The organism is Microbulbifer echini, assembly GCF_041447225.1.
In the GTDB taxonomy this organism is placed as follows: Bacteria; Pseudomonadota; Gammaproteobacteria; order Pseudomonadales; family Cellvibrionaceae; genus Microbulbifer; species Microbulbifer echini.
This window is the reverse complement of the sequence record NZ_JBGMEL010000007.1, coordinates 1-57111: the sequence shown is the minus strand read 5'-3', so window position 1 is coordinate 57111 and position 57111 is coordinate 1. Positions and strand designations below refer to the sequence as shown.

General features: G+C 51.1%; 50 protein-coding genes and 1 pseudogene (1 of these 51 only partly in view). 30 read left to right on the top strand and 21 right to left on the bottom strand.

What is annotated here, in order from left to right:
• A protein-coding gene (gene sucD / locus ACCI51_RS08545; protein ID WP_143730881.1) for a succinate--CoA ligase subunit alpha crosses the window boundary here: on the top strand, positions 1-660 show its 3' portion. 213 nt of this gene lie to the left of the window's left edge; 660 of the gene's 873 nt are visible here — the last part of the coding sequence; the start codon falls outside the window, past its left edge; its stop codon occupies positions 658-660.
• 107 nt (positions 661-767) lie between these two features.
• Here sucD and ACCI51_RS08540 read toward each other — a convergent pair whose 3' ends face one another.
• The gene (locus ACCI51_RS08540; RefSeq protein WP_371843291.1) at positions 768-2156 is read right to left on the bottom strand and encodes an MATE family efflux transporter; all 1389 of its coding nucleotides are present in this window, start codon (positions 2154-2156) and stop codon (positions 768-770) included.
• A 12-nt stretch (positions 2157-2168) separates the two neighbouring features.
• On the bottom strand, positions 2169-2741 hold the full coding sequence (locus ACCI51_RS08535; protein WP_371843290.1) for a DUF2239 family protein: 573 nt from the start codon (positions 2739-2741) through the stop codon (positions 2169-2171).
• Positions 2742-2974: 233 nt separating this feature from the next.
• On the opposite strand from ACCI51_RS08535, the gene mtnP reads away from it, so the two are divergent.
• From mtnP to ACCI51_RS08505, 6 genes are all read left to right on the top strand, one after another.
• Positions 2975-3874, top strand: coding sequence for an S-methyl-5'-thioadenosine phosphorylase (gene mtnP, locus ACCI51_RS08530; protein WP_299587232.1), 900 nt, complete (start codon positions 2975-2977; stop codon positions 3872-3874).
• Between the two features lie 5 nt (positions 3875-3879).
• Entirely contained in the window at positions 3880-4827 is a 948-nt protein-coding gene (arsS, locus tag ACCI51_RS08525) for an arsenosugar biosynthesis radical SAM (seleno)protein ArsS (protein ID WP_371843289.1), read from the top strand.
• A 75-nt stretch (positions 4828-4902) separates the two neighbouring features.
• Positions 4903-5586, top strand: coding sequence for a TVP38/TMEM64 family protein (locus ACCI51_RS08520; RefSeq protein WP_371843288.1), 684 nt, complete (start codon positions 4903-4905; stop codon positions 5584-5586).
• A 9-nt stretch (positions 5587-5595) separates the two neighbouring features.
• Positions 5596-7071 carry a dihydrolipoyl dehydrogenase family protein gene (locus ACCI51_RS08515; protein WP_371843287.1) on the top strand — a complete coding sequence of 492 codons (1476 nt, stop codon included), beginning with the start codon at positions 5596-5598 and terminating at the stop codon, positions 7069-7071.
• Positions 7013-7756, top strand: a complete 744-nt coding sequence (locus tag ACCI51_RS08510) for a TIGR04283 family arsenosugar biosynthesis glycosyltransferase (protein WP_299587222.1) — start codon at positions 7013-7015, stop codon at positions 7754-7756. The genes ACCI51_RS08515 and ACCI51_RS08510 overlap by 59 nt, the downstream gene beginning before the upstream one ends.
• Positions 7749-8378, top strand: coding sequence for a TIGR04282 family arsenosugar biosynthesis glycosyltransferase (locus tag ACCI51_RS08505; RefSeq protein WP_299587219.1), 630 nt, complete (start codon positions 7749-7751; stop codon positions 8376-8378). The genes ACCI51_RS08510 and ACCI51_RS08505 overlap by 8 nt, the downstream gene beginning before the upstream one ends.
• An 84-nt stretch (positions 8379-8462) precedes the next feature.
• On the opposite strand, the gene ACCI51_RS08500 is transcribed toward ACCI51_RS08505, so the two are convergent.
• Both ACCI51_RS08500 and mltF read right to left on the bottom strand, forming a co-directional pair.
• Positions 8463-8897 carry a hypothetical protein gene (locus tag ACCI51_RS08500; protein WP_371843286.1) on the bottom strand — a complete coding sequence of 145 codons (435 nt, stop codon included), beginning with the start codon at positions 8895-8897 and terminating at the stop codon, positions 8463-8465.
• A gap of 118 nt (positions 8898-9015) precedes the next feature.
• Positions 9016-10491, bottom strand: a complete 1476-nt coding sequence (mltF, locus tag ACCI51_RS08495; protein ID WP_299587214.1) for a membrane-bound lytic murein transglycosylase MltF — start codon at positions 10489-10491, stop codon at positions 9016-9018.
• A gap of 411 nt (positions 10492-10902) precedes the next feature.
• Between mltF and purL the strand changes: the two genes are divergently transcribed.
• From purL to ACCI51_RS08480, 3 genes are all read left to right on the top strand, one after another.
• Positions 10903-14769 (top strand): phosphoribosylformylglycinamidine synthase, encoded by a 3867-nt coding sequence (gene purL / locus ACCI51_RS08490; RefSeq protein WP_371843285.1) that lies wholly within the window; start codon positions 10903-10905, stop codon positions 14767-14769.
• Positions 14770-15190: 421 nt separating this feature from the next.
• Positions 15191-15514: a TfoX/Sxy family protein gene (locus ACCI51_RS08485; RefSeq protein WP_299587208.1), complete on the top strand. Its 324-nt coding sequence runs from the start codon at positions 15191-15193 to the stop codon at positions 15512-15514.
• Between the two features lie 203 nt (positions 15515-15717).
• Positions 15718-16602: an aldo/keto reductase gene (locus ACCI51_RS08480; protein WP_299587205.1), complete on the top strand. Its 885-nt coding sequence runs from the start codon at positions 15718-15720 to the stop codon at positions 16600-16602.
• A 70-nt stretch (positions 16603-16672) separates the two neighbouring features.
• On the opposite strand, the gene ACCI51_RS08475 is transcribed toward ACCI51_RS08480, so the two are convergent.
• The 3 genes from ACCI51_RS08475 to ACCI51_RS08465 all read right to left on the bottom strand — a co-directional run bounded on the left by ACCI51_RS08475 (position 16673) and on the right by ACCI51_RS08465 (position 18662).
• Entirely contained in the window at positions 16673-17182 is a 510-nt protein-coding gene (locus tag ACCI51_RS08475; RefSeq protein WP_371843284.1) for a TrmH family RNA methyltransferase, read from the bottom strand.
• A 22-nt stretch (positions 17183-17204) separates the two neighbouring features.
• Complete coding sequence (locus ACCI51_RS08470) at positions 17205-17804, bottom strand: SLATT domain-containing protein (protein WP_371843283.1); 600 nt, start codon at positions 17802-17804, stop codon at positions 17205-17207.
• Between the two features lie 183 nt (positions 17805-17987).
• Positions 17988-18662 (bottom strand): outer membrane beta-barrel protein, encoded by a 675-nt coding sequence (locus tag ACCI51_RS08465; RefSeq protein WP_371843282.1) that lies wholly within the window; start codon positions 18660-18662, stop codon positions 17988-17990.
• Between the two features lie 361 nt (positions 18663-19023).
• Here ACCI51_RS08465 and ACCI51_RS08460 point away from each other — a divergent pair, with 361 nt between their 5' ends.
• The 4 genes from ACCI51_RS08460 to ACCI51_RS08445 all read left to right on the top strand — a co-directional run bounded on the left by ACCI51_RS08460 (position 19024) and on the right by ACCI51_RS08445 (position 24449).
• Complete coding sequence (locus ACCI51_RS08460) at positions 19024-20400, top strand: SLC13 family permease (RefSeq protein WP_371843281.1); 1377 nt, start codon at positions 19024-19026, stop codon at positions 20398-20400.
• A 212-nt stretch (positions 20401-20612) separates the two neighbouring features.
• Positions 20613-20888, top strand: coding sequence for a hypothetical protein (locus ACCI51_RS08455; protein ID WP_371843280.1), 276 nt, complete (start codon positions 20613-20615; stop codon positions 20886-20888).
• A 388-nt stretch (positions 20889-21276) separates the two neighbouring features.
• Positions 21277-21945: a DNA-3-methyladenine glycosylase I gene (locus ACCI51_RS08450; protein WP_371843279.1), complete on the top strand. Its 669-nt coding sequence runs from the start codon at positions 21277-21279 to the stop codon at positions 21943-21945.
• Positions 21946-22547: 602 nt separating this feature from the next.
• A complete protein-coding gene (locus ACCI51_RS08445) occupies positions 22548-24449 on the top strand; it encodes a hypothetical protein (protein WP_371843278.1) in 1902 nt (633 codons plus the stop codon).
• A gap of 125 nt (positions 24450-24574) precedes the next feature.
• On the opposite strand, the gene ACCI51_RS08440 is transcribed toward ACCI51_RS08445, so the two are convergent.
• On the bottom strand, positions 24575-24952 hold the full coding sequence (locus ACCI51_RS08440) for a DUF7079 family protein (RefSeq protein WP_371843277.1): 378 nt from the start codon (positions 24950-24952) through the stop codon (positions 24575-24577).
• Positions 24953-25545: 593 nt separating this feature from the next.
• On the opposite strand from ACCI51_RS08440, the gene ACCI51_RS08435 reads away from it, so the two are divergent.
• Positions 25546-26763 (top strand): hypothetical protein, encoded by a 1218-nt coding sequence (locus tag ACCI51_RS08435; RefSeq protein ID WP_371843276.1) that lies wholly within the window; start codon positions 25546-25548, stop codon positions 26761-26763.
• A gap of 347 nt (positions 26764-27110) precedes the next feature.
• On the opposite strand, the gene ACCI51_RS08430 is transcribed toward ACCI51_RS08435, so the two are convergent.
• Complete coding sequence (locus ACCI51_RS08430) at positions 27111-27728, bottom strand: alpha/beta hydrolase (RefSeq protein WP_371843275.1); 618 nt, start codon at positions 27726-27728, stop codon at positions 27111-27113.
• A gap of 145 nt (positions 27729-27873) precedes the next feature.
• Here ACCI51_RS08430 and ACCI51_RS08425 point away from each other — a divergent pair, with 145 nt between their 5' ends.
• Positions 27874-28404: a redoxin domain-containing protein gene (locus tag ACCI51_RS08425; protein ID WP_371843274.1), complete on the top strand. Its 531-nt coding sequence runs from the start codon at positions 27874-27876 to the stop codon at positions 28402-28404.
• Positions 28405-28614: 210 nt separating this feature from the next.
• Here ACCI51_RS08425 and ACCI51_RS08420 read toward each other — a convergent pair whose 3' ends face one another.
• The 5 genes from ACCI51_RS08420 to ACCI51_RS08400 all read right to left on the bottom strand — a co-directional run bounded on the left by ACCI51_RS08420 (position 28615) and on the right by ACCI51_RS08400 (position 37016).
• Positions 28615-29001, bottom strand: coding sequence for a DUF2750 domain-containing protein (locus ACCI51_RS08420; RefSeq protein ID WP_371843273.1), 387 nt, complete (start codon positions 28999-29001; stop codon positions 28615-28617).
• A 338-nt stretch (positions 29002-29339) separates the two neighbouring features.
• Positions 29340-30596 (bottom strand): ribonucleotide-diphosphate reductase subunit beta, encoded by a 1257-nt coding sequence (locus ACCI51_RS08415; RefSeq protein WP_299588570.1) that lies wholly within the window; start codon positions 30594-30596, stop codon positions 29340-29342.
• 452 nt (positions 30597-31048) lie between these two features.
• The gene (locus tag ACCI51_RS08410; protein ID WP_371843272.1) at positions 31049-33991 is read right to left on the bottom strand and encodes a ribonucleoside-diphosphate reductase subunit alpha; all 2943 of its coding nucleotides are present in this window, start codon (positions 33989-33991) and stop codon (positions 31049-31051) included.
• A gap of 901 nt (positions 33992-34892) precedes the next feature.
• On the bottom strand, positions 34893-35807 hold the full coding sequence (argF, locus tag ACCI51_RS08405) for an ornithine carbamoyltransferase (RefSeq protein WP_371843271.1): 915 nt from the start codon (positions 35805-35807) through the stop codon (positions 34893-34895).
• Positions 35808-35831: 24 nt separating this feature from the next.
• On the bottom strand, positions 35832-37016 hold the full coding sequence (locus ACCI51_RS08400) for an aspartate aminotransferase family protein (protein WP_371843270.1): 1185 nt from the start codon (positions 37014-37016) through the stop codon (positions 35832-35834).
• 323 nt (positions 37017-37339) lie between these two features.
• On the opposite strand from ACCI51_RS08400, the gene grxD reads away from it, so the two are divergent.
• Positions 37340-37666 (top strand): Grx4 family monothiol glutaredoxin, encoded by a 327-nt coding sequence (grxD, locus tag ACCI51_RS08395; RefSeq protein ID WP_299588579.1) that lies wholly within the window; start codon positions 37340-37342, stop codon positions 37664-37666.
• A 103-nt stretch (positions 37667-37769) separates the two neighbouring features.
• Here grxD and bfr read toward each other — a convergent pair whose 3' ends face one another.
• From bfr to ACCI51_RS08380, 3 genes are all read right to left on the bottom strand, one after another.
• Positions 37770-38249, bottom strand: a complete 480-nt coding sequence (gene bfr / locus ACCI51_RS08390; RefSeq protein WP_299588583.1) for a bacterioferritin — start codon at positions 38247-38249, stop codon at positions 37770-37772.
• Between the two features lie 299 nt (positions 38250-38548).
• Positions 38549-39874, bottom strand: coding sequence for a DUF2254 domain-containing protein (locus tag ACCI51_RS08385; RefSeq protein ID WP_299588587.1), 1326 nt, complete (start codon positions 39872-39874; stop codon positions 38549-38551).
• Between the two features lie 175 nt (positions 39875-40049).
• Positions 40050-40262 carry a bacterioferritin-associated ferredoxin gene (locus tag ACCI51_RS08380; RefSeq protein ID WP_299588590.1) on the bottom strand — a complete coding sequence of 71 codons (213 nt, stop codon included), beginning with the start codon at positions 40260-40262 and terminating at the stop codon, positions 40050-40052.
• Positions 40263-40596: 334 nt separating this feature from the next.
• Between ACCI51_RS08380 and ACCI51_RS08375 the strand changes: the two genes are divergently transcribed.
• From ACCI51_RS08375 to sixA, 6 genes are all read left to right on the top strand, one after another.
• On the top strand, positions 40597-41199 hold the full coding sequence (locus tag ACCI51_RS08375) for a peroxiredoxin (protein ID WP_371843269.1): 603 nt from the start codon (positions 40597-40599) through the stop codon (positions 41197-41199).
• Positions 41200-41437: 238 nt separating this feature from the next.
• The gene (locus ACCI51_RS08370; RefSeq protein WP_371843268.1) at positions 41438-42679 is read left to right on the top strand and encodes a serine hydrolase domain-containing protein; all 1242 of its coding nucleotides are present in this window, start codon (positions 41438-41440) and stop codon (positions 42677-42679) included.
• Positions 42680-42919: 240 nt separating this feature from the next.
• A complete protein-coding gene (htpG, locus tag ACCI51_RS08365; protein ID WP_299588598.1) occupies positions 42920-44836 on the top strand; it encodes a molecular chaperone HtpG in 1917 nt (638 codons plus the stop codon).
• 260 nt (positions 44837-45096) lie between these two features.
• Positions 45097-46128 carry an NAD(P)H-dependent glycerol-3-phosphate dehydrogenase gene (locus ACCI51_RS08360; protein ID WP_299588600.1) on the top strand — a complete coding sequence of 344 codons (1032 nt, stop codon included), beginning with the start codon at positions 45097-45099 and terminating at the stop codon, positions 46126-46128.
• Positions 46129-46140: 12 nt separating this feature from the next.
• Complete coding sequence (locus ACCI51_RS08355) at positions 46141-46671, top strand: DUF4389 domain-containing protein (protein ID WP_371843267.1); 531 nt, start codon at positions 46141-46143, stop codon at positions 46669-46671.
• A 32-nt stretch (positions 46672-46703) separates the two neighbouring features.
• A complete protein-coding gene (gene sixA, locus ACCI51_RS08350; protein ID WP_371843266.1) occupies positions 46704-47162 on the top strand; it encodes a phosphohistidine phosphatase SixA in 459 nt (152 codons plus the stop codon).
• Here the strand turns inward: sixA and ACCI51_RS08345 are convergent.
• Complete coding sequence (locus ACCI51_RS08345; RefSeq protein WP_371843265.1) at positions 47145-47303, bottom strand: hypothetical protein; 159 nt, start codon at positions 47301-47303, stop codon at positions 47145-47147. The two genes, sixA and ACCI51_RS08345, sit on opposite strands and share 18 nt — an antisense overlap.
• Between ACCI51_RS08345 and ACCI51_RS08340 the strand changes: the two genes are divergently transcribed.
• Positions 47302-48171, top strand: coding sequence for an alpha/beta fold hydrolase (locus ACCI51_RS08340; protein WP_371843264.1), 870 nt, complete (start codon positions 47302-47304; stop codon positions 48169-48171). The genes ACCI51_RS08345 and ACCI51_RS08340 overlap by 2 nt on opposite strands.
• A 16-nt stretch (positions 48172-48187) precedes the next feature.
• On the opposite strand, the gene ACCI51_RS08335 is transcribed toward ACCI51_RS08340, so the two are convergent.
• The gene (locus ACCI51_RS08335) at positions 48188-48532 is read right to left on the bottom strand and encodes a 5-carboxymethyl-2-hydroxymuconate Delta-isomerase (RefSeq protein WP_299588616.1); all 345 of its coding nucleotides are present in this window, start codon (positions 48530-48532) and stop codon (positions 48188-48190) included.
• 65 nt (positions 48533-48597) lie between these two features.
• The gene (gene folE, locus ACCI51_RS08330; RefSeq protein ID WP_299588620.1) at positions 48598-49137 is read right to left on the bottom strand and encodes a GTP cyclohydrolase I FolE; all 540 of its coding nucleotides are present in this window, start codon (positions 49135-49137) and stop codon (positions 48598-48600) included.
• A gap of 118 nt (positions 49138-49255) precedes the next feature.
• On the opposite strand from folE, the gene prmB reads away from it, so the two are divergent.
• Together prmB and aroC are read left to right on the top strand one after the other, a co-directional pair.
• On the top strand, positions 49256-50179 hold the full coding sequence (gene prmB, locus ACCI51_RS08325; protein ID WP_299588623.1) for a 50S ribosomal protein L3 N(5)-glutamine methyltransferase: 924 nt from the start codon (positions 49256-49258) through the stop codon (positions 50177-50179).
• 177 nt (positions 50180-50356) lie between these two features.
• A complete protein-coding gene (aroC, locus tag ACCI51_RS08320) occupies positions 50357-51433 on the top strand; it encodes a chorismate synthase (RefSeq protein ID WP_299588626.1) in 1077 nt (358 codons plus the stop codon).
• 79 nt (positions 51434-51512) lie between these two features.
• Here aroC and ACCI51_RS08315 read toward each other — a convergent pair whose 3' ends face one another.
• Entirely contained in the window at positions 51513-52580 is a 1068-nt protein-coding gene (locus ACCI51_RS08315; protein WP_371843263.1) for an integron integrase, read from the bottom strand.
• Between the two features lie 326 nt (positions 52581-52906).
• On the opposite strand from ACCI51_RS08315, the gene ACCI51_RS08310 reads away from it, so the two are divergent.
• From ACCI51_RS08310 to ACCI51_RS19470, 4 genes and pseudogenes are all read left to right on the top strand, one after another.
• Positions 52907-53137: a hypothetical protein gene (locus ACCI51_RS08310; protein ID WP_143732312.1), complete on the top strand. Its 231-nt coding sequence runs from the start codon at positions 52907-52909 to the stop codon at positions 53135-53137.
• Between the two features lie 488 nt (positions 53138-53625).
• Positions 53626-54144 carry a hypothetical protein gene (locus ACCI51_RS08305; protein WP_299589574.1) on the top strand — a complete coding sequence of 173 codons (519 nt, stop codon included), beginning with the start codon at positions 53626-53628 and terminating at the stop codon, positions 54142-54144.
• Between the two features lie 129 nt (positions 54145-54273).
• The gene (locus ACCI51_RS08300) at positions 54274-54708 is read left to right on the top strand and encodes a hypothetical protein (protein WP_299589579.1); all 435 of its coding nucleotides are present in this window, start codon (positions 54274-54276) and stop codon (positions 54706-54708) included.
• Positions 54709-54913: 205 nt separating this feature from the next.
• Positions 54914-56470 (top strand): annotated as a pseudogene (locus tag ACCI51_RS19470) (IS1182 family transposase).
• Positions 56471-57111 lie beyond the last annotated feature (641 nt).

Here is a 57111-nt window from a genome sequence, read left to right as displayed (position 1 = left end):
TATGTACCCGCGCCTTTCTGTAAGGACTCCATCCTGGAAGCGGCCAACGCTGGTATCAAACTGATTGTTTGTATCACCGAAGGTATCCCGACTCTGGATATGCTTGACGCCAAAGTAAAGTGCGACGAGTTGGGCGTGCGCCTGATCGGTCCGAACTGCCCGGGTGTGATCACTCCGGGCGAGTGCAAGATCGGCATTATGCCCGGTCACATCCACAAGCCGGGCAAAGTGGGCATCGTTTCCCGTTCCGGCACCCTGACCTACGAAGCGGTTAAGCAGACTACCGATTACGGCTTCGGCCAGTCCACCTGTGTGGGCATCGGCGGCGACCCCATCCCAGGTTCTAACTTCATCGATATTCTGGAAATGTTCCAGAATGACCCGCAGACCGAAGCGATCGTTATGATCGGTGAGATCGGCGGCACTGCTGAAGAAGAAGCGGCTGCTTACATCAAGGAAAATGTCACCAAGCCGGTGGTTTCCTACATCGCTGGTGTAACTGCTCCTCCCGGTAAGCGTATGGGCCACGCGGGCGCAATTATCTCTGGTGGTACTGGTACCGCTGATGAGAAATTTGCCGCCCTGGAAGACGCCGGTGTTAAAACCGTGCGCTCCCTGGCGCAGATCGGCGACGCACTAAAGGAAATTACTGGCTGGTAATAGCCGGGTAATTTCCTGTCTGCGAAAAGGCCGCTTCTTTCGAAGCGGCCTTTTTTATTTCATATCAAAAATGTTACGCGAAAGTTTTTCGGTTTGGATTGAAAAAATCAGCCGGATGCCTGCTGTGCACCATATAAACCATATTTGTGCCCACGGTTGCGTCCCCGTTGATAAAGGACAAAAGCGGTTAATATAAGCTGCATTATCTCTGCAATAGGCATTGCATACCATATCCCCACTTCCCCGGCTATCAGTGGCAAAACAAAAATTAACGGTAATACAAAAAAATAAGTCTTTGCCAGGCCAAGGATCGCTGCGTGCTTGGCGTCGCCGATAGCCTGAAAAAAAGTACTTATCATGATGAGTGGTCCAGCTAGGAAATAGACCATCGTCATCATAGGTAGTATACGCGCCACCTCTGTAATAATTTGCTGGTCACTGACAAAAAGGGCTCCCAGGGATCCTTTCAGTAAAATTACGCCCAACTGTAATGCGAGGCAGTAACCAAATGCTATTGTCAAAGCGATATTGATACTGCTATCAGCGCGAGACCAGATTTTAGCGCCGACATTATTGCCCACTACAGTCTGAAAGGCCTGGCTCAGTCCGAGTAGAGGCAGAAAGATAAAGGTCATAATACGCGTAATAATACCGTAGGCGGCGACTGTCGCATCATAGTTACCACCTCCCCAGGCCTGGATACTGAAAATTATTGTGATAGATGTGAGTGATACACCGATATAACCCAAGCTGGATGGTAGCCCCAGGGATAGATAGCTAGGCCAGAAATTCAGTCTGCGTGAGATGCGGAAGACTTGTGTATCGATTACTGTGCGGCCGTATTGGCGATAGCCCGCCAAGATTACCAGGGTGATTGCCTGTGCTAGGGCGGTGCCGTAAGCAGAGCCGGCCACCCCCATATCCAAGCGCGCAATAAAAATATAATTGAAAATAATATTGAGTAGCACGGAGGTTAGGGAAACTATAGCCATTAAGGATAGTCGTCCCTCGCAGCGCAAGGTATCAAGGTTAACTGAACCGATAAATAATGTCGGGGATAAAAAGATTAATATCGTTAAATAGGTAAACCCCATTTCCGCTAGAGCTTCTGAACCATTGGCTACTAGCAGTGTTAATTGTTTTCCGCTAGCCACAAACAGCAACATCAACGTAGCACAAATCACCAGTGCCAGTGTAATTGCCTGGGAAAATGCTTGTCTCGCCTTATCTTTTTCTCCTGCTCCGAGTAGCCTGGCCTGTACGCTTGAATATCCACTGGAAATCAATGAAGAAAGTGCTACCAGCAACATAAACATTGGGAATGTTAAGGTCACTGCGGCTAATGCTTCAGCCCCTACATACTCCCCTAGAAAGTAGGCATCCAACAGGGTAAACGATCCGTTTACCAACATTATCAGAATAATAGGCGCAGCCGTCTTAAAGAAAACTGGCAGTAAGGCGCCGTTAACAAATATATTGTCTTGTCGTTGGGTCATAGTAAATCCATTTTACAAATTACCACTGTGCATCTCCGCGATTTCATTAAACTTGTTTAACACAAATTGTTTGAAATCATCCGGCCATGAGTAGATGGCTTTTTCAAAACTGATTCTGCTGTTTCTATAGAGAGATCGGCTTGCCTCTTCTAAACCGAGTGTATCTCCTGCCACTAACAGCATAAACCTATCGAGTTGTTGCTGACTTATGGTGATTCGCTCCTCAGGCGAAACGTTTTTTCGTGCCTGTTCCACCAGCTTACGAAGAGTGACAGAGGCGCCACCGGGTTGCTTGCTCAACCATTCCCAGTGCCGGGGTAACAGGGTGACCTCTTTGGAGACAACCCCCAGTTTTGGACGCCCTCGCTTTGAGCCCTTGGCTGTTGGGGGTGTCAACCTAGCCAGCACAGTTTCAATATCTCCATGCCAATCGATATCAAGTCGCTTACAGCTGTCTGTCTCGAAGATAAGAGGCTCCAGAGACGCGTCCATAGACTTCACTCGGCGAATGACGGCCTCGAGTGTTCCCCGTGCAATAAGCTGTTGCTGATCAATCACTATATAGTCTGAGGGCGTTGTTTCCATTATTAATATTTCCTGGGTAAAAATATTAACACCAGGGTAAATATAGGGAGTTGAACGGTTTGTGTACAGGGGAGATTTTCTATGGTCGAAATGCTAGTAAGAATAAGGTCGAGCCAGATTGAGGCATCGTAGCCTGTACTTGCCCGTCCCCCATTTTTTTGTTGAGGGGCCAACAATATACACGCCTTGTCACCACTCCTATACTGCGGAAAACCAACTGTTAGGGAGTGAACATGGCTAAGGCACTGATCGGAGTAATCGGCGGGAGTGGTCTCTATGAAATGCCGGGATTGACGGATGCGGAGGAGCTGCGAGTTGATACCCCGTTTGGCGCGACCTCCGATAGTATCGTTTGTGGCAAGTTGTCCGGTATACCCGTGGCCTTTCTCTCACGCCATGGGCGCGGCCATCGATTGATTCCCTCTGAAGTGCCTTACAGGGCGAATATCCACGCACTGCGGCAATTGGGAGTGCGCTATATCCTCTCTCTCTCTGCCGTAGGTTCCCTGCGCGAAGAGGTGCGCCCTCTGGATATGTTGGTTCCCGATCAGTTCATTGATATGACCCGTCGGCGCGACAGCACTTTTTTTGGTGAGGGTGCGGTGGCCCATGTTTCTATGGCGGACCCGGTGTGTGGTGCAGTGGCGGATTGCCTTGCGCGAGCTTTTGCCTTCACTCAGGCGGAGCAGTCGACCAAATTACACCGGGGTGGCAGTTACCTCTGTATTGAGGGTCCACAGTTTTCAACGCGGGCGGAATCCCACTGGTATCGCAGTATGGGGGCTTCCGTCATTGGTATGACCAATATGCCGGAAGCTAAATTGGCAAGAGAGGCACAGATTGCCTATGCCACACTGGCTATGGCCACCGATTACGATTGTTGGCATCCCCGAGAAGAGGCTGTGACGGCGGAAGTAGCGATTGCCAATTTGCAACAAAATGCTACACGGGCCCAGCAGGTGGCCGCTGAGGCGATTCGCTTGTTGGGGGCAGAGCAGCCAGAGTCTGTTGCGCATACGGCACTGGCTAGTGGCTTAGTCACCCCTATAGACAGCCTATCTGAGGCTCAGCGCACTGTAATAAAACCACTGCTTGAACCGTCAAAATTAGTGCATGAAGAAGTGGAGCACTGAACCCTATGCACGAAACACTGCCGTTATTGGAAATTTCCGACTTCCCAGCAATACGCCGGGATCGTATCGAAACCCTGCAGGTAAATATAGGTTACCGTTGCAACCAAAGCTGTGTGCACTGCCATGTGAATGCGGGACCGAACCGAACCGAAATGATGTCCGATGAAAATTTGGCACTGTTGGTGGAGGTGATCGCGAGGCGAAATATTCGCACCCTGGATATCACCGGCGGTGCGCCGGAATTACATTGGGGGTTTCGTGATCTGGTGAGTGCTGTGCGAACACTGGGTGTAAAGGTGATAGACCGCTGTAACCTTACCGTGCTGTTCGAGCCGGGGCAGGAGGCCACTGCGGAATTCCTCGCCGAAAATACTGTAGAAGTGGTGGCTTCTCTACCCTGCTACTCTATGGATAACGTGGATAAGCAGCGTGGTAAAGGGGTGTTTGATAAGAGCATTGCCGGATTGCAAAAGCTCAATACGCTCGGCTACGGCCAGGAGGGTTCGCCGCTTACATTAAATTTGGTCTATAACCCCCAGGGGGCCTCTTTGCCTCCACAGCAGAAGGCCCTGGAGGCCGATTATCGCAGGGAGCTGGCCGAACACTTTAATATTAAGTTCAATCATTTATTCGCCTTGACGAATATGCCGATTAAACGATTTGGCTCCATGTTGATTTCTAAAGGACAATTTAAAGAATATATGACCCTGCTGCGGGATAGTTACAGCGCTTCCAACCTCGATGGAGTGATGTGTCGCAGCCAGGTGAGTGTGGGCTGGCAGGGCGATTTATACGACTGTGATTTCAATCAACAGTTAAGTATTCCTATCGCGAATCGGTTGCACTTGCGCGATTTACTGGAGAGGGATCTTGCCGATTCAAGTATTCGTGTGGCCGACCACTGCTATGGTTGCACTGCCGGTCAGGGCAGCAGTTGTAGTGGAGCTCTTTAGCACAGAAGCAGCCTAGATGGGGGGCAACCGAACCGGTTGCCTGAGGTCATTGGGGCAGAGAAAGGAACGCGCCTTATGGGGAAGAGAATACTACTATTGCTGGTTATCCTTGCCTTAGTATTTGCTTTTTATGCATTTGATTTAAATCAGTGGTTGAGCCTGGATAAATTAAAAGGTGGTGGCGAGCAATTCCAGCAGTGGCAATCAACTTTCCCCGTATTACTGGGGGTGCTGTTTTTTATTTTTTATATTCTGGTCACCGGCCTATCGCTGCCCGGGGCTGCAATTCTCACTATTGCCGCAGGAGCCATTTTCGGTTTGTTGTGGGGGACCTTAATCGTGTCCTTTGCATCCAGTGTTGGTGCAACCATTGCTTTCTTGATGGCCCGCTATTTATTTAGGGATTATGTGCAAGAGCGTTTCTCGACGCGCTTAAAAGTGGTGAACGATGGTGTTGAGCGAGAGGGTGCCTTTTACCTCTTCGCTCTGCGTCTGGTACCAATTTTCCCGTTTTTTTTGATTAATATCTTAATGGGCCTCACGCACCTGAAAACCTGGACATTCTACTGGGTTAGTCAGATAGGCATGCTGGCGGCAACGATTGTGTATGTCAACGCGGGTACGCAACTGGTGCGGATAGAAAACCTGAAAGATATTGCTTCTCCAGAATTGCTGTTGTCCTTTGCCCTTCTGGGGATATTTCCACTATTGGCAAAATATTTTATAAATTGGCTGAAGCGCCGCCGCGCGGCCGGGTAATTAACTGCGATGGGTAAGCCTAGAAAATTTGACCGCAATATTATTGTGATTGGTGCTGGTGCAGCCGGTTTGGTTGGCGCCTATATTTCTGCGGCGGTAAAAGCCAAGGTGACACTGATTGAGTCGGGCAATATGGGGGGCGACTGCCTGAATACGGGCTGTGTGCCCAGCAAAGCGCTAATTCAGTGTGCACGAGTTGCCCACTCGGCGCGCACAGCAGAGCGTTTTGGTGTACAAGTGCCGGAGCCGGAAATTAATTTCCCGGCGGTGATGGCACATGTGCGTAAGTCTATTCAAGAGATAGAACCTCACGATAGTGTTGAGCGCTATAGCGATCTGGGGGTGGAGGTGGTTCGCGGGCGTGCGCGACTTGTTGATCCCTGGACTGTCAGTATTACTCAGGAGGGCAGCGAGGAGCACCGTCTGACTGCCCGTGCCATTATTCTCGCTACTGGCGCTGAACCGGCGGTACCACCTCTTCCGGGATTGGATACCGTCAACTATCTGACTAGTGAAACGCTTTGGGATCGATTCGCGCAACTGGATAAGGCCCCCTCTCAATTACTGTTGCTTGGGGGGGGGGCAATTGGTTGCGAGCTGGCCCAGGCATTTGCGCGGCTGGGTTCCACGGTCACCTTAATTGAGCGGGCTGAGCGCCTGCTGCCCCTGGAGGATCATGAAGTCTCCGCAGCCGTTTCCCGGGCGCTGGAATCAGAGGGGGTACAGCTTCTCACTGGGCACGAGGCTATCTCTTTTGACGGGAATAATGATGGGCTGGGGGGCGCGTTAATCCTGCGAAATTCCAAGGGTGAAATACAGGTGACATTTGATGAGATTATCCTGGCCCTTGGTCGGCGCGCCAGAACGGGAGGATTTGGTCTGGAGGCGCTGGGTATTGTGCAGGACGGTAAACTACCTGTGGATGGCTATCTGCGCACTCGCTATCACCATATTCTCGCTGCTGGGGACCTCGCGGGCCCCTACCAATTTACCCATATGGCAGCGCACCAAGCCTGGTACGCCGCTGTAAATGGGCTTTTTGGAAGTATTAAAAAATTTGCGGTGGATTACCGCTTGGTACCAAGCGCAATATTTATCGATCCGCAAGTGGCCAGTGTCGGTCTCAGTGAGGACCAGGCCACTGAGCAAGGCGTAGCTTATGAGCTGACCCGCTATAGTATTGATGATCTAGACCGAGCGATTGTCGATGGCGCCGCAACTGGTTTTATCAAAGTACTTACGGTCCCGGGCAGGGATAAAATTCTGGGAGTTTCTATTGTTGGTGAAAATGCGGCGGAGTTAATTGCCGAATTTGTATTTGCCATGAAGCAGGGCATGGGCTTGAACAAGATTTTGTCTACTATTCATATCTACCCCACCATGGCAGAAGCGAATAAATTTGTTGCGGGAAATTGGAAGCGGGCTCATGCACCGAAAGGGTTGCTTAGATGGCTGGAAAAATACCATCGCTGGCGGCGCGGCTGAGGTGGGGATAGTGCAATATAGTGTGATTGTACCGATATTAAATGAGCGAGAGCAGCTACCGGAACTGGTGGCACAATTAAAAGACCTGGTTGCTTTTAGCAGTTGTGAAACCATCTTGGTGGATGGCGGCAGTAGTGACGGCAGTGTAGAGATGGCTACCACCGCTGGGCTGCGGGTGATTCGTAGTCGACGCGGCCGGGCGTTGCAAATGAATGCCGGCGCGTCCGTTGCCCGTGGGAATTGGTTGTTATTCTTACATGCGGATACCCGCCTGCCCAAAGGAGCTCTGAGCGCGATTGCTTCGGCTTCAGTTCGGGGGGCGCAGTGGGGTCGGTTTAATATTCGCATCTGCGGAGACAGTGCTTGGTTCCCCTTGATTTCCACCATGATCAATTGGCGCTCCCGCTTTAGCGGAATCGCCACTGGCGATCAGGTGATGTTTGTGCAGCGCTCGCTATTCAAGGAGGTGGGAGGCTTTGCCCCACAGCCGTTGATGGAAGATATAGAGTTGAGCAGGCAGTTATTGAAAACGACCCGGCCGCATTGTCTGCGGCAGAGAGCCATGACCTCTGGGCGTCGCTGGCAAAGGTTCGGGATATTGCGCACGATCTTGTTAATGTGGCGGCTGCGCTTCGATTACTGGCGCGGGGTACCGGCGGAGTCCCTGGCGAAGCGCTATGAGTGATAATTCGAATCCCTCTCTGCGCTTGGTGGTGATGGCCAAGGCACCGCTGCCGGGCTACGCGAAAACCCGTCTGATCCCTGCCCTGGGGGAGCGAGGTGCGGCATCTTTGGCAGAGCGGTTATTACAGCATACGCTGGCAGAATCCGTGAGGGCCGATATTGGCCCGGTGGAGTTGCACGTTGCTCCAGACTCCCGTCATCCCTTTTGGCAGAGTTTGCCTATGCCCCTGGGGGTTTCTTTGCACGACCAGTCCACGGGTGATCTGGGTCATCGCTTGTGGCAGGCCGTAAAGAATACCTGCGCGGTCAGTCAGGGGTTGCTCCTACTGGGCACTGATTGCCCGGCGCTCGACGCGGAGCGTATCCGTGAGGCGGCCGCAATGTTGACGCACACCGATGCGGTGATGCATCCGGCCAAAGATGGAGGCTATACCCTGTTGGGGCTCAAGCGGATGCATTCCAGATTGTTTGAGGATATTGACTGGAGCACTGAGGTGGTGGCACAGCAGACCATGGAACGCCTGCAGGAGTGTGCAATGCACTGCCAGATGCTGGAAGTACTGGCCGATATTGATGAGCCCGAAGATTTGCGGTATTTACCCCCGGCCTGGAGGGTATCTTAAAAAGGGGGAGGACTTCTCTGAAGTGCCTGGCTAAGCCCATGAACCGGAAATCGAACAGCTTTTGAGAGGGCGTGATTTCTACGATTAACTTTGCAGAGTAGGGGGAGGAGTAGGAGTAGGAGTTGTGGAGTTTGGATCAAGAAAAATGATTTCCCGTATAACCTGCCAGTTCCCATTCTCATGAATTAAATCGATACCCAGCCTTAACTTTCTTTCCTGGCCTGATAGATTGTTTATTCGCGAAAAAATCACCAGGGCGCTATTGTTTTTCACCTCGACATGGTGAATTTTTTTCCAGGCATTTAGCGGTAACTCACCTGAGTCACGCTTCGCTTTAAACAGATCGATAAATGCCGATTTGTCCGCGATCGTCAGCTGATCCGAGTCATCCAGTATGAAGGCCTGCATATCCCTATGATAGATACTCTCCAGCTGGGCCACTCTGCAGTGGACTCCCGCCTGTACAAGGTAATCAATAAATTGTTCGATTTCTTTTACTGCGGTTTTCTCTTCCACCACTCAAGCGCCTCAAAAGTAGACCGAATGAATACAGAAACCACTGAATAATTTTGCGAAATCTCTTGGAGCCGTGAAGAAAGCCGCTTGATACTCTGTCGGGAGAAAGTTTTAGGAACTCCTAGAGTGCGGGGGCGGCACTGGCCTCGGCTTCCACGGCACTGTTTTCCGCGAGAACGCCGCCGTTTTCATCATTGGCTGCCAAGCGCTGTTCTGCGATGCGACTGCTCCAGCTCAGCAGGGCCTGGTAATGGCGGATATTCTGAACGTAAGTGACTGGCTCCCAGCCGCGCGCGTAGCCGTGCTTGGTGGATTTGTAGTATTGGCGCTTGGCCAGTAACGGCAGATGATCGCGTACATCGGGCCACAGGTCCGGGTTGCTGCCCATGCGCTCGGTGAGAACACGGGCATCTTCCAGGTGGCCGTAGCCCACGTTATAAGCGGCCAGCGCCATCCAGGTCCGATCGGGTTCGCGAATACGCTCCGGCAGTTTGTTGCGAATCTGCACAATATAGCGAGCGCCTCCCTCGATACTCTCTTCGGGATTGAGGCGGTTTACTCCCAGATCTCTGGCGGTATTTAAAGTGAGCATCATAAGGCCGCGTACCCCGGTGCGTGAGCGCGCACGAGGATTCCAGTAGGACTCCTGGTAGCTGAGTGCCGCCAATAGATGCCAATCCAGTTCGTACTGGTCGGCTACCTTTTGCATTGCACCACGCCACTTCGGCAGGCGTTCGCGGCTGCGTTTGGCAAATGCTTGGGCACCGCCCACATTTAGGTCGCTGACATGGCCAAAAAATTCTTCACGTAGTTGCGCGATCATGCCATTGGTATTGGCGCGCAACATAAACAGGCGTGCACTCTGGTACAGGCTGTCGTCATCACTCTTGGGAAAGGCCCAGGAAACCGGTTGAAATTGGCTGAGATTAAAAGCCACAGCCGTATTCGGGTAGAGGCCGCGATGCACCGCGTAGGCGTTGGAATCTACCACTGCATAGCTGTACTGCCCCTGCTGCACCATCTCCACTAACTCCATGGCGTCCACATCGGAGATTTCCTCCCAGTGCAAGCCCGGGTAGCGCCGGGATAATTTTTTCATTTCCTCGGCGTGGGCGCTGCCGGCGATCACCGCGACGGTTTTTCCTTCTAGGTCGCTGGTTTTGCGCGGGCGTTTCTCGCCTACGCGGTAGATAATTTGTTGGCGGACCTCGAAATAAGAGGGAGAAAAGCGCACCTGTTCACGGCGTTCGGGGGTGACAGTGAGGCCGGCGGCGGCGAAGTGGGCACCCTCGTCGGGGTCGCGTAGCCGCTCGAACATATCGTCCAGGCTGTGCACATCACGGATAACCAGTTTAACCCCGAGCTCTTCGGCAAAGGCGTGCAGCATGCCGTACTCAAAACCGGTGGGGTTGCCGGAGGCATCTTCGTAATAAGTGGTGGGGCCGTTTTGCGAGAGGACAACCAGCTCGCCGGAGGCTTTGATGCGCTCAAGGGTACTCGGCGCTTTACTGGCGACTAGCAGGGAAGCGCAGCAGGTTAGGGCGAGCCCTTTGCACACGCGGCGGACATAGCGCAGCACTCGGCTTCTCATCATCATAGGCTGTCCCCTGTAGCTTGTCCGTTGTTTATATCGCTGTTATGCCTAAGGCCTGGTGGGCTATTGCCACCAGGGCTTCCTGGTCAGTGCTGGCACAGTCCGCCAATTTTACCTTATTTGATGACAATCTGCCCAATTTGGCTTTTGGTCACTGTGACCTGTGCGCTTGAAAAAAAGTTGGGACTTTTGTAGGAGGTATTCGGCGTCTAGCGATAACCGTGTATTTACTATCAAATTTGTTCGCCTTTTGAACATTTTGATTGGTAATTGGTTCATGTGTACTGAAGTGCAGGGCGGGTGTGTTGGTGTTGCAATGCTTCGGGTACAATTGCGCCTCTCAAATTTCCGGGGCCTTGTGCGATTCTTCTTTCGCGCATTTTTTCTCATTCAGATAAGAGGCAACCTCCCGCAATGCTAGTTCTGCGTGGTGCTCCCGCACTGTCGAAATTCCGCCATAAGAAACTGCTCAACCAATTGCGCGCGCTGCAACCGACCATCGACGATCTCTACGCCGAGTTCGTACACTTTGCAGATAGCGACGCACTGGATAACAAGGAGATGGCACTGCTCGAGCGATTGCTCCAGTACGGTCCCACTGAAGAGAAGCACGCGCCGAAAGGTGAGCTGATCCTGGTGGTACCGCGTCCGGGCACTATCTCCCCTTGGTCCTCCAAGGCCACCGATATTGCCCACAATGCGGGGCTCACCCAGATCCACCGCCTGGAGCGCGGTGTCGCTTACTACCTCAGCGGTGTGGTGTTCGATGAAGCTGAGCGCCAGGCATTGGCTTCGCTGTTGCACGACCGCATGGTTGAGGTGGTATTTAGCGATCTCGAACAGGCGGAGCAGTTGTTTGTAGAGGAGGCTCCGCGCCCACTGCGCGGCGTGGACATTCTCGAAGGCGGCCGCGAAGCGCTGGAAGAGGCCAATGTAACTTTGGGGCTGGCCTTGGCTGAAGATGAGGTCGATTATCTACTCACCAGCTTTCAGGAGTTGGAGCGCAATCCTACCGATGTAGAGTTGATGATGTTCGCCCAGGCGAACTCCGAGCACTGCCGCCACAAAATCTTTAATGCCACCTGGACCATCGACGGCGAAGAAATGCCGCACTCCCTGTTTGGCATGATTAAGAACACCTACCAGAAAGGCGGCGACAATGTCCTGTCTGCCTATGCGGACAATGCCGCCGTTGTGGTGGGCAATGTGGCTGGGCGCTTTTATCCGGATCCGGATAGCAAAGAATACGGCTTCAGCAGTGAAGCGATTCATTTGCTGATGAAAGTCGAAACGCACAACCACCCCACCGCAATTGCACCGTTCTCTGGTGCGGGTACCGGTGCCGGTGGTGAGATTCGCGATGAAGGCGCGGTGGGCCGAGGCTCCAAGCCGAAAGTAGGTCTGACGGGCTTTACCGTTTCCAACCTGCAAATTCCCGGTTGGGAACAGCCCTGGGAATCCAATTACGGCAAACCCGAGCGTATCGTTACCGCCCTGGATATTATGATCGAGGGCCCCATTGGTGGCGCCGCCTTTAACAATGAGTTTGGTCGCCCGAATATCTGCGGTTACTTCCGGACTTTTGAAGAGAATTTTGACGGCGAGCGCCGTGGCTATCACAAGCCGATTATGCTCGCCGGTGGTTACGGCAATATCCGCGAAGAGCATGTAGATAAACCTGAGTTTTCCCCTGGCGCGAAGCTAGTGGTACTGGGTGGCCCGGCTATGTTGATCGGCCTCGGTGGGGGTGCCGCCTCCAGTATGGCCAGCGGTTCCAGCTCTGAGGACCTGGATTTTGCCTCGGTGCAGCGCCAGAATCCCGAAATCGAGCGCCGTTGCCAGGAAGTGATCGACCAGTGTTGGCAGCTGGGTGAGACTAACCCCATTGCCTTTATCCACGATGTGGGTGCGGGTGGCCTGTCCAATGCCTTCCCCGAACTGGTGAAGGATGGCGGCACTGGCGGTAATTTCGAGTTGCGCAATGTACCCTGCGATGAGCCCGGCATGAGTCCGCTGGAAATCTGGTGTAACGAATCCCAGGAGCGCTATGTACTGGCAGTAATGCCGGAAGACCTGGAACGCTTCGAACAAATTTGTGAGCGCGAGCGCGCGCCTTACGCCGTTGTCGGTGAGGCCACGGAAGACAAGCATCTGCTACTGAATGACACCAAGTTTGAGTCCAAGCCGGTGGATCTGCCCATGTCTGTATTGTTCGGCAAGCCGCCGCGCATGCACCGCGAGGCAGAGACGCGTCGGGCTGAGACCAAGGCATTCGCCACTGCAGATATCGATCTCAATGAAGCGGCTGAGCGCGTGCTGCGCCTGCCTACGGTAGCCAGCAAGAGCTTCCTGATTACCATTGGCGACCGCACCGTAACTGGCCAGGTATCGCGTGATCAAATGGTCGGCCCCTGGCAGGTACCGGTGGCGGACTGCGCGGTGACCACCGTTGCTTACGACAGCTATGCCGGTGAAGCCATGTCTATGGGGGAGCGCACCCCGGTGGCACTGTTGGATGCACCGGCTTCTGGTCGTTTGGCGGTAGGTGAGGCGATCACTAATATTGCCTGTACTCCGGTCAAACAGCTCTCCGACATAAAACTCTCTGCCAACTGGATGTGTGCCGCAGGCCACCCGGGCGAAGAGGAAAAACTCTATCGCACCGTTGAAGCGGTGGGCATGGAGCTGTGTCCGGAACTGAATATCACCATTCCGGTGGGCAAGGACTCTATGTCTATGCGCACAGCCTGGGAGGAAGAGGGCGAGCAGAAGGCGGTTACCGCACCGCTATCTTTGGTCATTACCGCGTTTACCCCGGTTACCGATGTCCGTAAAACCGTTACCCCGCAACTGCGCACCGACAAAGGTGAGAGTGAACTACTGTTGATCGACCTGGGTGCCGGCAAAAACCGTTTAGGCGGCTCCTGCCTGGCGCAGGTCTACAATGAGCTGGGCGATACGCCCGCGGACCTGGATGACGCCAAGAAGCTAAAAGGCTTCTTCGAGGTGGTACAGAAGGCGCTGAACGAAGACCTGATCATGGCTTACCACGATCGCGCGGATGGCGGCCTCTTTACGACCCTGGCGGAAATGGGCTTTGCCGGTCGTGTGGGTCTTGATGTGGAAATCTACGAGCTGGGTGAAGACCCGATTGCCGCATTGTTTAGTGAAGAACTGGGTGCCGTATTACAGGTCCCCGCGTGTGAAGCGGAGATGCTGGTACAGCGCTTTGCCGCTGTTGGGGTTCCCGCGCATCAGATCGGTTACCTGAACAACAATGAGCACCTGTGCATCACCAATAATGGTGTGGAGATCTTCAAGCGCTCCCGCGCTGAGCTGCAGCAGATCTGGTCGGAAACCAGCTTCCGCATTCAGTCTCTGCGCGATAACGCCGACTGTGCCGAGCAGGAATTTGCCGCGATTACCCAGGAAGACCCGGGCCTTTCGGTGAATCTCACCTTCGATATCAACGAAGATATCAGCGCGCCTTATATCGCCAAGGGTATTCGTCCGAAAGTTGCCGTACTGCGTGAGCAGGGTGTCAACAGCCAGGTGGAAATGGCGCACGCCTTCCACCGCGCCGGCTTTAATGCCGTGGACGTGCATATGAGCGACATCCTGGCGGGCCGTGTGGCATTGGATGAGTTCAAGGGCCTGGTAGGTTGTGGTGGCTTCTCTTACGGTGACGTACTCGGCGCCGGCGAGGGTTGGGCCAAAACTATCTTGTTTAACGAGCGTGCCCGCGATCAGTTTGAAGGCTTCTTCAACCGCAAGGATACTTTCGGTTTGGGGGTGTGCAACGGCTGTCAGATGTTCTCCGTGATCAAAGAGCTGATTCCCGGAGCCGACCACTGGCCGCGCTTTGTGCGCAACCTGTCGGAACAGTATGAGGCGCGCTTTGCCCTGGTCGGCGTTGAGGATTCCCCCTCAGTGCTCTTTAAGGGAATGGCCGGCACTTATATGCCCGTAGCGGTTGCCCACGGCGAAGGCCGGGTGGAATTTACGGACCAGCAGGCACTGGAGAAGTGTGAGGCTTCCGGGACCATCGCCATGCGCTACCTCAATAACCAAGGTGAAATAAGCCAGACCTACCCAGCCAACCCCAACGGCTCGGTCAATGGTATTACCTCCCTGTGTTCCGAAGATGGCCGTGTGACTATCATGATGCCGCACCCCGAGCGCGTAGCTCGCGCGGTCAGCAACAGCTGGCATCCGGATGAGTGGAAAGAGGACTCCGGCTGGATGCGCCTGTTCCGCAACGCTCGAGTTTTTGTTGACTAAAGCCTTTCTGGCACCTCGATATTATATCGGGGTGCCAGTTTTTATGGGCCCGCTAAATAAGCGGGGGAATACTTTAATACGTCATCAAAAATTTTCGTGTAGTTCAGAGTCAAGCTTGGCGCTAATCACACTCTAGTCCTCTATTGGCTTCTCCCTTTTCGTTTCTTTCCTTTTTCGCAAGCAACACAGATATTTCCTGCTACACTTAAAGAATTATTCGAAATAACTTCTCTGGCTATGGTGCAGTTATCTGTATCGATTACACAGTATTTACTTCGCCTTCATGCATTGAATTGGCATGGCAAGGTGCTCACAAATTCCCACCGTTTGATCTTCCGCTTGTCGCGTTTTCACTGGCGTAGATCCCAGCAGTACCCGGAATACTCTTTCCCACCCAGCAAAAGTGATTAAGGAGATTGTCATGGCGTACAACGAGACTTTGGTAGAAAAAGTGCGCAATTTATTACAGGGAAATCAAGGCCTCTCTGAAAAGCAGATGTTTGGTGGCCTTGCATTTATGTTGAATGGCAATATGGCTTGTGGGGTGGTCGGTGAAGAGCTGATGGTACGTGTAGGCCCCGATAATTATCAGGATGCGCTGGCAGAACGCTACACCAGGCCAATGGATTATACCGGGCGCCCCTTGAAGGGCATGGTTTATGTGGAAGAAGATGCCGTGGAGCAGGCTCTGGACGATTGGGTGAATCGAGGAGCGGAGTTTGCTGGTTCACTGCCACCCAAATAACTTGATTTTGCGTAGCCGTGGGGGTTGAGTTTTAAGGCGCCCTATATTTTTATCGTGTGTTTGACACCTATTTACCTGTCTGTTTTTTCGTTTTCCTCGCGAAAAAACTTAAGCCGCCTAAACTCAGCGTCGAGCGATGTAAATGCAAAAATCGCTGGTTATTGTGTTGAGAAACGCTGCGGTTTTTGGCGGAGGTATCGATTATGTACTTTCTCGAGTTTAACAACGGTGTGGAGATCCCCCAAATTGGTCTGGGGATGGCTTCGGTAGGTAGTTGGCAACAGGATGACGAGTATGTCAAAGAAGTAGTCCTGAAAGCGATGGCCATTGGCTATAGGCACTTTGATACGGCCTCTGTGTATGGTAATGAGCGCGCCTTGGGGCGAGCCATTAAGGAGTCTGGTCTGCCTAGAGAAGAGTTGTTTATTACGAGTAAGGTCTGGGATACCGAGCAGGGCGGCAAGAAAACACACGATGCCTTTGCCCGGAGCCTGGAGCGTCTGCAGCTGGAATATCTGGATCTCTACCTGGTTCACTGGCCGGTACCGGCTTATACACGGGAGACCTGGGAGGCGATGGAGGCCTTATACCAGCAGAGGAAAGTGCGCGCCCTGGGGCTGTCCAATTTTCGTAAGTCTGATATTGAGCAGATCGCTAGCTTTGCTGAGGTGCCCCCTGTTTGTAATCAAATTGAGTTACACCCCTATTTTACTCAGCAACCACTGGTCGATTACTGTCAATTTCATAAGATAGCGATCTGTTGTAGGTCTCCCCTGGGAGCAGGATCTATATTTAAGGCCGTAGAAAAAGAGGCTAGGCCAGATGTTGACCCTGTGATAGTGCAAATAGCTGAGAGATACTCAGTCACTGCCATTCAGGTTATATTGCGTTGGAATATTCAGCAGCATAGGGTGGTCTTGCCAAAATCTGAAGTGCTGGATCATATCCTTAGTAATTTCTTATTGAGTGAATTTAATTTAAGTAACGCTGACATCCAAGCTATTAATAACTTAAATTGTAACAAGCGTTTTGGTGGGGACCCGGATTTTGTTCGCAAAAGAAATATGATGATGAAAGTGCCTGACTAATATTCACTTTTTGAAATGCGGGCAGATAAAATTTTTCTTGAGAACTTTATTTTGATTCTTATTGACAAAATTAATTTGAAGCCATTTTCCGGATCAGCTCGTAGCTTGCAATAGCGCAGGCCGAGGTGACATTCATTGAGGAGTTAACCCCGTACATAGGGATATGCACAGTCATATCGGCAATTTCCAGCAGCTCTTTGGCAACCCCATCTTTTTCCGCACCTAATACCAGACAGACTCTGTCTCCCTTGGCTATGGGGGCCTGACTTAACGCTAGGCTGCAGGCCGTAATTTCCAGGCAGACAATCCGATATCCTTGCGCCTGTAATTGCAGTGCTGTGCTCAGGGCGTTTTCGGCATACAAATGGGGAACATGTTGTTCTGTCGCGCGAGAGATTTTGCGTATCTTAGAGTTTGGTGGCACCAGACTGGTGCCTGCAAGATACACGTTCTCAACCCCCAGGGCATCGGCAATACAGAATAAGCCCCCGATATTACTGGGCGTGCGAATATCAGTTGCCAGATAACAGAGAGAATGGGTGATGCTTTCCGGTGAGTGGTCGCTGTGCACTTTCTGCATGGTAAATCTGTTGGTGAGTAATTCAGGTCGTTGTTTTTTCTATCGTTCCACGGGTCCGTTGGTTTTCTAGAGATGCGGTGGCTTGGCTATTGCGCATCCGCTCTACCAGTGAGGGTTCCCTGTTGGCTTTTTGGTTTTGCACCTGGATGGCTTGGCGGTAGACCTTATCGGAAACAATAAACTCCTCGGCCCGCTGGTTGATTTCACTATAGCGGGTGTTGAGTTCTGAAATCTTGTTGGAGAGGTGTTCCAGGTCGAGGATGCGGTCAAAGTAAAGGGCAATAAGTCGCTCACATTCCCTGGCAATAGCCAGGTATTCATTGCCGACTTGGCGGTGTCCCTCGTAGTTTTTCTTGAAATTAAAAAAGGTCTGTACGCCTCCCAGTAGGGCGGCCAACAGGGCCAGGGCAGCGCCACTCCATTTGGTCCAATCTGGAAGTTCAGCATTGATCAAAGAAAAGAATAGAGAACCGAGAAACAGGTTGACCACTACAACCGGCACCCCGCAGAGCACATGAAGGTTGCGACCTTTCATGGAGGCGCGGAAGTGACTGTGCTTGCACAGGTGGGCATTCCAGCGCAGCTTATCCAGTACTGCCACTGTATTGGGTATCTTACTCATGAATCCTTTCCGTCTCTTTCGCTCTCTTTTTGACCGCGATAGTTTGCCGGATATAGCTGAGATGTACAGGGTGAAGTACTGGAGCGTTGTTGAATGCCTATTTAATAGGCAGAGATTTTCAAGGGCTTTGTGCGGGCCGTGAGTGAGCGCCTACCTGCACAGGTAACGTTTCTAGCATTTGAGCTAGAAGCTATAGGTAACACCGACAGCGGAGAGATTGGACTTGTCATCCTGGATTTCATAGATCGTGTGCTCTAGGGTGATGCCCCAGTCACCGGTGGACCAATTCACTTCAGCGCCGTAGTAGGGATTGCTGCCGCTTTCCTTGTCGCTGTCCCATTTATAGGACCCATTGGAAGGTTCTACTTCATAGAGCCTTCCAGCTTCGCTATACCTGCTGCGGGTCCCGGAATATGTACTCCTGCCATTGGTCTCTTCACACCACTGATGAACACCTAAACGGAAGCCGGCATTTAGGTTCTGTTGGATTTGCGTCGAGAATGCCAACCCGAGGCTATAGGATTTGAGTTTGGTTTCACTTGTGCTTTTGTAATCGTAGTTTTCTATCACGATGTCATCATAGTCATAGTACATCTCAGGGGTGTGAACACTGAATTCATAATCCCTGTGGATAGTGCCCAGGTTGGCCATGCTGCCTTCGATAGCAACGTAGTTATTGACTCGGTAGCCAAAAGTAAAAGCGTAGCCAGTTGAGTTGAGGTCCTCTTTCACCGCAAAGTGGTCTTCGGAGTCAAATTGCACATACCCTAGAGAGGCTTTCAAATAAAAGGACTGTTCACCAGCGTTAACGCTAGTGCTAGCCAGTGCTATCAGGGCGGAGAGAGCGATTTTTTTCAAGGGATACCTCTAGAGAAAGTGACTGCAGACACAGAGTTAAAAACCGAGTGTTAAAGATCGTAAAGTCATGATTGACGCGCATTGTACATTTGTACTTATAGGGCTGGAAGTTTATCGGTCGCTCTTTGAGTATTTGCTTTATGGTATCGAAAAGATAAATGGAAAATTCATCTTTTGGCGACTCTTAGGTGAGCCACATTTGGCCAGACCCTATGGATTGCCCGAGATAAAGTACTGCGCAATCCTTTTGCTTTCTTGTATTTTGTACACCCCTGTAGGTGAGGAGTGGTTGTTGGATCTTCGCCAATCTCTTGGGGGTGGGTGAATAAAAAAGTTAATTCTTTTGGGGTTGGGAGAAGTTATGTCGGTCATGCGGCAGCAATTTATCGTTTTGGGACCGTTACTAGCGGTTGCGTTTTATATCCTTTTAACCGCGATGGGGATGCAGTATCTACCCGCAGTCACCGCCGGGATTACTCTACTCACGGTGACCTGGTGGGTGACAGAGGCGCTGCCTATTCCCGCTACCTCACTGGTACCTTTTGTACTTCTGCCCCTATTTGGAGTGACTGATCACAAGACGGTAGCGGCATCCTTGGGCAGCCATGTGATACTGCTGCTGATGGGTGCTTTTATTCTATCGAAGGCACTCGAGAAGAGCGGCGCCCATGAGCGCCTAGCCCTATATATGCTGCGTATCTTTGGCGTCTCTAGTGGCCGGCGCCTGGTTCTTGGCTTTATGCTCGCGGCTGGATTTCTCAGCATGTGGATTTCCAACACGGCCACAACCCTGATGATGCTGCCTATTGCTCTGGCAATTCTTTCCCGAATTCAAAATCAACGCCTCACCGTTGCTCTAATACTTGGAATTGCCTATGGCGCGAGCCTGGGCGGAGTGGGTACACCGCTGGGGACGCCACCCAATGTAATTTTTATGGGAATTTACGAGGAGGTGACAGGCCGTGAATTTAGTTTTCTCGGATGGATGAAAATCGGGATACCGGTTGCCCTGGTCACCCTACCAATTATGGCCCTGTGGCTTACGCGTAATGTCCATTTGCAGAATGAGATCGAGCCTCCACAGGTGGGGGAGTGGCGGGCCGAGGAGAAGCGGACTCTGCTGGTTTTCGGTGTAGCAATTTTCTTTTGGGTAACCCGTAATGCCCCATTTGGTGGCTGGAGTGGTTGGTTGGACATTGAAGCTGCAGGAGACAGTACCGTTGCTCTGGCTGCAGTGGTAGCAATGTTCCTGGTGCCTAACGGCCGAGGAGGGCGTCTGCTCGACTGGCAGACCGCGGAAACCATCCCTTGGGGTATGCTGTTGTTATTTGCCGGCGGTATTGCCTTGGCCAAGGGTTTTACCGCCTCGGGATTGAGCGCCATGCTCGGGAACGGTCTCTCATTCCTGACCGCCATGCCCTTATGGTTGATGTTGGTAATTTTATGCCTGGGAGTTACTTTCCTAACGGAAATTACCAGCAATACGGCCACGGCAACCCTGTTGATGCCCATTCTCGCAGTAGCCGCCACCTCCGCAGGTTTCGATCCCATGGTGTTGATGATTCCCGCAGCCATGAGCGCGAGCTGTGCTTTTATGTTGCCTGTTGCCACAGCACCGAACGCGATCGCTTACGGTACGGGTAAAGTGCGCATGCAGGATATGGTACGGGAGGGTGCAGTACTGAGTGTGACGGCATCATTGATTATTGCTGGGATGTGCTGGTTGATACTGGTCTGATGCTTTTACTTAGTTTGACAAAGTGTACGTATGAATAGGAATTCAAAGTTCGCAAACTTGTTTCTTAGTCAGGACTATCTTTTTGGCGATTCAAGGCTTTTGGCTACTGAGTAACTGTCCTAGAGTCCACATTCTTTGGCTTTAGAGGTGTAACCGCCTGTTTTCCAATGTGAGCAGAGTGGTGATCATTGTGTGTGGTATGGAGGGTATTCGTGAAAAAAGCAGAATATAAAGTTGCCGTTGGGAAATCTGGATTTTCTAGTCTGGAAGAGGAAGTGACTAGATTGTTGAATGAGGGCTGGAAGCCTATTGGTGGCTTGGCCTTTAATGCTGGTTATCCATATCAGGCTATGGCCAGGGTAGTTTCTATGCCCAAGTCCACATCCGGTATTCCTGCTCAGAGTCAAAGTTTATCTGAGCAAGAGCCCACCAAGAAGCAGCCCCTCGGTGCCCAGGATGCAATGCGCTTGGTTGATGAGCTTACCTGAAAACGTATCTTCAGCGATGTAAGGATTATACCCCTTACATCGAGGTATCTTTCATAAGGTGGATTGGTAATCTTGTTTAGAGCTTAAGGGGTCTGCAGGAAGATGGTTCGTAACCTACCTACTTCTGTTCCTATCAATACTGCTGCGGGTTGATTGGGAGCACATAAATACCCCATTCCATCAAAGGTTTGATATATATAGTTGGCATTCATAAGCCTATGGGCCAGAAAATAGGTGTTCAGAATTCAGTGTTTTTTTACACTAAGTGGGCGAATTAGTGTGATTAAAGCCCGTGACATGCTCGGATTTGCATATTTTTCCAGTAAATAAGTGATCGGTGAATGATTCAGGCAAGATTTAAAAGTTGTAAGAAATATAGGTAATTCGTATGCGGAATTTTCTTGAGATAGAAGCACCTGTAATCGACCGCTTCGGTGGCATGAGTGGGCTTCAAGCGAAACTTAGAAAGCCGCTGCCATCTGATCAGGTATTAACCATACCGGATAACCTGTGGCTATCAGCGGCTTCTCGCGCTGTTTTCCAAGCAGGTTTCAGTTGGAAGGTCGTAGAGAAAAAATGGCCGGATATTGAGAAGATATTTTACGGATTTGACCTTTCCTTCTGTAGGTATTTATCAGAGGAAGCACTCGATGATCTGATGCGTCAGGAAGGGATGATCAAGCATTGGACAAAAACTCGCTCCATTCAAAGGAATGCAGATTTCTTTTGGTGTTTATCTGATGAATATGGGAGTTTAGGCGAATATTTTTCCAGCTGGAATACCGAAAATTATGTGGACAACCTTAAATACCTGCGGAAAGGCGGCGATCGATTAGGGGGAAAGACAGCACAAGTATTCCTTCGCCGCATGGGGGTGGATACGTTGGTGTTTGCCAGTGATACCATCCGAGCTTTGATTAGAGAGGGGGTAGTGAATAAATCCCCTTCTTCAAAGAAAGATTGGCTCGCATTGCAAAATGCCATTGAAATCTGGCAGGGGCAGTCAAACCGCAGTCTGAATGAGATTAGCCAGATACTCTCCCTTTCGGTCGGATAGTGTTTAAGGGTTATTGCCTCAGTTTTTATGCATTTAGCGATGAGTAGGCTTGATGCCGCATCTCTTGGGGCTGTTGTTTATAAATCCCTACATTTTTTACTCGATGCGTATAGTCGTGTAGATAGGTGCTTTTCTCCATCTTTAGTCTCGGCTAAGCCAAAGTGCTTGAGAGGCTTTAAGGTACTGTGGAGTGACAATTTTTGGCGAAAAATAGCGGATTATGTTGGTTTTTTCCGGGGGTGCTGTTAAGTCCTTTTGCGCATGCTGAATATAAGTATATTTTTTCGTTGTTTTTATTTGGGTTTCAGCGTTTTTGATTGATTGCTCAATTAGTACATTTCTATAAAAAGTAGAACTCCACTGGATGATTCTTTCGTTCATTACCGGCTGGTTGGTTATTTTTGCTTTTTTATGGGGGGGTGCGCATTTGAGCCGCTCCTAACTTTGGTGATTTATGATCCAGTATGCATTTCCCCTAATACTCAGATCACAGACAATCGATTGCACGGCAGATATGGTCGCGGCTGCTCTGAGCTAGGGAATCCTGACTCAAGCGTAAAACGATAACAATTTTTCAGCGACTTACTGAACGAGCAGGTTTCATGAGAATCATCTTCAATAAAAAGCTCTTGGCACTTTCAATAACCGTGATTTTGGCTTCTTGCAGCGGCGGGGGCGGTTCATCTTCAGGTGGGGATACTGGTCAAGATGATTCGAATCAAGGAGGATCAGGTAATGTGGGCTCTTCCGTGATAGTGGGCGATGTTGAATCCACAGAATTAGGGTTCGCCACACTGACTTCTGTGGATATTACCTTGCCAGACGCAATGAGTAATGCAAAGGAAGTTTATCAGATGGCACACTATATCGCTCGCACGGATGGTGAGTCGAATGAAGGGGATATTGATATCCCCATGCGCAGTTATGTGGCCACTTGCGCGACGGATACAGAAACACCACGTATGTTTGTTTCCACAACGCTCGCTGGGGATGCCAGTGTAGATGGTGCTACTTACGGTTCTGTCTACGAACTGAAGTATAATCCCGAAACCTCTAGCTTTGACCAGACTGGAAACGCAAGCCTATTAAAGCAGTGCTATGAATCCCATGGTATAGCAGCCAGTAAGGACTGTTCTCGCGTTGCAGTATTGTGTAATACAGAATACCGAGCACATGAGAACTATGCTATTCAGGGTGACTTGGTGGAAGAATATGGCACCACTTATATGAAAATGGAGGATAATTTAGAGAAAGTTGAAGGTACCGATAAAGAAAAAAAATATAATGATCAAATATGGTTGATGGAATGGGATAGTGAACCCCTGAGTGAAACACCTGATACTTATGTTGTTAACAAAATGCACGGCGGGACCCATTTAGGCGCGCAGGAATTAATCTATGTAGATACTGATAGCCAGGGGCGAGCTAGTTATGCTTTCTCTGTCTCTGCCCGAGTATTTGATAATGGCGGCGGCTCTCACTATTCTGCCGGCTTAACTATCATTAATAGAAATGACTGGTCATTAAATATGAGTGGGTCGGATAATCGTGGCTGGGATTGGGCCTGTGGCGATGGACATGTAGTCAATATTCGCTCTTTTTATAACCCATATAATGAGATGTATGGGGCTCTTTGTACTAGTGATTGGAATGACTGGATTGGTAATACTCATGGCCAGCTCGGAACTATTGCAATCAAAATGGAAACCTCAGGCTCCATAAGCGAAGGTTATTTCAATCACTTTGTACCCTCAACCGCCGCGATGGTCTCTAACGGTGGAGGGCATACGGTCGTCCCTCTGGATGCCGATACTAATTTGTCAGTAATTGTCTCCCCCAAATTTATTAAAGATACCGATATGGAGCGGTTCCTGCAGGATGAAGTGGGTGTAGACACTAATAATGGAGAGGGACCTTTTGATAAAGATTGTTCAGGTTATGACGAGTATAATTGCTTTCTTTCCTACATGTCTTACAACCGTTGGTATCCAGAAAATGCTCAGTTTCCTTCGATAGAGCGCCAAGATCTTTATTCCGGCGATGCCTTGGACTCTTCCTCTCTGACCCGAATCGGTATTGCCAAGGTCAATGGTAATGGCAGTATTAACGGGCAGGGATTTAGATGGCTGGTAGAGGATAAAGATTGCCAGGTCAGCGACCCACAATTAGTTGACTTGAAAAATGGCCGTTACCTATTTGGTTATGCTAAGTTTCAATGTATTTCGGATAACCTGAAATTTGACCGAATATATAGCAACCGTGGGGCTATGCGTCTCCTAGTTCCAAAAGCTTTTTATGTGATGGAAATTGACGCGGACCTAAATATCCTTGAAGGTCCTGTGCAGTTACCCAGTCATGGGTGGGGCGGTTTGGATGAGCCGATGTATCTCGGTAATGGTAAGGTGGCCTGGAGCTATATTAAGAATCCTACCCATGAGAATTATGGCGGTGGCCAGCAAAATGTGTGGCAGGCGATGATCTACCATTCCAACAGCGCTAAATAGATAGTCAGATTAAAGGTCTTTTTATGATGGGCTCAGCTTTTGTGTTGGGTCCTTTTTGCTCAGGTGCAATGTTCGGGCTTGAACGTTATGATAATACTTAAAAATATTAAAGCTTGATTAGCCCGTCATTTAGGCCCTTGTTTACTATTTTCTCTTTGCTGAAGAATGTTTGTTTCAATTTTCTCCCAAAGGTCTGAGGTATATTTTCTCAAAAGTATTGGCCTCCTTTTCCCGAAACGGTGCTTGCTAAGTACTCTTTTTTTTAGCCAGTTAATTTCAAAGCCTGCCCATTCTGGAGCTGGTTGCATTATTAAGTTAAAGCGACAAGCTGGGAGAACTTCCTGGAATAAAATAGATTTCAAATCTTGTATCGTATACTTGGAGCTTGTGCAGACTTTTGCGATGTAATTAATCTCATAGTCTGGATCCGTATCCATGTAGAGCATTTGCATGGCATCCCATACTTTTAAACGATCTTCGATATCTTTTTCCGGAGTTTTCATGACGGCCTTAAGGTTGTTAGAGGCATAGCAAGCCAGATTGTTGGTGAGTCTTGCTGGACTCAGCGCAAGTCTGCCATAAAGGTAAGGGTGTGGTTTTATCTTTTTGAAAGATTACTTAATTTCTATAGGGTGGCTGGGTCAAATAACCGGTAAGGGAAATCAATACAGCTTGATTGCTCATAATATGCTGGAAGGGTACTGATCCGTTGTATCTCCTTAAGCTCCTCCCCCTCTTTGGAGTGGCACAATGCTGTGAGCATGGAAAGAAAATTTGTTTACTATTTGAGCGCATTTGTATTTGATTCTTCAGTGACTATTGCTCTTTAAAAGAAGAGATTTCCCTTGCGGAATTATCCGCTCAAGCTTGCCTGAGTTGACTCTTATTGAGAGCCAGCGCGCTAAGTTAATTGAAAAGAAAAATATGACTGATTGGTCTGCAAGCCTGTCGCTTCAGGTTCTCCTTTGGCGCCCTAAGTCCTATAACCACGGGGCATCCCCAGATAAGTTTGCCTGTCGAAAAATGACCCTGGCTAATAAAAATAAATGTTGGGAAGTGTGACTTAGAGCCAGGAAATAAATATAAGGAAACAACAATGACTCTTTGTAAACGATTAGGTGTGAGTCTTTCTCTTGCACTGGCTGGCCTGCTTGCTTCCGCATCGGCTGCGGCGGATAACTGTTACATACTGGTTCACGGCCATGGTACGGAAGGGCATATCAAGCAACGCACCAACGCTCAGGGACAACTGGAGCAACCGGCGCTCGATTATTGGAGCGAAGCGTTTTTTGATAAGTATAGTAATAGTAACTTCATTGATCAGTTGCGCATGAATGGCGGTAACTACGGGGTAGTGGGTTACGACTCTACCGATGAGGGGGAAATGCCTTACTGGCACGATGGCACAGCGGGTGAAATTGCCAGGCAGATGATTGAAATTCGCAGTGGCAAGGGCGATGGCTATCAGCACGATAATCAGTGTGAAGCTGATGATACCTTTTGGGTAATCGCGCATAGTCAGGGTGCCTCACAGATGATGTACCTGGCTGGTAATGCGGTGCCTGGTTCCCCTTACTACAATCGAGCATACAATCAGTTCGATAGTAACAAGGTGACAGAAAGCTCTAAGGTTTGTACTGGTCGCTGGTTCTGGAAAAGATGTAAGACTGAAACCAAGACACATAACGTAGCTGGATTAGATGATCGTTATGCTGTTGAGGTGGACTTTGAGCGTGCGATCAGTGGCATTGCTGCGATTTTCACCACCGGTGGAGCCATTACTGGCACAGAGTTTGTTGATCGCCTGTGTAATGGTAGCTGGATCGAAAGTGCGGTGAATGACCTGTTTATCGGTCGTGAGTGTTCTGCAGTACGTTACCTCCAGACAAACGATGTTTATACCGTACGTAATTATGTTGGCACAAACCTAGCGGCACCGGTTTATACCATTGGTGGTTATGCAGGCTTCCCCGGAATCGCAACGGCAAGCTCCATACTGCTGGGTGGTGAAGATGATGGTTATATCAATTTGGCTTCACAGATGAACTGCGCAGGTTCAGCCAAGCGTAATCTTTACTCTAACCTGAAGGAGTATAAAACCCTCCTCGGAATTGCCTATGGCAGTGCGATTTTTTCTTGTGACAACGATCATAAAGGAACAGCGCGTTCTTACAACTTTGCGAGCCTCTATACGGACCATGATGCTCAGCGTAATGGTGGTATTCTATCTCCAGATTACGAGGGTATTCCCAATGGGCTGAATTGCGGTATAGGTAAAAATAGCGCTGGCCGTATTGCAGCCTGTACAGAGTAATTTGTAGCGCTATTTCAGTGTCCACTTGGGCACATTGGGGAGTAGCCATATTTTCCTGTCCCTCACAGGACCAAGCCCGCTTTTAATAAGCGGGCTTTTTTTGTATGGCTTTTAATGCTGGGGCGCCCTTTTTTCTGCGGCCAGTTGGCGTAACTGGGAAATTTCATCCTTAAATATTGTATTCATACCAAAGCGATAACTATCAGTGCTATTTGCCGCGTGGGTTCCTCCAGGAATCGTTTTAAAGGCAATTTCCCATGGGGTGCTTTCCTGTGGCTCCCAGTAATTCTTCCAGGCAATAGTATCCGCGCGTAACCTAGGAGTGTCGTTTTCGCTGCTAGTGACGACTAGAGTAGCTTTATCTCTGACGGCGCTTTGGCGTTTTTGGAAAAAAAGTCCTTTTGCGGTAATAAAGTGGGATTACTGGCAATTAGGCCTCTAAATAAATTTGGCCTGGTATATGCGGTATAGGGCACAAAGTGCCCACCCTGGCTCTGTCCGAAGAGGACTCTCTGATTGGGGGCGGCAAAATAGCGATTTTCTACACTCGGTATTAATTCCTGCTCTAGAAAGTTGAGAAATGTGTCGGCACCTCCCCGAGTCGGCGTATTGTCGGCCGCGGGCATGGAGAAATCATAGCTGCGTTTATTGATGCCTGGATCGAAAGAGTCATAGGCAATGCCAACAATAATCGCCTCGGGAATGAAATCGTCATAACCCAAAAAAAGGTGGCTGGCGGCGAGTATTGGGAAGAGGGAATCTCCATCCAGTAAATAGACTGCAGGGTAGACTGTTTGTTCTTGGCTGTTAGTGTCGTAGCCTTCAGAGAGACGGATATAGATGTGAAAGGGACGCCCGATGTTTTTTGAGCTTACCTTAAGATAATCCCCCTTCAGCGCCGGCAGAAATTGAAGTGTCGGTGTCTGGATTTTAGATGTATTACCATCATGGATTTCGAGTTGCAACCAGCCAGATAGCCCGCCAATGTAATATATAGTAATGCGTTGATAATTTGCTTCATGTGTTTCCTATACTTAGGGCCCGAAATTTTAACCTTAGCAATCAAGCTATAATCAATCGTTTCAACCTATAGTCTCAAGGGGAAATGCGATGCACAATCTTAAGTTATCGGCTGATGTAGATTTTCCCGCCATCAATGTAGCAATGCTCGGGGGTGGAAAAATTCAGCTAGGCAGGGTGGAGGAAAATTACCCATGGCAAATGGTGGTGGTTTATCGTGGCAAGCATTGTCCGCTCTGTACCAAATATTTGCGAGTATTGAATACGTTGTTGCCGAGATATCACAAGGAGGGTGTTCATGTCGTTGCCGTATCTGCGGATGGTTTGAATAAAGCACAGCAGCATATGAAAGAGATCAAGCCAGATTTTCCAATCGGCTATGACTTGTCTATAGAGCAGATGCGGCAGTTGGGGCTGTATATCTCCCATCCCAGATCTCCTCAGGAAACCGATAGACCTTTTGCAGAACCGGGGATTTTTTTAGTCAATGAGACTGGCAGGCTGCAGATTGTCGACATTTCCAATGCGCCTTTCGCCAGGCCCGATTTGCAGACCTTATTGGTCGGTATCGAGTTCATCCGTAACCCGGAAAACAACTATCCGATTCGGGGCACCTATTAAGCGGATTTCAGTAAATCGGCTATTACTAAATAGGTTCAGGGCGTTTACTTCTAGATTAGAGACTTTGAAATTTTTCCTGGTGGGGTGTTGGTTATTATTGGTGGCTTTTAACGGTGGGGTTTTATTTTTCGATGAAAAACGGGCATCAAGCCCGTTTTTTAGTGTCTTGTATTAGGGGCAATAGAGTGGATATGCTTGGGATTGGCGCACTCAGAAATTAGCAAGTTCTTCGCGCAGGTCACTTTCCAGTTCCTCTGTACCGGTAATCCATACGGTTTTATCGGGTGTGGGGAATACACCGATTTCAATAGCATCACTTTTCAGGCCGGGGAGCCATTTTCTGAGAAACTGTGGCAAGGGAATGCTTTTTGGCATGAGTCCAGTTGTATCCTCGGCATAGGCTTTGGCAAGTTCGGAGCTTGGCCATACTGGTAAATATTCAAAGCCACCATCCTCATCGGTATGTATTTTCAGGAAGCAATTTTGAGTATCAACGAGTATCCAGACCTCCCTTTCTTCTCCGGCCATACTCAGGAAGTATTCGTAGCGGTCTTCACAGCTCAGGTTAATTCCTTCGCTCAGTTCAGGGTTGTTCATAAGTGAATACACATTCGCTGGTTAAAAGGCAGGTGGATATTTAAGCCTGCTCAAATTGAGGGGTGATGATTTTGCACTGGGTGATGTAGCGGCTACACCAGACTATTCAGGACATTATGCGCCAATCCCCGATGTTGTCCAAACGGTTAAAGTGCTGTGCACACAGCAATGATAAGATGCATGGGCCGCTATAGAACTGAAATCCACGATGGACGGGTTAAGTAAATCTGGGTGCTCTAAATTAAAAAAAACGGGCATTAAGCCCGTTTTCAATACATCTTTTCCTGTGAGCGACTACTTTTTTCCTTTTTTAGTAATTCGCTTACCGAATGGCACTCTTACCACTGCAGTGCCCCGCCGGTTTGGTACTCAATAACCCGCGTTTCAAAGAAATTTTTCTCTTTGCGCAGGTCCATGATTTCAGACATCCATGGGAATGGGTTCTGCGCACCTGGGAACTGCTCTTTCAGGCCCAGCTGGCTGAGACGGCGATTGGCGATAAACTGGAGGTATTCCTCCATCATTTTTGCATTCATACCGAGTACGCCGCGGGGCATGGTATCGCGCGCATAGGATACTTCCAGTTCCATACCCTCCAGGATCATCTGGGTTACTTCCTGCTGGAACTCTGCGGTCCAGAGGTGCGGATTTTCCAGTTTGATCTGGTTGATCACGTCGATGCCGAAGTTCAGGTGCATAGACTCGTCGCGCAGGATGTACTGGAACTGCTCGGCAACACCGGTCATTTTATTGCGGCGGCCCATGGACAGGATCTGGCTGAAGCCACAGTAGAAGAAGATACCCTCGGTAACGGCATAGAAGGCGATCAGGTTACGCAGCAGCTCCTGGTCAGATTCTACGGTGCCGGTTTTGAAGTTGGGGTCACCGATGGCCTGGGTGTGGGACAGGCTCCAGGCCGCCTTTTTGGCAACGGCGGGCACTTCGCGGTACATATTGAAGACTTCGCCTTCGTCCATGCCCAGGGATTCTACACAGTACTGGTAGGCGTGGGTGTGGATCGCTTCTTCGAAAGACTGGCGCAGCAGGTACTGGCGGCACTCCGGGTTGGTGATATGGCGGTAGATAGCCAGTACCAGATTGTTGGCAACCAGAGAATCGGCGGTGGAGAAATAGCCCAGAGAGTATTCGACGATACGACGCTCATCATCGGTCAGACCGTTGGGGTCTTTCCACATGGACACATCTTTGTTCATGTTGATTTCCTGGGGCATCCAGTGATTCGCACAGCCATCCAGGTATTTTTGCCAAGCCCAATCGTATTTAAATGGTACTAATTGATTGAGGTCAGCGCGGCAATTGATAATGCGCTTTTCGTCCACCTGAATACGGGCTGCGCCCATCTCCAATTCTTCTAGGCCGGGAGCGGGATCCATAGTGGCGATTGCCGCGCGCGCGGCATCGACGGCCGTGGAGCCATTTTGGGGCGCGGAGCTGGCTGACGGAGCTGTGGTTTCCGCTGTGTAAGAAGCGCTGGGCTCTTGTACGGATTTCGTCTGGCTCTCCGGCGCTACTTGCGCTTTGGTGGCATTTTCAGGTTGTTGGGGCTTTGTCTCGAAATCGTCCCAGCTCAGCATAGTTGGCCCTTTTAATCGGTCTCGCTATCGAAAATTCGATAATAATTTCTGTACTCTTCCTGGCGTGATGTTCGCAGAGCGAAGCCAGGGGTGATATGTCGGAATTACTCCGGCAGTGGTCAATCTCTGCAGGTATTTTCAGCCTGCCTGGGCACAAAATTCCTGTGCCAGATCAATTATTACTTTGCTTTTCCAACTTTTATTTTGAATGTTCATCGCTCAGTTGTGGGATGAATCGCAAAGTTTTTTACGAGGTTTCGGTGCTCCGCAGTATTTGTACGGAACACGTAAAACGCTGTTGGGAAAAGAACGCTAACGAGCCCCGGCCCGTGAATTACTCCCGGCTTTTGTGTGCCGGGCGAGCCGGGGTCGCTGCGCATGGTCATGCCCGCACGTGCGGTTACGACGCTCTCCCCCGAGAGTGAGTGCAGGCCCCTGGCGGGGCCAAATGGTTATTGACAGGCTTCACAGTCCGGATCGTCCAGGGAGCAGGCTTGCGGCACTGCTGCTGGGGCCGGTGTGGCCTGTTCGGCAGGTGCCGCTGTTGCAGCGGCCATGCCATTACTACCGTGTGCGCTTACCGCATTCAGGGTGCCGCTGGTTACCGTGGATTTCTCCGTGGTGGTAGCGGCCAGGGCGCGCAGGTAATAAGTAGTTTTCAAACCGCGGAACCAGGCCATGCGATAGGTCAGGTCCAGTTTTTTGCCATCGGCGCCGGCGATATACAGGTTCAGGGACTGGGCCTGGTCGATCCATTTCTGGCGACGGCTGGCGGCGTCCACAATCCAGCGCGGCTCCACTTCAAAGGCGGTGCAGTATTTCGCTTTCAGGTCTTCCGGTACGCGATCAATTTTCTGTACAGAGCCTTCGTAGTATTTCAGGTCGTTGACCATCACCTGGTCCCATAGGCCGCGATCTTTCAGGTCGTGTACCAGGTAGGGGTTTACTACGGTGAACTCGCCGGACAGGTTCGATTTCACATACAGGTTTTGGTAAGTCGGTTCGATCGACTGGGAAACTCCGGTGATATTGGCAATGGTCGCAGTGGGGGCGATCGCCATCACGTTGGAGTTACGCATACCCTGGGTTTTGACCTTCTCACGCAGGCTGTCCCAGTCCAGCGTGGCACTGGTGTCCTGGTCGATAAATTGCTGGCCGCGCTGTTCTACCAGGATCTGAATGGAGTCCAGGGGCAGGACACCTTTACTCCACAGAGAGCCTTCGTAGGTCTGATACTTGCCGCGCTCAGCCGCCAGGTCGCTGGAAGCGGAGATGGCTTCGAAGCTGATGGCTTCCATAGTGTTATCGGCAAAGGTTACCGCTTCGTCGCTGGCGTAGGCGATGCCGGCTTTGTACAGCGCGTCTTGGAAGCCCATCAGGCCCATGCCCACCGGGCGGTGACGCATGTTGGACTGGCGCGCACTCTCAACGGCGTAGTAGTTGATGTCGATAACGTTATCGAGCATGCGGACGGCAGTTTTTACGGTGTTCGCCAGCTTGGTACGGTCGAGTTCGCCGTTCTCATCGATGTGCAGGGCCAGGTTGACAGAGCCCAGGTTACAGACGGCAATTTCGTCGTCTGCCTTGGTGTTGAGGGTAATCTCGGTGCACAGGTTGGAGCTGTGTACCACACCGGCGTGCTGCTGCGGGCTGCGCAGGTTGCAGCTGTCTTTGAAGGTGATCCAGGGGTGGCCGGTTTCGAACAGCATACCCAGCATCTTGCGCCATAAGTCGAGCGCACGGATTTTCTTGAACAGCTTCAGTTTGCCTTCGGCAGCCTGTTGTTCGTAGTGGTTGTAGCGCTCTTCGAATGCACTGCCGAAGAGGTCGTGCAGGTCCGGGCAGTCTGCCGGGGAGAAGAGGGTCCACTCTTTGTCTTCGAACACACGCTTCATAAACAGGTCGGGGACCCAGTTGGCGGTGTTCATATCGTGGGTGCGGCGGCGGTCGTCACCGGTGTTCTTGCGCAGCTCGAGGAATTCCTCGATATCCAGGTGCCAGGATTCCAGATAGGCGCAGACTGCGCCCTTGCGCTTGCCGCCCTGGTTCACCGCTACCGCGGTGTCGTTGGCCACTTTCAGGAAGGGCACAACACCTTGGGATTTGCCGTTGGTGCCTTTGATGTAGGAGCCCAAAGAGCGCACCGGGGTCCAATCGTTGCCGAGGCCACCGGCCCATTTGGACAGCATGGCATTGTCGCGGATAGCGCCGTAAATACCGTGTAGATCGTCCGGTACGGTGGTCAGGTAGCAAGAGGACAGCTGCGGGCGCAGGGTGCCGGCGTTGAACAGCGTGGGCGTGGAGCTCATGTAATCGAAGGAGCTCAACAGGTTGTAGAAGTCTACCGCGCGCTCGTTCTTATTTTCTTCGTTAATGCTGAGGCCCATGGCGACACGCATAAAGAAAATCTGCGGCAGCTCAAAACGGATGTCATCGCTGTGCAGGAAGTAGCGGTCATACAGGGTTTGCAGGCCGAGATAAGTAAACTGGTGGTCGCGCTCGCCCTTCAGGGCCTGGCCAAGTTTTTCCAGGTCGAAGGTGGCCAGTGCCGGATCGAGCAGTTCCAGTTCAATCCCTTTTTCCACATATGCGGGCAGGGTGGAAGCGTAGAGCTTTTCCATTTCATGCTGGGTTGCGCGCTCAGCGACGTCGAGGAAGCGCAGAGCTTCGGAGCGCAGTTTGTCGATCAGCAGGCTGGCAGTGGCGTAGGTGTAATTGGGCTCTTGCTCAACCAGAGTACGCGCGGTAATAACCAGAGCAGTATTGATGTCGTTTTCAGAAACGCCATCGTACAGGTTCTTCAGAGCTTCACCGAGGATAGCGTCTGCATTGACGTCCTTGAGGCCCTCACAGGCTTCGCTGACCACGGTGCGCAGGCGCTCCATATCCAAAGGCGCCAAGCTATCGTCATCGAGTTTTACGCGGATGCTCGGGTGTGCATTGATGGACTGTTGCTCAGCTGGCGCCTGGCTGCCTTTCTCTGCGCGCAGACGGGCGTGCTCTTCACGGTAGAGTACGTAGTCGCGAGCAACCTTTTGTTCACCGGCCCGCATCAGGGCCAGTTCCACCTGGTCCTGGATTTCCTCAATATGGATAGTGCCGCCAGAGGGCATACGGCGCTTGAAGGTGGCACTGATCTGGCCGACCAGCTCCTCGACCTGCTCGTGGACACGGCTGGACGCAGCGGCGGTGCCGCCTTCAACAGCGAGGAAGGCCTTGGTGACGGCGACGGAAATTTTGCCATCGTCATAGGGGACAACGGTGCCGTTGCGCTTGATTACGCGGATCTGGCCCGGTGCGGTGGCGGCCAGAGTGGTGCCGTCAGTAGCCTGGTCGCTAGAGGTGCCCGATTTTTCCGCAGGCACGGCTTGAGAGCGCCCTGTCTCTGTGTGCATGTAAATCTCCGAAAGGTTTGTATTGTTGTCTGTCCGCGTGTGTTCACCAGAACAGCGCCACTGAACTGCGTGGCATGTGCGGAGCGGGTCCATCGCTTGGCCAGTGATTCTCCCCACACCGTGGAGGCACTGGAAACAGGCGGCTTGATACCGGCTCTCTGTTAAGGTCTGCCGGCCGCTGCCTGCGGCGGATAATTCCTTTCCGCCCGCTTACCTCTGATTCTGCTTTGAAAAAAGCAGCGTCTGGCACCGGCCGCCAAAAAGTCTGGCGGAGTGCCGTGATTCGCCCCTTGATCTGGGGGTGCTCTCGACCCTGTACCCCAATATATAGGGGGTCGGCCTCGAGTGCGCTACAAGATAATGCGGTAGGCGGGTCAGTTCAAGGCGAATAACTTTGTGGTTGTTTGTGGATAAATTGTGGGTAGGCTCATTGAGTCAGTAGCCACTTCTGCGGCAGAGCCCGCCACAGCTGGGCTGCAAGACATTTGCCTGGGAGGGCGTAGAGCGAATACAAGCTCTTACAATTTTTTTTAATAGCCAGGGCGTTCTAAATTAACAACGGCAATAACCATATGCAAATGGCCGTAATTTGAGCAAGTTGGTACTAAGATGATCAGTTTTGTGGCGGGATTTTTATGGTAAAGCTCAGTTGTTTATTATTTGTTCACATTGATGGTTTGGCCTGAATCTGTGTTTATACGCCAAATAAGGAAGTGAGTGGTTGAATTGTGTGTAGGAGTGAGCTTGAGGAAAATGCTTAGGCGACACCTGCGGGATCACAACTGAAAATTCATTGGCGGAATGGGGATGTGGAGGCGGGGAAATAGCCGACCGAAATAACAATAGCGTGCCTTCGATCGGCGTTGAAAGGCCCTTAGTGGAGTGGCCCCTAGGGGGTGGTTTAGTGGCTGTGCTCCTGCAAAAACTCCATCAGGGCTTTTTGCGCGTGTAGACGGTTTTCGGCCTCATCCCAGACCGCAGAAATACTCTCGTCCTCAAGGAGCTCGGCGCTCACCTCCTCACCGCGGTGGGCCGGTAGACAGTGCATGAACAGCGCCCCACTATTGGCGTGGCTCATCAGTTCGTGATTCACCTGGAAACGGTCAAAAGCGGCGGTGCGCGCCTGCTGTTCCGTTTCCTGACCCATAGAGGCCCACACATCGGTGGCGACCCAGTCGGCACCGCGCACGGCATCCACTGGATTGTGAACAATGTGTACCCGGTCGCTGGCGGTGGCGACAATATCGGCATTGGGCGCATATCCCTGGGGGCTGGCGATACGCAGCTCGAAGCCGCACAGCCGGGCCGCATTGATATAGGAATGGCACATATTGTTGCCGTCGCCGACCCAGGCTACGACTTTACCTTCAGGGCTGCCGCGATGCTCTACGAAGGTTTGGATGTCGGCGAGCAATTGGCAGGGGTGGTAACTGTCGGATAGGGCGTTGATCACTGGTACGCGCGAGTGCGCAGCGAAGCGTTCAAGCACTTGGTGGCCAAAGGTGCGAATCATCACCATATCGACCATCCGCGAGATGACCCGCGCACTATCTTCGATTGGTTCACCGCGCCCTAGCTGGGTATCGCGCGGTGAGAGAAACAGGGCGCTGCCACCCATTTGCGCCATACCCGCTTCAAAAGAGACCCGGGTGCGGGTGGAGGATTTTTCAAAAATCATCCCCAGCACTTTACCGCGAAAAAAGTCGGTGGTAATGCCCTGGTTACGCAGTGTTTTTAATTCGATGGCGCGCTCAATGATGTGCGTTAACTCTTCGGCGGAGAGATCCATTAAGGTGAGGAAGTGTCTGGTCGCCATAAATTGTTCTCCTTGATTGGTGCCTCAGACGGCCTGCAGGGTAAATTGTTGAATTAGGGTGCCTATATCGGCGGCCAGCTGCTGGCACTCACTATCGGTAAGCGTCAGCGGGGGCAGAAGCCGCAGCACATTGTTGGCGGTAACGTTGATTAGTAAGCCCTGTTCCCGCGCTTGCTCTACCAGTTCTCCGCAAGGGCGTCTGAGTTCGATACCAATCATTAGGCCCAATCCGCGGATGTCCACAACTGCGGGGCAATTGCCAAGCCGAATCTGCAGGGACTGCAGCAGCTGTGCGCCCATTTTTTCCGCACGTTCGATCAACCACTCGCCCTGCAGGGTGTCCAGTACAGCAAGACCTGCGCGACAAGCGAGGGGGTTGCCGCCGAAAGTCGAGCCGTGGCTGCCTGCCGTGAATAGCTGTGCCGCCTTGCCGCGGGCGAGGCAGGCGCCGATCGGGACGCCATTGCCGAGACCTTTGGCGGTGGTGAGGACATCCGGCACGATGCCCATATGCTGGTAGGCAAACATTTTGCCACTGCGGCCGTTGCCAGTCTGAATTTCGTCAAGCATTAACAGCCAGTTTCGCTGATCGCAAAGTGCACGCAGTTTTATCAGGTAGTCCCTAGCGGGAATGCGCACACCGCCCTCGCCCTGAATCGGCTCCACCAGTATGGCGACGATATCGCTGTGCTGCTCCGCCAACCGTTCAATGGCTTCCACATCATTGAACGGCACCCGCAAAAAGCCCTCAGGCAGTGGGGCGAAACCCCGTTGTACTTTTTCATTGCCGGTCGCTGTGAGGGTGGCCAGGGTTCGCCCGTGAAAAGCGCCTTCCATCACCACAATCTGTGGTGTTGCCAGTCCGCGTTCATTGCCGAGTTTGCGCGCTAGTTTGATGGCGGCCTCGTTGGCCTCAGCGCCAGAGTTGGAGAAAAATACATTGTCCATGCCGGACAGATACGCAAGCCGATCGGCCAGTTGCTGCTGGGGTGGGATGTTGTACAGGTTGGAAACGTGCAGCAGGGTCGCGGCTTGTTCATGCAGCGCTTCAGTAACTTTTGGGTGGCAGTGCCCCAGACCACATACAGCAATACCGGAGATGGCATCCAGGTATCGTCGACCCCGGTCGTCCCACACGTAATTCCCTTCTCCGCGTACCAGGGTCAAGGTTCTTTCGCCATAGTTGTGCATCAGTGTGGGGGTGGGCACTTCGGCGCCTCCTTTTCTCTTTTGATTGCTTATCGAAAGTGTAATTTTCCGCAGATAATTTTGTTTGTTTGGTTTTAATCTGCAAGATATCCTGTTTCGCTAATGCTAACACAGCCGCTATGGCGTGTGTGCTATCTGTTGATTTTCTCTTTAGAGGGTGGCATTTGATGACTGTGGTGGCGCTTATTTTTGAGATGTGCGGGGAGTCGGGTACTTATTCCCCCTTGCGCTGGGGTACAATGAGCGGCCGTGCGCAATGGCTGGGTGCCGATGCGATACACGTTAATTACTTTTGCTTCCACCACCTGAGGTTTCTCACGCTTATGGATACACTGGAGAACATCAAACAGCAGATCGCCGACAACGCCGTCCTGCTCTACATGAAAGGTAGCCCTAACGCCCCCCAGTGCGGCTTTTCCATGCGCGCCTCCCAGGCGATGATGGCCTGCGGCAAGCGCTTTGCCTATGTGGATATCCTGGCTAATCCAGATATTCGCGCTGAATTACCCAAGTATGCCAACTGGCCAACCTTCCCCCAGTTGTGGGTGAAAGGGGAGCTGGTCGGCGGTTGCGACATCATTATGGAAATGTATGAAAATGGTGAGCTGAAAACCCTGGTTGAAGAGGCCTCTGCTGAGGGTGATGAATAACTCACTCATCCGCTGATGTGACTCCGGTGGCAGGGATTGCCGGATACATAAAAAAACCGCGGCTTTAACCGCGGTTTTTTTATGTCGGAAATACGGCTGAAACTCAGCCGGTCGCTTTTTCCATCTGGGATTGCAAGTAATTCTGGATGCCCACTTTATCGATCAGCTCCAGTTGGGTTTCCAGCCAGTCGACATGCTCTTCTTCTGAGTCGAGGATTTTTTCCAGTAACTCGCGGCTGCCGTAATCGCGAACGGATTCACAGTAAGCGATGGCATCGCGCAGATCGGGAATCGCTTTGGATTCAATCTTCAAATCGCACTTGAGCATTTCCTCGGTGTTTTCACCGATCATCAATTTACCCAGATGCTGCAGGTTGGGAATGCCTTCGAGGAACAGGATGCGCTCGATGAGCCAGTCGGCGTGTTTCATCTCATCGATGGATTCGTGGTATTCCTGTTTACCTAGCTCTTTTAGCCCCCAGTTGTCGTACATGCGCGCATGCAGGAAATACTGGTTGATCGCTACCAGCTCATTGCCCAATACTTTATTTAAATGTTCGATAACCTTGGGATCGCCTTTCATAGCTTGTGCTCCTGTGGCCCTGCGAGCTGGATAACACCCTCAGAGAATTCCTATTTGTTGATTACTTGAAATAAGTAGCAATAAAAAGTCACTAAATTGTGTTAGTCACTTAAGTCTGCGGCTGACCGTTTTCCCACAATTTATTTTAGGGTGGCAACTGCAATCCGGGCCGAGTTTGCGTTGCGATTTGCGGCAAGTCAAGGGGAAGTTGCTACCTGCGGAATGCAGAAAAAACAAGGTTTTTAACACGAATTCGGCCGAAAATAGCAACGAAAATGATTCTTGTTTAGGTTGTGGGGTTAGCCTGTCAGATTTTTTTGAATATCGGATATTATTTCCCGAATTTGAATTGAATCAGTTTCACTTTTAATAAAAGTTTTAATGTCGTCGGCCAGCCGTTCGAGGTAGTTAAATAGTGCGACTTTATCCTTTTCCCGTTGGCAAACCTCGGCGAGATGTTTCAGTGCATTGAGGAGGTGGCGTATAAATACGCCATTAGCGCGGCCGGATTCAACGATTTCATCGAGCGAGGCATCGAGCAATTGGGCGAATTCCAGTTTACAGCTTACCAGTCGTAAGTTTCCGGCAGAGCCGGTATAGCAGTTTGGGGGTTCCGGCCTTTGCAGTACCGTACCCAGCCCTTCAATGAGACGGTCTACACAAGAATACGCTGTATAGGGATCGTTAATTCCGGGAGACAATGCACGCACGGCGATTTGTGAGAGTTGGCGCATGGAAAAAACAACATCCTGCTCTGCTGTCGGCAGCGCACCAATCTGCAGAGCCGCCTGCACTTGTGGAATGATCGCTTGCGGGTTGCCACCTTGGTAAATTTTGCCGATCTGGCTCCAGCCGTGCACATAGGAGCCGGGGTGGCAGTTAATCCGCACACAGCAGTTATATTTTTCGGCAACCGCAATAATTTTTTCCCGGTCAATAATCTGGACATAACCACCGCGAGGGGTGGGGACTTTCGTCGAGCCCGCGCCCAGTTCCAGACGCTCGGTATCAAAGTGTTCGCCGGAAGATTCTGCAGAGCTCGGGTATTCGCGATCAATTGCCTGGTGAAATTCCAGGTTGATCTGGTGGGCGATGTTATCCACCTGGATGGATTGCGCCACATTGTGGATAAAATAAACGAGATAGCCGACGCTGATCAAAGTGAGCAGCAGCGCAACTTGAATGGCAAAACCATAACTGTTTGCACCCTCCGCTGTGCCTTCGATGCCGCGCATGGTGACCAGCGCATAGACATAGGTGGAAAGAAAGATCCCGAGGGAGCCCTGGGTACTGCGGTCGCGGATAAAGTTTCTTACCAGGTGGGGACCGAACTGATTGGAGGCGAGCGTCAGGGCAACTACGGTGATCGAGAACACTGTGCCGGCAACGGTAATGGTTGAACCCGCAATCACGGAGAGTAGGGCGCGTGCGCTATTGGTATCGCGCATATGCAACCAATCCAGAGTAGCGATACGGCCGGTCTCGAATAATGGCAGTGCGCTCAATATGGCATCCAGCTGGCGCATCAAATAAGCGAGAAGCAGCGATGATAGGATCATGACTAGCGGCACGCTCCAAAAGCTGGTGCGAAGTTTTTCGTAGAGGTGCAGTAGGTGCTTCTTCATGTTCCAATCTGAGCCATAAATGTGCTCTCAGCTTAGAGCATCCAATATGCGCATCATAGAGTCGTGAAGGGAGAGGACTATTAAGCCGGGCCCAGAGGGGGCGGTTTAGGGGGAAGTTCGGGAGTGGCCGCGGCCGCCGCTGAATTCCACTGGCAGGCGGCCGTTATAGATAGGGTTAGCTCGCAGAGTAAAACAGCCCGCTGGTGGCGGCGGTAATCACCCCTGCGCCCATGGTTTCGTCGATGATTTCCTTGGTCTGCTCGGCACAGCGACCGCACTGGGAGGAGACACCCAGCTGGCGTCTCAAGGCCTTCACCGAAGTGGAGCCATCGTAGACAGCCTCTTTGATTTGGCGGTCGGTAATACCTTTACAGATACATACATACATCGTCGTGGGCTCTGGTCGATTTATGTTCAATAGTAGACTGATGTAAATCCTATTGCAATTGAGAATGAGTGTCAATAAGATTTCGAAATGATTGAAAATCGACCTTTATGTTCTTTTTTTATGCTTTTCGTTGAGGCCTTTTCCTATTTTGTGGCTTGGTTCACGTATAGCTTTTCTACTATCAGGCCGATTTAAAAAATTTATGGGCCTGTAATAAGTGGATGTGTATCATAGCGGCCCACTATCAATTCCCATTCAATTTATAGCTGTTGCATATAAATTGAACACTTCACTCTCTTTATCAACAACCCATCATTGGATTGAGGAGGTTTTCATGGCAGTACTAGTAGGCAAGCCGGCTCCAGATTTCACCGCTGCAGCGGTAAAGGGTAACGGCGAGATCGTCGATACTTTTAACCTGAAAGATACAATCAAAGGTAAGAAGGCTGTAGTTTTCTTCTACCCACTGGACTTCACCTTCGTATGTCCTTCTGAGCTGATCGCTTTCGACCACCGCTTTGCCGAGTTCGAAAAGCGTGGTGTTGAGGTAATCGGTGTTTCCATCGACTCGCAGTTCTCTCACAGCGCCTGGCGTAACACCCCGGTGAACGAGGGCGGTATCGGCCCGGTTAAGTACACCCTGGTTGCTGATGTTAAGCACGAAATCTGCCAGGCGTACGACGTTGAAGCCGACGCTGGTGTTGCTTTCCGCGGCTCCTTCCTGATCGACGAAGAAGGCAACGTTCGCCACCAGGTAGTCAATGACCTGCCGCTGGGCCGTAACGTTGACGAGATGCTGCGCATGGTTGACGCCCTGGCATTCCACCAGGAGCACGGTGAAGTTTGCCCGGCCGGCTGGCAAGAAGGCGACAAAGGCATGAACGCTTCTCCAGAGGGTGTAGCGGCTTACCTGAGCGAGAACGCTGAAAAGCTGTAAGCTCGAGCGCTGTTGGGGCTCAGTTCCCAAGCAGAAAAAACCGCCGAAAGGCGGTTTTTTCGTTTTAATGAGGGCCAATGCGCAGATTTGGGCAGGTGGCACGGGGGTTCGCACAGTGACTGTGGTAAGCGACTAGAATTCAGCAGTCAGTCCTGAGTGGCGCCTAAATAGAGTTTTTGCCCGCCGACTGCTAGTCTTATCTGCAAGTACCGGATTGCTATGGCGGCTCGATTTGCTTATGAGACCTGCAATTCTCTCAAATATTGTCTATCACCCACGTGCCGGGATGGCGCGTATTATTCTTTCACTGCTGCTTTTGTGCAGCCTGGCGTTGCCTGCGCGAGCGGTCAACATTGACGCCAGGGCCAAGGCGTTTGATCGCTACTTCCGCCAGATGATGGCCAGTAAGTCGATCCCTGGCGGTGCCTATGTCATTGTCGATGGCAACCGGGTGGTCGCTATGGACACCTATGGCGTGCGCATACGCGGTAAGAAGGGCAAGGTGGATCTCGATACGGTGTTTCGCCTGGCCTCGGTCTCCAAGACCTTTGCCGCGAGTATGGCCACCATGCTGGAGCATGAAAACCAATTCGGCTGGGATGACAAGGTCGTCAACTATGTGCCGGACCTCAGTTTCAAGACACCGTCTCTATCGCGTCAGCTGCAGGTGGAGCACTTACTCAGCCACTCCTCGGGCCTGACCCCCAACGCTTACGACAATTATCTTGAGGACAATAAACCTCTCAGTAAGATATTGCCGAAGTTCGCTAACATCGATCCGCGCTGCAGCCCTGGAAAGTGCTATGGCTATCAGAATGTGCTGTTCAGCCTGATTGAGGATGTGATTTTCGGGGCTACCGGGGTGACGTTTGCCCGGCAGCTTAAGACACGTATTTTTGTGCCGCTGAAAATGCAGAATGCTTCGGTGGGGTGGGAGAGCTTTATGGCCTCGGACAACCGCGCCGCACCCCACGTGCAGACTGGCAGCGGCTGGCGTCCGGTGAAGGTTGAGAAAGAGTATTACTTCGCCGCTCCGGCGGCGGGTGTCAATGCCAGCATCTCCGATATGGCCCAGTGGTTGAAAGCGCAGATGGGTTACTACCCCAAAGTGCTGTCTCCCGCGGTGATTGAGGATATGACCACCGAACGGGTATCCACCCAGCGCCATATGCGCCATCGCATCTGGCGGGATTATCTATCCCATGCGGGTTACGGTCTGGGCTGGCGGCTCTACACCATCGGAGATGACCGTATTATCTATCACGGTGGTTGGGTAGCGGGATTTCGCGCGGCGGTGGCCTACTCGGAGAAACTGAAGATTGGAATCGCAATCCTAATGAATGCGGAATCCCGTGTGATTTCTGATCTTACCGCCAACTTTGTGATCGATATTACCGGTAAGGGCAATACCGGTACGCTCAAAGCCAGCAGCAAGGCCAGCAGCAAGGCCAGCAGCAAGCGCTCAAGCGGAAAACGCTGACATATCTATGGCCCGCCCGAAAGGGTTCTCAGGCGGGTTCCACTCTGTACCGCGATCGTTTGATGGCCTGCACAGCCCTGATGAGCCGACGTTGGGTTGCGTGCGGCTCAGCGCTAGAGCGTGCTAAGACATATTTCAGGCTAGCCTGAATACCGCTCCATTTTCACTCCGCCCTTGAAACCCGCCAGCGGGTCCCAATATCTGCTCCCTGTTCCGATTGACGTGTATGGGAGACCTAAGATGACCGTTGAGGCCCACAAAGAGAGCCGCGGGTTCCAGACAGAAGCCAAGCAACTGCTGCACCTGATGATCCACTCGCTCTACTCCAACAAGGAGATTTTCCTGCGCGAGCTGGTATCCAATGCCTCCGATGCTGCCGATAAGCTGCGCTTTGAGGCGCTGTCCAGCCCTGAATTATTTGGTGATGATACGGATCTGCGCATTCGTATTGAGTTTGACAAAGACGCGGGCACCCTGACCATTGCCGATAACGGTATTGGTATGAGCCGCGATGAGGTGATCGAAAACCTCGGCACCATCGCCCGCTCGGGCACCTCTGCGTTTATGCAGCAACTGTCCGGCGACCAGAAGAAAGACGCACATCTGATCGGCCAGTTTGGTGTGGGTTTCTACTCCGCCTTTATTGTCGCTGACAAAGTCGATGTATTTACCCGTCGCGCCGGCCTCGAAGCCGATCAGGGCGTACACTGGGAGTGTCATGGGGAAGCGGAATATTCCGTGGAAACTACTGACGTGCCCCAGCGCGGTACCCGTGTGGTGCTGCACCTGAAAGAAGACGCGAAAGAATTTGCCGATGGCTGGCGCCTGCGCTCTATTATCAAGAAGTACTCCGATCATATCGCCATCCCGGTGCAGATGCTGAAAGAGGAAGTGCCCGCTGCTGAGGGTGAGGAGCAGAAAGAAGAGAAAGCGCCTGAATTTGAAGCGGTCAACGCTGCCCAGGCCCTGTGGACCCGCCCGCGCTCCGAGCTGAAGGCCGAGGAGTACAAGGAGTTCTACAAGCATATTTCTCACGATTTCGATGATCCGCTTATCTGGAGCCACAATCGTGTGGAAGGCAAGCAGGATTACACCAGCCTGCTGTATATTCCCGCCCGCGCACCGTTCGACCTGTACCAGCGCGATGCCGCCCGCGGCCTCAAGCTGTATGTGCAGCGCACCTTTATCATGGACGACGCAGAGCAATTCCTGCCGCTGTACCTGCGCTTTGTGAAGGGCGTACTGGATTCCAATGATCTGCCGCTGAACGTTTCTCGCGAAATCCTGCAGAAAGACCGCAATACCGATGCAATCAAAAACGCTCTGACTAAGCGTGTGCTGGACATGCTCGATAAGCTGGCGAAAAAGGATGGCGATGAGTACCAGAAATTCTGGGATCTGTTCGGCAATGTGCTGAAAGAGGGGCCGGCAGAGGACTTCTCCAATAAAGAGAAGGTCGCCAAACTGCTGCGTTTCGCTACCACGCATGCCGATACCGACAAGCAGGACCAGTCCCTGGAAGATTACGTGGGACGTATGAAAGATGGCCAGAAGGCGATCTACTATGTGTGCGCTGATAACTTCGCCACAGCCAAGTCCAGCCCTTATCTGGAAGTTTTCCGCAAGAAGGGGATCGAGGTCCTGCTGCTAACCGATCAGGTGGATGAGTGGTTTGTCGGCCATATGAACGAGTTTGACGGCAAGCCCTTCCAGGATGTGGCCAAGGGTGCGCTGGACTTGGGCGAAGCCGAAAGTGATGAGGACAAGGCTGAGCGCGAAAAGGTTGAGAAGGAGTCCGGTGCCTTGGTTGAGCGGGTACAGACCGTGCTCGACGGCCGCGTTGAATCCGTGCGCGCTACAACTCGTTTGGTGGATTCACCGGCCTGCCTGGTGGTGAGCGAGCAGGATATGGGGCCGCAGATGCGCCGTATTCTCGAGCAGGCCGGTCAGGCTGTGCCGGAGGCTAAGCCAATTTTTGAACTCAACCCATCGCACCCGCTGGTGCAGCGCCTGGATCAGGAGCAGGATGAAGATCGCTTTGCCGATCTCACTAATATCTTGATGGATCAGGCCAATCTGGCCGCGGGTAATCAGCTGCTAGACCCGGCTGACTATGTGCGTCGCTTGAATACCCTGTTACTGGAAATGCACGACTAGGGAATTCATTGAAACTTCGCGGGCTCACCCTGTGAGCCCTGTGCGCTAAAACCCTGCGGGGCAAGCGTGCTTCTGATGTGCGGCCCCTGCTGTATCGACCCGCCGGCTTTCCGGTTCGGTTGATAGTGGCAGTGGGCCGTTTTCTGTTTTTTCCGTATTATTTTGCAAAATTGCGTGCAAATTACCGCAACTTGAACCCTTTGGGCTGAGGGGGTCATACCTCTATAATCCAGCCCTCGAGAAGCTTTATCGGTATCAATATGCAAAAGGAAACTTCCAATCCCTTCTCCATAGCCGTATTGGGCGGTGGTAGTTTCGGTACGGCCATTGCCAACATTGTGGCGAGCAATGGCCACGACACCCGTCAGTGGATGCGAGATTCGGAGAGTGCGGAAGCCTGTAGGGAAAACCGCGAAAACAGCAAGTATTTGCCCGGAGTGGCTCTACATCCCGAGCTTTGTATCAGTAGCGACCTGCAGGAAGCGGTGCAAGGTTGCAACATTATATTTGTCGCTATCCCCAGTAAATCCTTCCGCGAGGTGGTTCGCCGGGTGGCTCCCCTGCTGAAACCCGGCACTATGCTGATCTCTACCACCAAGGGGATTGAACACGATAGTTTTCACCTGATGAGCGATATCCTGCGTGAAGAGACTACGGGAATGCGCGTGGGGGTATTGAGTGGGCCGAACTTTGCCAAAGAGGTGGTTGCGGGTCATTACACTGCTACGGTGGTTGCGAGTGAGGATGAGGCCCTGTGCAAGGATATCCAGGTCGCCCTGCACTCTGAGACCTTCCGGGTTTACTCCAGTAACGATGTATTTGGTGTGGAGCTGGCTGGCGCCCTGAAAAATATTTATGCGATTATCACGGGTATGGCGGCGGCTTTGGATCGCGGGCAGAACACCATCAGCCTGTTGATCACCCGTTCACTCGCGGAGATGATGCGGTTTGCCGAAGCGATGGGGGCCGATCCTATGACCTTCATCGGCCTCGCCGGGGTTGGAGATTTAATTCTGACCTGCTCCTCCGATCTGAGCCGCAATTACCGCGTGGGCTACCTGGTGGGTAAAGGTAAGCCGCTGGATCGAGCTGTCGCAGAAATCGGTCAGGTTGCCGAAGGGGTTAACACGGTACGTCTCATTAAAAAGAAAGCGGATGAAATGGGCGTGTACATGCCCTTGGTTTCCGCGATTCACGCCATATTATTTGAAGAGCGGCCGATTCCTGAGGTAATTCGCAATTTAATGTCGGGCGCACAAACCTTTGATGTGGCCTACTCGGCCAAGCCTTGATGGAAGCCTTCTATGAAAAATGATGATTTAAAACGCAACCTGACTTCCGGGAATCAGTGGGTGCGGCTGATTTATATGGTGCTGTTCGGCATCTGTCTGCAGATAGCCGGCTGGTTGCTGCTGGCGGTAGTGGTGTTGCAGTTTCTGTTTTCAATCATTGCCGGCAACCCCAATGATAACTTGCGCCGCTTCGGCGACCAGCTGGCTTCCTATATCTACCAGGCTGTGCAGTTTTTAATTTACAACTCCGAGGAAAAACCCTTCCCCTTTGCCGAGTGGCCCGAGTCGGATGTGGAGGATGATCTGTCTCGCTATGAGGGCGCGGAAGAGGTTCCTGTGGAAGTGGTCGCCACTGGTAACGATGATTCAGTCGAGAAAAAAAGCGCCCCCAAAGAGGAAGAGGCTGAGGATGCGATTATTCTCGGCAGCGATACCGTTGAACGGAATGACAAACCGGAGTTGGTGGAGGAGAGTGCCGATAAATCCTCTCGCACTTCATCCGACGAGCAGGGTGAATCCGGCGAACGCGGCGATAAGTATTAGTGGACTGAGAATCTCTTGCTGAGGGCAAGCTGATGCAACTGTTTATCCTGCGCCACGGCAAGGCCGAGCCCATGGCTACTAATGATGCCGCACGCGCGCTCACGGAGCGAGGGCGTCGGCAGGTGGCGCAGGTATGTAAAAAGCGCGTACAGGAGTTGTCCTCGGTAGGCGCTATTTGGGCGAGTCCGTTTGTACGTACTCAGCAAACAGCGGATATTGTCTCCGCGCACTTGGGGCTGCCTGTGATCACAGAGCCCCTATTAATCGGTGATAGCGATCCTCAGCAGCTGCTCGACCTTTTGCAAGAGCAGGGGCCCGATAATTTCCCCATTTTATTAGTGAGCCACCAGCCGCTGGTTGGCAGTTTGCTCAATGGTTTGTGTGGTAGTGGAAACCAGCATTCTATGGGCACTTCCAGCCTCGCCTGCGTCCAGTCAGAGGTGTGGGCCAACAGTTGTGCCGAGCTGAAGTGGTTACAGCACGCCGAGTAGCCAGCCTGCGCTGCTTGTAGCCACCGCCGGCTCGGTGTTTGCTCTCAAATCCCCACCGCGGTGGCGCTTAGTGTCATTGCCCGTTAACCCCTGGGCTTGCACCATCTGTTCCCCAACGTTTTTTATGGAATCAGCGCGCATGATGCAAATCGCCCCCCGCGAAATCAGTCTGGAGTTTGACAGCAAGACCATTGCCGCGAGGCAGTGGGGCGAGGGGGGCGGTGAGCCGGTGCTGGCTCTGCACGGCTGGTTGGACAATTGCGCCAGCTTTGATCGCCTGGCGCCATTGCTTAACGGCATTAATTTGGTGGCAGTGGATATGGCCGGCCATGGGCGCAGCTATCACCGCTCTCCCCATGCCAACTACAACATCTGGGAAGAGGCTGAGGATATTATCGGTATTTCCGAGGCCTTGGGCTGGCACAACTTTTCTTTGCTCGCCCACTCTCGCGGAGCGATTGCCAGTGTGATCACCGCCGGAACTTTCCCTAAGCGGGTCAAGCGCCTAGCCCTGATTGACGGCCTGGTGCCCCCGGCGGCGAAGGATGCCGAGGCGCCGGATAATCTCGCTAAGGCTATCGCCCAGCGCGTGCGCTACAGCCAGCGCAGAGCAAAAATTTACCCTACATTTGTGGCGGCGGTAGAGGCGCGCAAGAACGGTATGTTCCCATTATCGGAGCGGGCGGCGCGCGCTCTAGCAGAGCGCGGCACCCTTCCGCTGGAGGGTGGTTATACCTGGAGTAATGACCCGCGCCTGATGGCTGCGTCTACCGCCAAACTCAATGAGGCTCAGGTGCGCGCTTTCCTGTCTCGCCTGAGTATGCCGGTACGCCTGGTGCTGGCGGAAGGGGGGATTGCCAATATGATCGAACGGCTGCGCCCGGTATTGGCGGGCTATAAAAATATCGAGGCGCGGGAAATGCCCGGCAGCCATCATTTGCACATGGAAGAGGGCGCTGAAGGCATCGCCGAGTGGTTCGGCCCCTTTCTGCGTGGTGACGTCGCCTAGGGCCTGCTAGTACCCCCTAGAAAGGCACTCTTTTGGAGTAGCAGCTGGGATCCATCTCACGCACTTCCACAGAGACTGCCGGTACGCCATCGGCAAATTGGCACAGGCAATTAAACACTGCCGAACTCAGCGTTTCCCGCTCCTTAGCGCCGCGACCTGCCAGTAAGCGGATTTCCGCGTGAATAAAGCTGTCGCCATGTTCCCCAGCGATAAACTGGTCGTAGGCTTTAGCGCGGGTTTTGATAGTGTGTGAGGCGAACAGCCCGGAGCTGTGCATTGCCTCTTGTGCCGAGCTAACCAGAGCGGCAACAGAAATTCTATCTTCCAGGTTTTTTGCGTATTCGATGACTAGGTGGGGCATGGCAATTCACTCTGTGAAACTAGGCGGCCCAGAGGCCGCACCGTGCTGTTGAGCGGATCTTGTTACTAGCGAATCAGGGAAAGGAATTCGTTGCGAGTAGCCTGGTTGCTGCGGAAGGTACCCAGCATGGCCGAGGTCTTCATCACGGAGTTCTGCTTTTCTACACCGCGCATCATCATGCACATATGCTTGGCCTCGATAATAACGCCGACATCGGCGGCACCGGTGACATCTTGCAGGGTTTGGGCAATCTCTACAGTGAGCTGCTCCTGGATTTGCAAGCGGCGCGCGAACATATCGACAATACGCGCCACCTTGGAAAGGCCGACAACCTTGCCATTGGGAATATAGGCTATATGAGCGCGGCCGATAAATGGCAGCAGGTGATGCTCGCACAGGGAGTAGAGTTCGATATCCTTAACCAGCACCATTTCGCTGCAATCGGTGGGGAAGAGCGCATCGCCAACTACCTCTTCTAGGGATTGCTTATAGCCGCGGGTCAGGTATTGCATGGCCTTGGCTGCACGCTCCGGGGTATCTTTGAGTCCGGGGCGTTGCAGATCCTCGCCGATTGCTTCAATAATTCGTGCGTAGTGTTCGTTCATGCTGCTCTTTCCAACATCTCAGCCCGAGGGGCGGGTGCGCTACCCTAAGCGTTTGTAACCCGAGAGTAAAGATCCGCGCGGACCCTAATGAGATCCATAGCACTTAAGGATAGTTTCAATGATAGAAAGGCGTGAATCCAGCCTGCACGAGCTGACCACGGTTTTGGACTATATCCGCTGGGGCGCTAGTCGTTTCAGCGAGGTTGGCCTCTGGTATGGCCACGGCACCGACAATGCCTGGGATGAGGCGGTATTACTGGTAACCCATGCGTTGCATTTGCCGCCCTACAGCAAGCCGGAAATATTACACGCGCGCTTGACCATGGAGGAGCGCCGAGACGTGCTCACACTGCTTGAGCGCCGTTTTAATGAGCGCGCACCGGCGGCTTATCTCACTCATGAAGCGCATTTTTGTGATATGACATTTTACGTGGATGAGCGGGTGCTGGTGCCGCGCTCGCCTATCGGGGAAATGATCCGCCACAATTTTGAACCCTGGCTCAATGTGGAGCCGCTGGCAATTCTCGATCTGTGCTGTGGAAGTGGCTGTATCGGTATTGCCTGTGCCGAAGCATTTCCCGGTGCAAGGGTGGATCTGAGTGATATTTCTGCGGGCGCTATCGAAGTTGCCCAGATCAATATCAATCGCCACGACCTCAACGAACGTGTGCGCGCAGTGCAATCCGATCTTTTCAGTGGCTTGAAGGGCTTCAGCTATGAACTGATTGTGTGCAATCCACCTTATGTGGACGCGCGCGATTTGGCGGAGATGCCGGATGAATACCAAGCGGAGCCGGAGATAGCGCTGGGTTCTGGAGAGGACGGCCTCGACTTTACCCGCCGCTTGTTACTCGAGGCGGCCAATCACCTGCAGCCGGAAGGCTTACTGGTCTGCGAGGTGGGCAATAGCTGGGAAGCTTTGGAGGAGGCGTTCCCAGAAGTGCCGTTTATGTGGCCGGAGTTTGAGGATGGCGGGCACGGAGTGTTCGTGATCAGCCGCGAAGAGCTGCTCGCTTACCAAGCTCACTTCGAAAAAGAGTAATTTCTTTTGTGAATCCGGCAAATAGTATTGTCGGATTCACAGTTAAAGCCACTTGCAAGTAGCGATTGTGCTTTTTGCCCTACCTGGCGCGCGCTGCAAGCAGATCCTTTATAATGCGCGGCTTTCCGCGAAGCCAACCGCTGCAAATCCACCAACTATTATCTGGGAAAGTCGCATATGTCGGGCAACACCTTTGGCAAGCTGTTTTGCGTCACAACTTTTGGCGAGAGCCATGGCCCAGCTTTGGGCTGTATCGTCGATGGATGCCCCCCGGGGCTGGAGATTAGTGAAGAGGAGCTCCAGGTGGAGCTGGATCGTCGCAAACCTGGCACCTCTCGTTATACTACTCAGCGCCGTGAACCGGACCAGGTAAAAATTCTGTCCGGCGTCTTCGAGGGGAAAACCACCGGCACGCCTATCGGTTTAGTGATTGAAAATACTGACCAGCGCTCTAAGGATTACGGCAATATCGCCGAACAGGTCCGCCCGGCGCATGCCGATTATACCTATTGGCAAAAATACGGTATCCGCGACTATCGCGGTGGCGGCCGCTCGTCCGCGCGAGAAACCGCAATGCGTGTTGCTGCTGGAGCTATTGCGAAAAAATGGTTAAAACAGAAATACGGGATTGAGGTGCGCGGCTATCTCTCTCAGTTGGGGCCGATTAAGGTGCAAAAACTGGACTGGGATCAAGTGGAGAGGAACCCCTTCTTCTGCCCAGATGCCGAGCGAGTGCCTGAAATGGAAGCCTATATGCAGGAACTGATTAAGGAGGGTAACTCCATCGGTGCCCGTATTTCAGTTCATGCCCGCGCAGTGCCCGCTGGTCTGGGTGAACCGATTTTCGATCGCCTAGATGCAGATCTGGCCCACGGACTGATGAGTATCAACGCGGTAAAGGGAGTGGAAATTGGAGCCGGTTTTGACAGCGTAGCGCAGAAGGGCACCGAACACCGCGATGAAATCACTCCGGGAGAAGGTTTCCTTTCCAACAATGCCGGTGGCATTCTCGGCGGTATTTCCAGTGGCCAGGATATTGTTGCCCATATCGCTCTGAAGCCCACCTCTAGCCTGCGTATCCCCGGCCGTAGTGTTGATCGTTCCGGCAATGCTATCGAGGTGGTCACCAAAGGTCGCCACGATCCCTGTGTCGGTATTCGTGCGACACCCATCGCCGAAGCCATGATGGCCCTGGTCCTCATCGACCACGTCCTGCGTCACCGAGGCCAGAATGGAGATGTAACACCAGGATAAAATGGGGGGCGGATAAGGTAGCTGTTCAGAAATTCCTCAGGAGTTCGGAGGCTCGCCAAGCCCTTAATCTGAAAAAATTCTAAGTTATCGCAAAGAGCGCATACTCAGTTTTTCCAGCCTGGTAAAGCCAGCTATATATTGGCTCAATTTTATGCTGGCCGCGAAGGCGGTCAGAGGGGCTTAAAACCCCCTTATTACCTCGATTCACTACATGCGTATAAATTTCCGTAGTGCTCACATCCGAATGCCCAAGTAGCTCCTGAATAGTGCGTAGATCGTACCCGGTTTCAAGTAAGTGTGTGGCAAAGCTATGCCGGAATGCATGGCAGCGTGCTGGTTTGTTGATTCCTGCCTTACCCACAGCGGTATTTACTTGGCGCGTTAATGTGGACGAGTGCATATGGTGCCTTCGGTAGATACCTGATCGAGGGCATTTACTGATAGTGTTAGCAGGAAACAGGTATTGCCAAGCGAGTTGTTTGGCAGCATATGGGCATTTTCGATCGAGTGCATCCGGTAGGAAAACCAAACCGTAGCCGGCCAGTAAATCTTGTTGATGAAGAAGAGATACATACTTAACTTGACGTTGTAGATCCTGGATTATTCCCTTCGGAAGAAGAGTAGTTTGATCCTTATTTCCTTTTCCGCCGCGCACAAAAATATTGTTGCTACCAAAATCCAAATCTTTTATTCGGAGAGATAATAGTTCGGCACTACGAAGTCCTGAGCCATACATCAGCTCAATCTGTAATCTGAAGACGCCCTGTAAATGACTAAGAACCGCGGCCACTTCCTCACGACTATAAACAATAGGCAGCCGCCGTTGCTTCTTGACAAGTTTAAAATTCAAGTCTGGGATTTCCTTACCTAAGAACTGCTTGTAGAGATAGGCAATAGCGTTCAAGGCCACTCTTTGTGTATTGGATGCGCAAAGTCCCTGAACAGTGAGGTGGGTAAGGAACGCCTCAACCTCAGCCGAGCCCATGCCTGCAGGGTGTTTCAATCGATTAAAATGAATAAATCGTTTTATCCAATGCGTGTAAGTTTGCTCCGTTCGGTACGATAGTCCTTGTTTGCGAATATGCTGACGCAAAATATCCATAAAACGTTCTGGCTTAGTAGGTAGCTTAGGGCGTATATCATCCATGACGCTTTCTTTAGGCTGTTTTTATATACAGTATTTGCTGTTTTTCTGTATTGTCAATATTGAAGATTAAAAGCAGCTGCTCATATCCACGGTAGCATGAGCGTTAAATCATTGATTCTGAAGGATTTACATCTGTGATTAAAAGCAACAAAATATCAAGATATGATGCAGTTGCAATATATCCACTAGAGTATTTCTATGTCAGCGATAGCTAACTCCTTGATTTGTATATTTTTCCTGCTTTGGTGAATTTTTAATCTTGGGATAGGTTGCAGGGTGATATAATGCAGCTGCTTTTGAATACACTGTTATGTGTCAGAGATAAAATGAGCGATTCTAAACTAACAAAAGAACAGGCTTTCTTGGCGATGTACGCATTTCTAGATGAGTACTACCAAGCAACAAAGTCTGACGATGTTGGCGGCTTACTCGGTAGCATGTCACTACTTAGCGATGGTGGATCAGCTGACCCAGCAGTTCAGAAAGAGTGGGAAGAGGCTATTCAAAAAGTTATGGATGGTAGTGTTAATGCGCAGCTTAGTATCAAAAACACATAACAAGTTTGTCAACGATCGCCCTTCGGGCTGGACCGCTAAAAGCGTGGCTTCGCCACAACGCGGCCCATTACAAAGGCGTTATTGGTCGCTCGCTCCGGTTTTGCGCGGGTTCAGTTAAGAATAGCAGGTGATTATTAGCTTGCTGTATAAAAAAACAGTATTGGCGGGAAAGCCCATAGTCAACGGTTCGACCTTCGTGTAAGCTTCGAAGCTTCAGCGACGCTCGCATAACGAAGTTGATGCGGACGGCGCAGCCGCTTCGAAGCAAGGCCGCGAACCTAGTGCTGCTAATTTTTCTCTCCGAATCGTGGTAGACAGTAAAAGAAAGATATTTGTAGTGAATTTGTACACAGTGCCACGAGCAACAAATAACAACCCGATGATATGGAAACCTAAAAGTTGTCATTCCCTTTGCTTATGCAAAGGCACTGCCAACTTTCTTAACGGTTCCGCATATCTATTTCGTTATGGCTCAGAGTTAACCATTGATGGCTAGTATGAAAAATTCTAAATTATTAATTTTTTCATTGTTTTTGTTGGCCTCTACGGGCTCAAGTTCAGTGAAAGCCTGTTTATTTCCTGAACCTCTTGATTTTGACTACATTGAAAATGCTGACGCAATTTTTATTGGTCATGTATCTAAGTTCATTTATTTTGATAGAAACCCGGTGGCAAAGACGGCTTCATATTCGTTAATTTCTTTTGAGGTTGAAAGTTATCTTCTAGGTGATGATAAAGAATATGAATTGGATGCGTTCTGGCAGGATTACAGTTATATGCCTGAGAATTTCGAGCAAGGTAGATACCTTGTTGCTGTTAAGGGGGAGGCGTTGCCATCAGCTGTGCTGGCGAATCAACCTTATTCTATTGGATCAAAAGCTGTAAAATACAGAATACTACAAGACCCATGCAGGCCCGCTTTTGTTTTAAAGCCAAGTTCAGAAAATTTGCACAAAGTTAATGAAGTAGTGGATGGCATGGGTACAATTGATATCGTTCAGCCATAACAAAGCGCTGCAGACCGACATCTTACTTTGTGCATATTTTGCGCGGTCGCTGTCGCTCCCATTTTTGCACATAATATGCCCAAAGTAAGCTGCGGCTGAGCGCGACGTTAGCATTCCGAAGAGACCATAATGGATATCGTTAATCAAATTCTAAGCTGGCCCGCAATAGTACAGGGTGCCATTGGATCAGGACTTTTTTGGCTTGTGTTGCATCTTGGTCAAAAGATAACAAAAATTTCTCAGTCACTGCTCGGTCGTCATAGGCATGAAGTCGACATGCGGGATAGGATCATCATAGCCGCGCTGGAGTCTCAAGACATCAAGCAAATATCTACGGTTCTGAGTATGGGCTCCTTTTTCGGAATCCATTACATATTTAAAGCACTTATATTTGTTGTATTAGGTTTATGTATTCAGAACATAATACCTACCTTTGGCACAATTGGTTATGTGGGTGGTTTGGTCTATCTTTTCCTGGGCCTACGAGCCTGCCCAGCCTTAGAATCCTATAGCAATAAAATTTCAAAAAAAGAAGAGCCAAAAGTCGAGGCCCAAGAATGCTAACAAGGCCGGGCAGTTTGCTCCGGGCCTGCGGCCCTCCGCGGGACAGCTTACCTTGTACACGTTTTGCACAGGTCGCTTCGCTCCCATTATTGCGCAAAACGCGCACAAGGTAAGCTGCCCCTGCCGGCGGCGTTCAGGCTGTAGAAAAACTCTTAAAAGGTAGCTTTTTTGTTAAAATGGAGGTCTTGATGTCGAGATTATCCATATGCCCAATTTCAAACGTTACGATTACAACCAAAATGCAATGGTCGTCATCAATTTCGAAGAACAACTACAACCTGAAACCTTTGAGTTTACGCTTCATCATCTGATTGATGACCATATCGATCTCTCTGTCTTCCATAAAAAATATCAAAATGATAGCGGCGGGCGAACCGCTTATGATCCAGCTATCCTCCTGAAAATCATATTGTTTGCTTACTCAAAAGGCATTACTTCGAGCCGTGAAATTCAATGGCAATGTGAGAACAATATCCTCTTCAAAGCACTGTCATGCGATACCGTTCCGCATTTTACTAGTATTGCGGGTTTCGTAAGCAGTTATCCTGATGCGATTGAGTCGGTGTTTGAGCAAGTGTTACTGGTCTGCGATCAGCAGGGGCTGCTTGGCAACGAACTTTTCGCAATAGATGGATGCAAGATGCCATCCAATGCCAGCAAAGAACATTCGGGGACTTTTAAAGAGCTAGAACAGAAGTAGGAAAAGATTCGCAAGAAGATCAAACATTGCCTCAAAGAGCACAAGAGGCTTGATGGCAGGAAACCTAAAGAAAAAGAGCGAAAGCAAGCAGTAGCTAAAGCGGCTGATACTCTGCAGAAACACTTTGATAAAATTGATCAGTTCTTAAAGAATCACTCTCCCAGGATGGGGCAAGGTAAAAACCCTAAAGAGGTAAAAAGTAATATCACGGACAATGAATCAGCCAAGATGACTACCAGTAAGGGAACCATTCAGGGCTATAACGGTGTTGCCGCAGTTGATAGGAAGCACCAGATGGTTGTTGAAGCACAGGCCTTTGGAGAGGGGCAAGAACATCATGCACTGAAGCCTATTCTCGATGGCATCAGTTGCCATTATCAGAATATAGGAATAGATGAAGCCATCTTGGCCAAACAGGTCATTATTACTGCTGATACTGGATTCTCCAACGATGCTAACTACAGCTACCTGCGAGAAAACGGCATCAATGCCTACATACCTGGCAATAAATTCCGTTCACGTGATAAAGCTTTTGCCAAGCAAAAAACTAAGTATGGAAAGCGTAATCAAAAAGGTAGAGATAGTGCTAAGCAGACTTTCCCGGCTAGTGAATTTATATTCAACAAGAAAAAGAAAACCTGCATCTGTCCGGCAGGAAAATCCATGCTCTTGTTAAAAGAAGAGCATGTCAGTGAAGGTAAGAAAAAGCTATTGTTCGAAGGGCGCCTCACTGACTGCAGGGAATGCAGTCTTAAAAACCAATGTATGCGAAACCCAGATTCTGCCGGCTCTCGAAAAGGACACGGAAGGCAAGTATCCCTCACTTGGACAAACGGACGGACAGCCACGGACTGGATGAAAAAACGGGTTGATAGTATAGAGGGCAAGACCATTTATGGGCATCGAATGTCTGTTGTTGAGCCGGTATTTGGGAGCATTGGTACCAACAAACGATTGAATCGCTTCTCGCTACGAGGGAAAAGTAAGGTTCAGGGACAATGGCAGATGTTCTGCTTGGTACATAACATTGAAAAGTTGATGAGATATGGCAGTATCCACTGACTGAGGATAAATTAAGGGCATCAAGGCGCCTAAATTTAATACAATGAAAGGAATTTGGTAGTATAGCTAAATTTAGCCCGAAATTTTAATTAGAGGGGTCTGAGGAGTGATAGCTTTTTCTAAAACTATTTTTCTACAGCCTCGTTAGGAGTAAGACTTACCCACGTTTAGTAGACACCCTGTATAGTTAGATTTCGGCCTAACACGGAGGTGTATCATGGGTAAGAAAAGAACTCAGGCGTATACGGAGGAATTCCGCAGAGAAGCAGTTAAGTGAGCGGAAAAGCCTGTAGCAACAACGGCTTCTGTGGTGCGAGAGCTAGGCGTCAGCCACAGCAGATCTACAACTGGCGTCGTTAATTTAATCGACTGTCTGATAAGCATTTTAATAGTTTAGACGGCGTTGACTATTCCAAACAGGAAAGCGCTGAAGTTCACAAGCTCAAGAAGGAACTGCATGAAGCTCGTCAGGAGGTTGAATTTCTAAAAAAGGCAGCTGTGTACTTTGCAAACCACCAAGAGTAAAGTACCCACTGATGCAAGAGCATGTAGGGTCATTCCCGGTTAGCTTGATGTGTCGGTGTTTAGAAGTCTCAAGATCGGGTTATTATCGATGGCGGGGGCGGTTGCCATCTGCTCGC

What these genes read in the sequence shown, in the direction of transcription:
- ACCI51_RS08540 (WP_371843291.1), bottom strand. Translation starts at nt 2,156, where the DNA reads ATGACCCAACGACAAGACAATATATTTGTTAACGGCGCCTTACTGCCA.
- ACCI51_RS08535 (WP_371843290.1), bottom strand. Translation starts at nt 2,741, where the DNA reads ATGGAAACAACGCCCTCAGACTATATAGTGATTGATCAGCAACAGCTT.
- mtnP (WP_299587232.1), top strand. Translation starts at nt 2,975, where the DNA reads ATGGCTAAGGCACTGATCGGAGTAATCGGCGGGAGTGGTCTCTATGAA.
- arsS (WP_371843289.1), top strand. Translation starts at nt 3,880, where the DNA reads ATGCACGAAACACTGCCGTTATTGGAAATTTCCGACTTCCCAGCAATA.
- ACCI51_RS08520 (WP_371843288.1), top strand. Translation starts at nt 4,903, where the DNA reads ATGGGGAAGAGAATACTACTATTGCTGGTTATCCTTGCCTTAGTATTT.
- ACCI51_RS08515 (WP_371843287.1), top strand. Translation starts at nt 5,596, where the DNA reads ATGGGTAAGCCTAGAAAATTTGACCGCAATATTATTGTGATTGGTGCT.
- ACCI51_RS08510 (WP_299587222.1), top strand. Translation starts at nt 7,013, where the DNA reads ATGCACCGAAAGGGTTGCTTAGATGGCTGGAAAAATACCATCGCTGGC.
- ACCI51_RS08505 (WP_299587219.1), top strand. Translation starts at nt 7,749, where the DNA reads ATGAGTGATAATTCGAATCCCTCTCTGCGCTTGGTGGTGATGGCCAAG.
- mltF (WP_299587214.1), bottom strand. Translation starts at nt 10,491, where the DNA reads ATGATGATGAGAAGCCGAGTGCTGCGCTATGTCCGCCGCGTGTGCAAA.
- purL (WP_371843285.1), top strand. Translation starts at nt 10,903, where the DNA reads ATGCTAGTTCTGCGTGGTGCTCCCGCACTGTCGAAATTCCGCCATAAG.
- ACCI51_RS08485 (WP_299587208.1), top strand. Translation starts at nt 15,191, where the DNA reads ATGGCGTACAACGAGACTTTGGTAGAAAAAGTGCGCAATTTATTACAG.
- ACCI51_RS08480 (WP_299587205.1), top strand. Translation starts at nt 15,718, where the DNA reads ATGTACTTTCTCGAGTTTAACAACGGTGTGGAGATCCCCCAAATTGGT.
- ACCI51_RS08475 (WP_371843284.1), bottom strand. Translation starts at nt 17,182, where the DNA reads ATGCAGAAAGTGCACAGCGACCACTCACCGGAAAGCATCACCCATTCT.
- ACCI51_RS08470 (WP_371843283.1), bottom strand. Translation starts at nt 17,804, where the DNA reads ATGAGTAAGATACCCAATACAGTGGCAGTACTGGATAAGCTGCGCTGG.
- ACCI51_RS08460 (WP_371843281.1), top strand. Translation starts at nt 19,024, where the DNA reads ATGTCGGTCATGCGGCAGCAATTTATCGTTTTGGGACCGTTACTAGCG.
- ACCI51_RS08450 (WP_371843279.1), top strand. Translation starts at nt 21,277, where the DNA reads ATGCGGAATTTTCTTGAGATAGAAGCACCTGTAATCGACCGCTTCGGT.
- ACCI51_RS08445 (WP_371843278.1), top strand. Translation starts at nt 22,548, where the DNA reads ATGAGAATCATCTTCAATAAAAAGCTCTTGGCACTTTCAATAACCGTG.
- ACCI51_RS08440 (WP_371843277.1), bottom strand. Translation starts at nt 24,952, where the DNA reads ATGAAAACTCCGGAAAAAGATATCGAAGATCGTTTAAAAGTATGGGAT.
- ACCI51_RS08435 (WP_371843276.1), top strand. Translation starts at nt 25,546, where the DNA reads ATGACTCTTTGTAAACGATTAGGTGTGAGTCTTTCTCTTGCACTGGCT.
- ACCI51_RS08425 (WP_371843274.1), top strand. Translation starts at nt 27,874, where the DNA reads ATGCACAATCTTAAGTTATCGGCTGATGTAGATTTTCCCGCCATCAAT.
- ACCI51_RS08420 (WP_371843273.1), bottom strand. Translation starts at nt 29,001, where the DNA reads ATGAACAACCCTGAACTGAGCGAAGGAATTAACCTGAGCTGTGAAGAC.
- ACCI51_RS08415 (WP_299588570.1), bottom strand. Translation starts at nt 30,596, where the DNA reads ATGCTGAGCTGGGACGATTTCGAGACAAAGCCCCAACAACCTGAAAAT.
- ACCI51_RS08410 (WP_371843272.1), bottom strand. Translation starts at nt 33,991, where the DNA reads ATGCACACAGAGACAGGGCGCTCTCAAGCCGTGCCTGCGGAAAAATCG.
- argF (WP_371843271.1), bottom strand. Translation starts at nt 35,807, where the DNA reads ATGGCGACCAGACACTTCCTCACCTTAATGGATCTCTCCGCCGAAGAG.
- grxD (WP_299588579.1), top strand. Translation starts at nt 37,340, where the DNA reads ATGGATACACTGGAGAACATCAAACAGCAGATCGCCGACAACGCCGTC.
- bfr (WP_299588583.1), bottom strand. Translation starts at nt 38,249, where the DNA reads ATGAAAGGCGATCCCAAGGTTATCGAACATTTAAATAAAGTATTGGGC.
- ACCI51_RS08385 (WP_299588587.1), bottom strand. Translation starts at nt 39,874, where the DNA reads ATGAAGAAGCACCTACTGCACCTCTACGAAAAACTTCGCACCAGCTTT.
- ACCI51_RS08380 (WP_299588590.1), bottom strand. Translation starts at nt 40,262, where the DNA reads ATGTATGTATGTATCTGTAAAGGTATTACCGACCGCCAAATCAAAGAG.
- ACCI51_RS08375 (WP_371843269.1), top strand. Translation starts at nt 40,597, where the DNA reads ATGGCAGTACTAGTAGGCAAGCCGGCTCCAGATTTCACCGCTGCAGCG.
- ACCI51_RS08370 (WP_371843268.1), top strand. Translation starts at nt 41,438, where the DNA reads ATGAGACCTGCAATTCTCTCAAATATTGTCTATCACCCACGTGCCGGG.
- htpG (WP_299588598.1), top strand. Translation starts at nt 42,920, where the DNA reads ATGACCGTTGAGGCCCACAAAGAGAGCCGCGGGTTCCAGACAGAAGCC.
- ACCI51_RS08360 (WP_299588600.1), top strand. Translation starts at nt 45,097, where the DNA reads ATGCAAAAGGAAACTTCCAATCCCTTCTCCATAGCCGTATTGGGCGGT.
- ACCI51_RS08355 (WP_371843267.1), top strand. Translation starts at nt 46,141, where the DNA reads ATGAAAAATGATGATTTAAAACGCAACCTGACTTCCGGGAATCAGTGG.
- sixA (WP_371843266.1), top strand. Translation starts at nt 46,704, where the DNA reads ATGCAACTGTTTATCCTGCGCCACGGCAAGGCCGAGCCCATGGCTACT.
- ACCI51_RS08340 (WP_371843264.1), top strand. Translation starts at nt 47,302, where the DNA reads ATGATGCAAATCGCCCCCCGCGAAATCAGTCTGGAGTTTGACAGCAAG.
- ACCI51_RS08345 (WP_371843265.1), bottom strand. Translation starts at nt 47,303, where the DNA reads ATGCGCGCTGATTCCATAAAAAACGTTGGGGAACAGATGGTGCAAGCC.
- ACCI51_RS08335 (WP_299588616.1), bottom strand. Translation starts at nt 48,532, where the DNA reads ATGCCCCACCTAGTCATCGAATACGCAAAAAACCTGGAAGATAGAATT.
- folE (WP_299588620.1), bottom strand. Translation starts at nt 49,137, where the DNA reads ATGAACGAACACTACGCACGAATTATTGAAGCAATCGGCGAGGATCTG.
- prmB (WP_299588623.1), top strand. Translation starts at nt 49,256, where the DNA reads ATGATAGAAAGGCGTGAATCCAGCCTGCACGAGCTGACCACGGTTTTG.
- aroC (WP_299588626.1), top strand. Translation starts at nt 50,357, where the DNA reads ATGTCGGGCAACACCTTTGGCAAGCTGTTTTGCGTCACAACTTTTGGC.
- ACCI51_RS08315 (WP_371843263.1), bottom strand. Translation starts at nt 52,580, where the DNA reads ATGGATGATATACGCCCTAAGCTACCTACTAAGCCAGAACGTTTTATG.
- ACCI51_RS08310 (WP_143732312.1), top strand. Translation starts at nt 52,907, where the DNA reads ATGAGCGATTCTAAACTAACAAAAGAACAGGCTTTCTTGGCGATGTAC.
- ACCI51_RS08305 (WP_299589574.1), top strand. Translation starts at nt 53,626, where the DNA reads ATGGCTAGTATGAAAAATTCTAAATTATTAATTTTTTCATTGTTTTTG.
- ACCI51_RS08300 (WP_299589579.1), top strand. Translation starts at nt 54,274, where the DNA reads ATGGATATCGTTAATCAAATTCTAAGCTGGCCCGCAATAGTACAGGGT.